This is a genomic window from Streptomyces griseoruber (assembly GCF_001514205.1).
Lineage (GTDB): Bacteria > Actinomycetota > Actinomycetes > Streptomycetales > Streptomycetaceae > Streptomyces > Streptomyces griseoruber.
This window is the reverse complement of the sequence record NZ_KQ948773.1, coordinates 1-55301: the sequence shown is the minus strand read 5'-3', so window position 1 is coordinate 55301 and position 55301 is coordinate 1. Positions and strand designations below refer to the sequence as shown.

Annotated in this window: 61 protein-coding genes (1 of these 61 running past the window's edge); 29 read left to right on the top strand and 32 right to left on the bottom strand. The window is 70.1% G+C overall.

Annotation, left to right across the window (positions count from 1 at the left end; genetic code table 11):
• Positions 1-586, top strand: partial view of a HAMP domain-containing sensor histidine kinase gene (locus tag AQJ64_RS26095; RefSeq protein ID WP_240512615.1) — the 3' portion only. It extends 905 nt beyond the left edge of the window; 586 of the gene's 1491 nt are visible here — the last part of the coding sequence; the start codon falls outside the window, past its left edge; the stop codon is at positions 584-586.
• On the opposite strand, the gene AQJ64_RS26090 is transcribed toward AQJ64_RS26095, so the two are convergent.
• The 4 genes from AQJ64_RS26090 to AQJ64_RS26080 form a co-directional block, all read right to left on the bottom strand.
• Positions 561-845 carry a hypothetical protein gene (locus AQJ64_RS26090; protein ID WP_055634049.1) on the bottom strand — a complete coding sequence of 95 codons (285 nt, stop codon included), beginning with the start codon at positions 843-845 and terminating at the stop codon, positions 561-563. The two genes, AQJ64_RS26095 and AQJ64_RS26090, sit on opposite strands and share 26 nt — an antisense overlap.
• A gap of 209 nt (positions 846-1054) precedes the next feature.
• Positions 1055-1273, bottom strand: a complete 219-nt coding sequence (locus AQJ64_RS46435; protein WP_079061943.1) for a DUF397 domain-containing protein — start codon at positions 1271-1273, stop codon at positions 1055-1057.
• Complete coding sequence (locus AQJ64_RS26085) at positions 1270-1470, bottom strand: DUF397 domain-containing protein (RefSeq protein WP_055634048.1); 201 nt, start codon at positions 1468-1470, stop codon at positions 1270-1272. The genes AQJ64_RS46435 and AQJ64_RS26085 overlap by 4 nt, the downstream gene beginning before the upstream one ends.
• A complete protein-coding gene (locus tag AQJ64_RS26080) occupies positions 1467-2300 on the bottom strand; it encodes a helix-turn-helix domain-containing protein (protein WP_055634047.1) in 834 nt (277 codons plus the stop codon). Before AQJ64_RS26080 ends, AQJ64_RS26085 begins: the two co-directional genes overlap by 4 nt.
• Before the next feature lie 308 nt (positions 2301-2608).
• Between AQJ64_RS26080 and AQJ64_RS26075 the strand changes: the two genes are divergently transcribed.
• Positions 2609-2809 carry a hypothetical protein gene (locus AQJ64_RS26075; RefSeq protein WP_055634046.1) on the top strand — a complete coding sequence of 67 codons (201 nt, stop codon included), beginning with the start codon at positions 2609-2611 and terminating at the stop codon, positions 2807-2809.
• Positions 2806-3105, top strand: a complete 300-nt coding sequence (locus AQJ64_RS26070; protein WP_055634045.1) for a hypothetical protein — start codon at positions 2806-2808, stop codon at positions 3103-3105. The genes AQJ64_RS26075 and AQJ64_RS26070 overlap by 4 nt, the downstream gene beginning before the upstream one ends.
• Before the next feature lie 44 nt (positions 3106-3149).
• Here AQJ64_RS26070 and AQJ64_RS26065 read toward each other — a convergent pair whose 3' ends face one another.
• The gene (locus AQJ64_RS26065) at positions 3150-3548 is read right to left on the bottom strand and encodes a PIN domain-containing protein (RefSeq protein WP_055634044.1); all 399 of its coding nucleotides are present in this window, start codon (positions 3546-3548) and stop codon (positions 3150-3152) included.
• The gene (locus tag AQJ64_RS26060) at positions 3545-3835 is read right to left on the bottom strand and encodes a hypothetical protein (protein WP_055634043.1); all 291 of its coding nucleotides are present in this window, start codon (positions 3833-3835) and stop codon (positions 3545-3547) included. The genes AQJ64_RS26065 and AQJ64_RS26060 overlap by 4 nt, the downstream gene beginning before the upstream one ends.
• Positions 3836-4001: 166 nt before the next feature.
• Between AQJ64_RS26060 and AQJ64_RS26055 the strand changes: the two genes are divergently transcribed.
• Both AQJ64_RS26055 and AQJ64_RS26050 read left to right on the top strand, forming a co-directional pair.
• Positions 4002-6101, top strand: a complete 2100-nt coding sequence (locus tag AQJ64_RS26055; protein ID WP_055634042.1) for a pectinesterase family protein — start codon at positions 4002-4004, stop codon at positions 6099-6101.
• A gap of 61 nt (positions 6102-6162) precedes the next feature.
• On the top strand, positions 6163-6918 hold the full coding sequence (locus AQJ64_RS26050) for a response regulator transcription factor (protein ID WP_059203035.1): 756 nt from the start codon (positions 6163-6165) through the stop codon (positions 6916-6918).
• A 13-nt stretch (positions 6919-6931) separates the two neighbouring features.
• Here AQJ64_RS26050 and AQJ64_RS26045 read toward each other — a convergent pair whose 3' ends face one another.
• From AQJ64_RS26045 to AQJ64_RS26040, 4 genes are all read right to left on the bottom strand, one after another.
• A complete protein-coding gene (locus AQJ64_RS26045) occupies positions 6932-8716 on the bottom strand; it encodes an ABC transporter ATP-binding protein (protein ID WP_059203034.1) in 1785 nt (594 codons plus the stop codon).
• 67 nt (positions 8717-8783) lie between these two features.
• Positions 8784-8933 carry a hypothetical protein gene (locus AQJ64_RS49770; RefSeq protein ID WP_167739007.1) on the bottom strand — a complete coding sequence of 50 codons (150 nt, stop codon included), beginning with the start codon at positions 8931-8933 and terminating at the stop codon, positions 8784-8786.
• Positions 8934-9012: 79 nt separating this feature from the next.
• On the bottom strand, positions 9013-9147 hold the full coding sequence (locus AQJ64_RS51795; RefSeq protein WP_276206720.1) for a hypothetical protein: 135 nt from the start codon (positions 9145-9147) through the stop codon (positions 9013-9015).
• A 239-nt stretch (positions 9148-9386) separates the two neighbouring features.
• A complete protein-coding gene (locus AQJ64_RS26040) occupies positions 9387-11189 on the bottom strand; it encodes a bifunctional metallophosphatase/5'-nucleotidase (protein WP_055637809.1) in 1803 nt (600 codons plus the stop codon).
• A 157-nt stretch (positions 11190-11346) separates the two neighbouring features.
• Here AQJ64_RS26040 and mshD point away from each other — a divergent pair, with 157 nt between their 5' ends.
• Positions 11347-12273 carry a mycothiol synthase gene (gene mshD / locus AQJ64_RS26035; RefSeq protein ID WP_055637810.1) on the top strand — a complete coding sequence of 309 codons (927 nt, stop codon included), beginning with the start codon at positions 11347-11349 and terminating at the stop codon, positions 12271-12273.
• 153 nt (positions 12274-12426) lie between these two features.
• Here the strand turns inward: mshD and AQJ64_RS26030 are convergent, their stop codons facing one another.
• From AQJ64_RS26030 to AQJ64_RS26005, 6 genes are all read right to left on the bottom strand, one after another.
• Positions 12427-13152 (bottom strand): ABC transporter, encoded by a 726-nt coding sequence (locus tag AQJ64_RS26030; protein ID WP_079061942.1) that lies wholly within the window; start codon positions 13150-13152, stop codon positions 12427-12429.
• Positions 13153-13166: 14 nt separating this feature from the next.
• Positions 13167-14768, bottom strand: coding sequence for a hypothetical protein (locus AQJ64_RS26025; RefSeq protein WP_055637999.1), 1602 nt, complete (start codon positions 14766-14768; stop codon positions 13167-13169).
• Positions 14765-15646 carry an ABC transporter ATP-binding protein gene (locus tag AQJ64_RS26020; protein WP_240512918.1) on the bottom strand — a complete coding sequence of 294 codons (882 nt, stop codon included), beginning with the start codon at positions 15644-15646 and terminating at the stop codon, positions 14765-14767. The genes AQJ64_RS26025 and AQJ64_RS26020 overlap by 4 nt, the downstream gene beginning before the upstream one ends.
• Positions 15647-15719: 73 nt before the next feature.
• Entirely contained in the window at positions 15720-16562 is an 843-nt protein-coding gene (locus tag AQJ64_RS26015; protein WP_055637998.1) for an anti-sigma factor family protein, read from the bottom strand.
• Between the two features lie 17 nt (positions 16563-16579).
• A complete protein-coding gene (locus tag AQJ64_RS26010) occupies positions 16580-16816 on the bottom strand; it encodes a hypothetical protein (protein WP_055637997.1) in 237 nt (78 codons plus the stop codon).
• A complete protein-coding gene (locus AQJ64_RS26005; protein WP_059203033.1) occupies positions 16813-17355 on the bottom strand; it encodes an RNA polymerase sigma factor in 543 nt (180 codons plus the stop codon). Before AQJ64_RS26005 ends, AQJ64_RS26010 begins: the two co-directional genes overlap by 4 nt.
• A 245-nt stretch (positions 17356-17600) precedes the next feature.
• Between AQJ64_RS26005 and AQJ64_RS26000 the strand changes: the two genes are divergently transcribed.
• From AQJ64_RS26000 to pstB, 10 genes are all read left to right on the top strand, one after another.
• A complete protein-coding gene (locus AQJ64_RS26000; RefSeq protein ID WP_059203032.1) occupies positions 17601-18068 on the top strand; it encodes a GntR family transcriptional regulator in 468 nt (155 codons plus the stop codon).
• Entirely contained in the window at positions 18065-18994 is a 930-nt protein-coding gene (locus tag AQJ64_RS25995) for an ABC transporter ATP-binding protein (protein ID WP_059203031.1), read from the top strand. The genes AQJ64_RS26000 and AQJ64_RS25995 overlap by 4 nt, the downstream gene beginning before the upstream one ends.
• 82 nt (positions 18995-19076) lie before the next feature.
• On the top strand, positions 19077-20078 hold the full coding sequence (locus AQJ64_RS25990; RefSeq protein ID WP_059203030.1) for an ABC transporter permease: 1002 nt from the start codon (positions 19077-19079) through the stop codon (positions 20076-20078).
• Positions 20079-20242: 164 nt separating this feature from the next.
• Positions 20243-22603 (top strand): RNA degradosome polyphosphate kinase, encoded by a 2361-nt coding sequence (locus AQJ64_RS25985; protein WP_397804000.1) that lies wholly within the window; start codon positions 20243-20245, stop codon positions 22601-22603.
• Complete coding sequence (locus AQJ64_RS25980) at positions 22584-23825, top strand: CHAD domain-containing protein (protein WP_059203029.1); 1242 nt, start codon at positions 22584-22586, stop codon at positions 23823-23825. Before AQJ64_RS25985 ends, AQJ64_RS25980 begins: the two co-directional genes overlap by 20 nt.
• A 247-nt stretch (positions 23826-24072) precedes the next feature.
• A complete protein-coding gene (locus tag AQJ64_RS25975) occupies positions 24073-24486 on the top strand; it encodes an NUDIX hydrolase (RefSeq protein ID WP_055638196.1) in 414 nt (137 codons plus the stop codon).
• 224 nt (positions 24487-24710) lie between these two features.
• Positions 24711-25844 (top strand): phosphate ABC transporter substrate-binding protein PstS, encoded by a 1134-nt coding sequence (gene pstS, locus AQJ64_RS25970; RefSeq protein WP_055638192.1) that lies wholly within the window; start codon positions 24711-24713, stop codon positions 25842-25844.
• A gap of 137 nt (positions 25845-25981) precedes the next feature.
• Positions 25982-27013 (top strand): phosphate ABC transporter permease subunit PstC, encoded by a 1032-nt coding sequence (gene pstC / locus AQJ64_RS25965; RefSeq protein ID WP_055638193.1) that lies wholly within the window; start codon positions 25982-25984, stop codon positions 27011-27013.
• Positions 27010-28074, top strand: coding sequence for a phosphate ABC transporter permease PstA (gene pstA / locus AQJ64_RS25960; protein ID WP_055638194.1), 1065 nt, complete (start codon positions 27010-27012; stop codon positions 28072-28074). The genes pstC and pstA overlap by 4 nt, the downstream gene beginning before the upstream one ends.
• 46 nt (positions 28075-28120) lie before the next feature.
• Complete coding sequence (gene pstB / locus AQJ64_RS25955; RefSeq protein WP_055638195.1) at positions 28121-28897, top strand: phosphate ABC transporter ATP-binding protein PstB; 777 nt, start codon at positions 28121-28123, stop codon at positions 28895-28897.
• Between the two features lie 252 nt (positions 28898-29149).
• Here the strand turns inward: pstB and AQJ64_RS25950 are convergent, their stop codons facing one another.
• Together AQJ64_RS25950 and AQJ64_RS25945 are read right to left on the bottom strand one after the other, a co-directional pair.
• Complete coding sequence (locus tag AQJ64_RS25950) at positions 29150-30148, bottom strand: inorganic phosphate transporter (protein ID WP_055638980.1); 999 nt, start codon at positions 30146-30148, stop codon at positions 29150-29152.
• A gap of 7 nt (positions 30149-30155) precedes the next feature.
• Complete coding sequence (locus AQJ64_RS25945) at positions 30156-30776, bottom strand: DUF47 domain-containing protein (RefSeq protein WP_055638981.1); 621 nt, start codon at positions 30774-30776, stop codon at positions 30156-30158.
• A gap of 204 nt (positions 30777-30980) precedes the next feature.
• Here AQJ64_RS25945 and AQJ64_RS25940 point away from each other — a divergent pair, with 204 nt between their 5' ends.
• Entirely contained in the window at positions 30981-31325 is a 345-nt protein-coding gene (locus tag AQJ64_RS25940; RefSeq protein WP_055638982.1) for a metal-sensitive transcriptional regulator, read from the top strand.
• Here the strand turns inward: AQJ64_RS25940 and AQJ64_RS25935 are convergent.
• Positions 31311-31502 carry a hypothetical protein gene (locus tag AQJ64_RS25935; protein ID WP_055638983.1) on the bottom strand — a complete coding sequence of 64 codons (192 nt, stop codon included), beginning with the start codon at positions 31500-31502 and terminating at the stop codon, positions 31311-31313. The genes AQJ64_RS25940 and AQJ64_RS25935 overlap by 15 nt on opposite strands.
• Positions 31503-31623: 121 nt before the next feature.
• A complete protein-coding gene (locus AQJ64_RS25930) occupies positions 31624-32487 on the bottom strand; it encodes an SCO4651 family lipoprotein (protein ID WP_059203028.1) in 864 nt (287 codons plus the stop codon).
• 177 nt (positions 32488-32664) lie between these two features.
• Here AQJ64_RS25930 and AQJ64_RS49765 point away from each other — a divergent pair, with 177 nt between their 5' ends.
• Together AQJ64_RS49765 and AQJ64_RS25925 are read left to right on the top strand one after the other, a co-directional pair.
• Complete coding sequence (locus AQJ64_RS49765; protein ID WP_169809752.1) at positions 32665-32835, top strand: hypothetical protein; 171 nt, start codon at positions 32665-32667, stop codon at positions 32833-32835.
• A gap of 97 nt (positions 32836-32932) precedes the next feature.
• The gene (locus AQJ64_RS25925) at positions 32933-34513 is read left to right on the top strand and encodes an FAD-binding oxidoreductase (protein WP_059203027.1); all 1581 of its coding nucleotides are present in this window, start codon (positions 32933-32935) and stop codon (positions 34511-34513) included.
• A gap of 2 nt (positions 34514-34515) precedes the next feature.
• Here the strand turns inward: AQJ64_RS25925 and AQJ64_RS25920 are convergent, their stop codons facing one another.
• From AQJ64_RS25920 to AQJ64_RS25895, 6 genes are all read right to left on the bottom strand, one after another.
• On the bottom strand, positions 34516-35226 hold the full coding sequence (locus tag AQJ64_RS25920) for a phosphatase PAP2 family protein (protein ID WP_055634096.1): 711 nt from the start codon (positions 35224-35226) through the stop codon (positions 34516-34518).
• A gap of 168 nt (positions 35227-35394) precedes the next feature.
• Entirely contained in the window at positions 35395-36339 is a 945-nt protein-coding gene (locus tag AQJ64_RS25915) for a C40 family peptidase (RefSeq protein ID WP_079061967.1), read from the bottom strand.
• A gap of 123 nt (positions 36340-36462) precedes the next feature.
• A complete protein-coding gene (locus AQJ64_RS25910) occupies positions 36463-38163 on the bottom strand; it encodes a serine/threonine-protein kinase (protein WP_055634097.1) in 1701 nt (566 codons plus the stop codon).
• A 98-nt stretch (positions 38164-38261) separates the two neighbouring features.
• Positions 38262-39056: a trypsin-like peptidase domain-containing protein gene (locus tag AQJ64_RS25905; protein WP_107103392.1), complete on the bottom strand. Its 795-nt coding sequence runs from the start codon at positions 39054-39056 to the stop codon at positions 38262-38264.
• A gap of 57 nt (positions 39057-39113) precedes the next feature.
• Positions 39114-39710, bottom strand: coding sequence for a Uma2 family endonuclease (locus AQJ64_RS25900; protein ID WP_055634093.1), 597 nt, complete (start codon positions 39708-39710; stop codon positions 39114-39116).
• A gap of 164 nt (positions 39711-39874) precedes the next feature.
• Positions 39875-40297: an ATP-binding protein gene (locus tag AQJ64_RS25895; RefSeq protein WP_055634092.1), complete on the bottom strand. Its 423-nt coding sequence runs from the start codon at positions 40295-40297 to the stop codon at positions 39875-39877.
• A gap of 199 nt (positions 40298-40496) precedes the next feature.
• Here AQJ64_RS25895 and AQJ64_RS25890 point away from each other — a divergent pair, with 199 nt between their 5' ends.
• From AQJ64_RS25890 to AQJ64_RS25880, 3 genes are read left to right on the top strand one after another with little or no spacing between them, the layout of a single operon-like run.
• Entirely contained in the window at positions 40497-41342 is an 846-nt protein-coding gene (locus tag AQJ64_RS25890) for a helix-turn-helix domain-containing protein (protein WP_055634091.1), read from the top strand.
• Positions 41343-41353: 11 nt separating this feature from the next.
• On the top strand, positions 41354-41539 hold the full coding sequence (locus AQJ64_RS25885) for a DUF397 domain-containing protein (protein ID WP_055634090.1): 186 nt from the start codon (positions 41354-41356) through the stop codon (positions 41537-41539).
• Positions 41532-41795: a hypothetical protein gene (locus tag AQJ64_RS25880; protein WP_055634089.1), complete on the top strand. Its 264-nt coding sequence runs from the start codon at positions 41532-41534 to the stop codon at positions 41793-41795. Before AQJ64_RS25885 ends, AQJ64_RS25880 begins: the two co-directional genes overlap by 8 nt.
• Here AQJ64_RS25880 and AQJ64_RS25875 read toward each other — a convergent pair.
• From AQJ64_RS25875 to AQJ64_RS25855, 5 genes are all read right to left on the bottom strand, one after another.
• The gene (locus tag AQJ64_RS25875; RefSeq protein ID WP_055634088.1) at positions 41792-42415 is read right to left on the bottom strand and encodes a hypothetical protein; all 624 of its coding nucleotides are present in this window, start codon (positions 42413-42415) and stop codon (positions 41792-41794) included. The genes AQJ64_RS25880 and AQJ64_RS25875 overlap by 4 nt on opposite strands.
• Entirely contained in the window at positions 42412-43644 is a 1233-nt protein-coding gene (locus AQJ64_RS25870; protein WP_157880936.1) for a hypothetical protein, read from the bottom strand. Before AQJ64_RS25870 ends, AQJ64_RS25875 begins: the two co-directional genes overlap by 4 nt.
• 17 nt (positions 43645-43661) lie before the next feature.
• Positions 43662-44393: an ATP-binding cassette domain-containing protein gene (locus AQJ64_RS25865; RefSeq protein WP_055634086.1), complete on the bottom strand. Its 732-nt coding sequence runs from the start codon at positions 44391-44393 to the stop codon at positions 43662-43664.
• Between the two features lie 121 nt (positions 44394-44514).
• Positions 44515-44967: a hypothetical protein gene (locus tag AQJ64_RS25860; protein WP_055634085.1), complete on the bottom strand. Its 453-nt coding sequence runs from the start codon at positions 44965-44967 to the stop codon at positions 44515-44517.
• A gap of 253 nt (positions 44968-45220) precedes the next feature.
• A complete protein-coding gene (locus AQJ64_RS25855) occupies positions 45221-45442 on the bottom strand; it encodes a hypothetical protein (protein ID WP_055634084.1) in 222 nt (73 codons plus the stop codon).
• 370 nt (positions 45443-45812) lie between these two features.
• Between AQJ64_RS25855 and AQJ64_RS25850 the strand changes: the two genes are divergently transcribed.
• The 7 genes from AQJ64_RS25850 to AQJ64_RS25820 all read left to right on the top strand — a co-directional run bounded on the left by AQJ64_RS25850 (position 45813) and on the right by AQJ64_RS25820 (position 54718).
• Positions 45813-47153 carry a S53 family peptidase gene (locus tag AQJ64_RS25850; RefSeq protein ID WP_059203026.1) on the top strand — a complete coding sequence of 447 codons (1341 nt, stop codon included), beginning with the start codon at positions 45813-45815 and terminating at the stop codon, positions 47151-47153.
• A 395-nt stretch (positions 47154-47548) separates the two neighbouring features.
• On the top strand, positions 47549-47857 hold the full coding sequence (locus AQJ64_RS25845; protein ID WP_014673544.1) for a hypothetical protein: 309 nt from the start codon (positions 47549-47551) through the stop codon (positions 47855-47857).
• Between the two features lie 219 nt (positions 47858-48076).
• Positions 48077-48895, top strand: a complete 819-nt coding sequence (locus AQJ64_RS25840) for a DUF8175 domain-containg protein (RefSeq protein WP_059203025.1) — start codon at positions 48077-48079, stop codon at positions 48893-48895.
• Positions 48885-50237: a hypothetical protein gene (locus AQJ64_RS25835; protein WP_055637965.1), complete on the top strand. Its 1353-nt coding sequence runs from the start codon at positions 48885-48887 to the stop codon at positions 50235-50237. The genes AQJ64_RS25840 and AQJ64_RS25835 overlap by 11 nt, the downstream gene beginning before the upstream one ends.
• Positions 50234-51802 (top strand): SCO6880 family protein, encoded by a 1569-nt coding sequence (locus tag AQJ64_RS25830; RefSeq protein WP_055637964.1) that lies wholly within the window; start codon positions 50234-50236, stop codon positions 51800-51802. The genes AQJ64_RS25835 and AQJ64_RS25830 overlap by 4 nt, the downstream gene beginning before the upstream one ends.
• Before the next feature lie 9 nt (positions 51803-51811).
• Complete coding sequence (locus tag AQJ64_RS25825) at positions 51812-53239, top strand: ATP-binding protein (protein WP_055637963.1); 1428 nt, start codon at positions 51812-51814, stop codon at positions 53237-53239.
• 15 nt (positions 53240-53254) lie between these two features.
• The gene (locus AQJ64_RS25820; RefSeq protein WP_059203024.1) at positions 53255-54718 is read left to right on the top strand and encodes a type IV secretory system conjugative DNA transfer family protein; all 1464 of its coding nucleotides are present in this window, start codon (positions 53255-53257) and stop codon (positions 54716-54718) included.
• Positions 54719-54725: 7 nt separating this feature from the next.
• On the opposite strand, the gene AQJ64_RS25815 is transcribed toward AQJ64_RS25820, so the two are convergent.
• Positions 54726-55286 carry a GNAT family N-acetyltransferase gene (locus AQJ64_RS25815; protein ID WP_107120623.1) on the bottom strand — a complete coding sequence of 187 codons (561 nt, stop codon included), beginning with the start codon at positions 55284-55286 and terminating at the stop codon, positions 54726-54728.
• Between the last annotated feature and the right edge of the window lie 15 nt (positions 55287-55301).

Genomic DNA, 55301 nt, shown 5'->3' with positions numbered 1-55301 from the left:
GACCGGCCGCCCCATCCCGGCCGCCGACCGCAAGGCCCTCCTCGCCTCGGTGAAGGCGCAGATGACGGAGCTGGCCTCGCTCATCGGCGACCTCCAGGAGCTCTCCCGCTCGGAGGGCCAGCGCGGCGAACGCGTCCAGGTGGTCGACCTGGAGGACACGGTCCAGGCTGCCCTGCGCCGGGCCCGGCTGCGCGGACCAGAGCTGACGATCAACGCCCACCTGGAGCCCTGGTTCACCCGGGCGGAGCCCGCCGCCCTGGAGCGCGCGGTCGTCAACATCCTGGACAACGCGGTGAAGTTCAGCCCCGAGGGCGGCACGATCGACGTCCAGCTGACGAACGGCGTCCTGACCGTCCGCGACCACGGCCCCGGTATCCCCGAGGACGAACTCCCGCACGTCTTCGACCGCTTCTGGCGCTCCCCCAGCGCCCGCGCCCTCCCCGGCTCCGGCCTCGGCCTGTCCATCGTGGCCCGTACGGTGGAACAGGCGGGCGGCCAGGTGAACCTGGCCCGCGCCCACGGCGGCGGCACGGTGGCGACGGTCCGCCTGCCGGGGGCGCCTACAGCTCCGCCGGAGGCACCGTAGGAGGTTCGTACTCCTGCCAGAAACCCTGTTCCACGGTGATCTGCGGATCTTCTGCGCGCGGCACGAAGGTATGGGTAAGCCAACCGTTTCCCTGGTCGAAGTAGCACACGCGAGGCCTCTTTGGCCGGCTGAACCGTGCCGGCTCGACCCACATGCCGTCCGGCAGGTACGTATCGGTTTCGATGCCTCGGAAGTACGGGTCCTTCGCTGTGACCAGTTCGCCACGGGTTGTGTCCCGCTTCGTGGTGTAGGCGATCACGGTCCGTTGTCTCCGCTTCGGAGCCGTCCGCTACGTGCCGCTGAGGTCCGTCGTGCGATCGCCGCTGGTACTGGCGCGGCGAGCCCCAACAGAGCCTCCAGCGAGGGCGATTCGGGCCGCGACCTGCGGATTCCACCAGCTTGATCGGCTACACCACTCGGCGGGACGCCACCTCGCCACGGGCTTCGAGGACGATCTCACGAACGCGGTCAGGCAGTGCGTCGAAGGCAGTGAGGGCATCGAGCCGCCAGTTCATCTGCCAAGGGCGTGGCCGGGAAGACCAGCGGACGGGCCGCCGAAGCCTTGCTGTCGCGGACGGGGACTATGCCCGGGTAGCCGTCGGCGACCTCGACGCAGTCGTTGGCTCCCCCTTCGCTGTAACTCGACTTGCGCCAGACGGCGGTGCCGAGATCGGGGGCATGGTTCATGATCCCTTGATCCCCTGCAGGAACTCCGCCCAGGAAGCAGCAGCGAAGACGATCGGAGCGGCCGTCGGGGTCTTGCTGTCGCGAACGGGGACTATGCCGGGGTAGCCGTCGGCGACCTCGACGCAGTTCGTGCCGCCCCCGTCGCTGTAGGACGACTTGCGCCACACCGCGGAGGTCAGGTCGGGGGTTCGGTTCATGATCTGTGCTCCTCCAGAAGGCGTTTGATGAACGCCGTCGACTCCGCCGGAGTCAGAGCCGCTTCCCTGACCAGATCGTAGGACAGGCGAAAAGCCAAAACCCTGTCCGGATCGTCGAACAACTCACCGATGCCGTTGCCTTCCACGTAGGCAACGGGTTCTCCTACTCGCTGCCACAACAGCCAGAGATGGCTGTCCATGAGGTCGTGCACTCCGGCGGCGAACGGCAGCACCTGAATTGCTACCGACGGCAGTTCCGCTGCCTTCACCAGGTGGGACAACTGGTCTGCCCATACCTTGGCGTGGGGAACCGGGCGCCGCAGTGCCCCCTCATCCAGGATCACGCGGACAATCGGCGCCGGTTCGCGGTACAGCAACTCCTGGCGGCCCATGCGCAACGCGACCTGCTCTTCGACTTCCTCGCCGTTGCCAGCTGTTGTCCGAGCTCCAGACAACCCTGACAACACCGCACGTGCATAGTCCTCGGTCTGCAACAGGCCCGGCACCCGCAGTTGGAACATCCACATGACCCGCGCCGTCGCTTCCAGTTCCATGAACTTCTTGTACTTGTCCTTGACGACCTCCTTACGCGCGTCACGCCACAGGCGAACCAGCAGGTCACCGGAGCCGTGATAGCTGTCCAGGTCCTCCATGACCGTCATTTTGGACAGCCGGACACCGGACTCCAGCCGGCTCAGATAGCTCTTGTCGTACCCGGTGTCGTCGGCAAGCTGCCCCAGTGACTTCCCCGCCTTCTCCCTGAGCAACTTCAGCGTTCGGCCCAGTGCCGCCCGCCCCGACTCCCGTTCCCCCTCATTCGATTCGCCCACGTCACCCCTCCCCGTTGCCTGGCGCTCCAGACAACACCGAACCTCTTCCGCAGCGCACGCCGCACCTGTGACGATCAGGTCACGAACGGTAATCACCGCTCGTCACCACCCCTGCCACGACAAACCCCCGCGACCGATGCTGCTCGGTCCGGGGGCGTGGCCGACGCTTGCCTGAGGGAGCGCCGACATGCGCGAACGTACCGCCGGATTCATCGAATCGCTACTGCTCCTGCTCGTACGGGCCCTGCTGCCCGCCCGGGGGGCGCCACCGAGCGGTCCCGGACCAACCAGCCGCCGGCAACCAGCCGTTGCCCCCACCCCCGTACCGCCCGCACAACGCGGCCTGCCCCTTCGTGTACGACACCCCCCTCGTGCGCCCCTACCTCCTCACCCCCGACGAGCGCCACGAACGGAGGCTGCAACGGCAGCGCCGCCGCGCCCTCTGGCTCGCAGCGCACGGTATCGGCGTCGGCCCGCGCCGCATCCACGGAGGGGAGGTCGCCGCGTGAACACCGCAGAAGAGCGCAGGCTCCGCCTCCTGCCCTGGACCACCCCCGAGGGCAAACCCTGCTACCTCAGCACCGACAGCGACGCCAGCAGGCTCTCCCTGCTCGCCGACGACATGGAGGCGGCCCAACTGGATTCGGGAGAACAGGTACTCGGCGGAGCGAGGGCCGTACTCGCCGACCCCGTGGCCGGGGAGCGGGCACTGCGCTTCGCGCTCCGCAGGACGACGGAGTGCCTGGCGGACGCCCTCCGCGTCGCGGTGAGCCGGGGTGAGCGCCTCACCAACCACGACGAGTGACAGCGCGGCGGGACGGCCACGGCATGTGGTCGTCCCGCCGTGTCTCAGTGGAAGCCGAGCATGCCCGGGGAGTCGATGTCGACGGTGAGGATGCCCGGCGGGTAGTCGTTCTCGCGGCCGGTCAGGATGATCGACATACCGCCTGTCTCCTGGTGCGGGGTAGCGATGTACAGGGTGTGGCAGATGTCGGTGCCGCCCCAGCCGTCCCGGTGCATCGCTCCGACCGTGGCTGCCGCTGTTTGCGTCAGGGGGTCCACCGTTACGCCAGGGAGAGCAAGAACATCGCTCGCGATGCCCTTCTCCTGCGACTCCGCGTACATGAGGCACAGCGCGGGAATGTGCAACCAGTCACCGGGCGTATGCGCCACATTCTCCGCGAGGTGGTGGAGCGCGCGATGTCCCCCGGCAAGCGACACCACCGCGGTGGTGTCGAGAAGGATCATGCTGCGGCCTGATTCCGCAGGGCGTGCATCTTCTCGGCGGCCATCGCGTACACGTTGGCCAGAACGTTGGGCCCCTGATCGAACTCCTCGTCCGTGAGCGTGCAGCTCATCCGCTCGCGCAGCACCTTGCGAGTCGCGGCCACCCGCTCCGCGATCTGCTCCGCCGTGAGCTGCTGAGCCGCAAGTTCCTCGACAAGCTGCCCCAAAGTCATCCCCCGGTCCTTGGCGACCTGGGCAAGGTGGTCCCGGGCCTGCCGGGACACCTGGATGGTCGTGTGATCTGCCATGGCTCCACCATAGCCACACTGCAGTCGACCTTGTCCGGCCTTGGTTCCCACTTCACCCGATCGTGTTCCAGCACCCCTCGTCGAAATTTCCGTGAGTCCGGCAACCTCTGGGTTCCGTGCGGCGACATACCCGCGGTCCCACTCCCCGCACGGAACGGAACATCGTATGAGCGCGCGCAGAAGCACGGGCACGGCCACGGGCAAGCCCCGGCACCGCAAGCGCCGGACCGCACTCGCCGCAGGCATCCCCCTCGCCCTGACCGCCGCCGGCACCCTCGCGTACGGCACGGACCTGGGCCTCTTCGGGGCGGACGCGCAGCACAAGGCGTCGGCGGCCACCGCCGCGCCCGCCTGGGCCACCGCCTCCGCCGACGGTTTCGCCTCCGTCGACGCGCTGGGCCAGAACGGGACGTACGGCGGCCGGGACGGCAAGACCGTCACCGTGAAGACCCTCGCCGATCTGGAGAAGTACGCGACGGCCGGTGAGCCGTACGTCATCGTCGTCGCGGCGACCATCACCATGGATCCGGTCGGCAAGGAGATCAAGGTCCAGTCGAACAAGACGATCATCGGGTCCGGGACGTCCGGGCAGATCGTCGGCGGTGGCTTCTTCCTCGGCCAGGGCGTGCACAACGTGATCATCCGGAATCTGACGATCCGGGACGCGTACCAGGGCGTCTGGAACGACAAGGAGCACGACTACGACGGCATCCAGATGGACGGCGCCCATCATGTGTGGATCGACCACAACGACATCCGGCACATGGCCGACGGTCTGATCGACAGCCGCAAGGACACCACCTATCTGACGGTCTCCTGGAACAGGCTCAGCCAGGAGAACAAGGCCTTCGGCATCGGCTGGACCGACAACGTCACCGCGGACATCACCATCCACCACAACTGGATCCGCGAGACCGAGCAGCGCAACCCCTCCACGGACAACGTCGCCCACGCGCACCTCTACAACAACTTCCTGGAGGACGTGGCGGGCACCGAGATCAAGTCGTCGTACGGCAACTACGCGCGCGGCCGGACCAGCATGGTCCTGGAGAACTCGTACTTCCAGGGGCTGACCAACCCCGTCGTCCGCGACACCACCGCCACCCTGGTCCAGCGCGGCAACGTGTTCTCCGGGACGACCGGAAAGAACGAGAGCGGCGGCTCGGGCGCGGCCTGGGACCCGAAGAAGTACTACGCGTACAGCCTGGACAAGACGGCCGACGTCCCGTCCCTCCTCAAGTCCGGTGCGGGTCCCCGCAGCACCCTCGGGACGGCCACCGGCACGAGCACGGACACCACCAAGGCGGCCACGACGACGATCACCGTCGCCGCCGACGGCACCGGGCAGTACCGGACGGTCCAGGCCGCCGTGGACGCCGTACCCGCGAACAACACCGCCCGGGTCGTCATCTCCGTGAAGCCGGGGACGTACCGCGAGGTCGTGAAGGTCCCCGCGAACAAGCCGCACGTCACCCTCCAGGGCAGCGGCGGCAGCCGCAAGGACACGACGATCGTCTACGGCAACGCGGCGGGCATGACCAAGCCCGACGGGTCGGGGACGTACGGCACCCCGGGCAGCGCGACCGTGTCCGTCCTCTCGGACGACTCCCAGGTCCGCAATCTCACCGTCACCAACGACTTCGACGAGTCCAGGCACCAGGACATCGCGGGCCAGGCGGTGGCGCTGCTGACGCAGGCCGACCGGATCGTGCTCGACGGGGTCATCGTCAACGGCGACCAGGACACCCTGGAGATGGAGACCGCGGCCAAGGACAAGCTCGGCCGCGTCTACATCAGCAACTCCTACATCACCGGCAACGTCGACTTCATCTTCGGCCGGGCCACGGCCGTCGTCGACAAGTCCGTCATCACGCTGAAGAAGCGCTGGAACGGCACGAGCGCCGGCTATGTCACCGCCCCCAGCACCGCCGCGGGCCGCAAGGGCATCCTGATCAACCGCTCGACGGTCAACGGGGACGTCAGCTCCGCCTCCTTCTTCCTCGGCCGCAACTGGCACCCGGGCGGCGACACGACCGTCGACCCGCAGACCACGGTCCGCGACAGCTCGCTCGGCGCGGCGATCAAGTCGACCCCCTGGTCCGACATGGGCGGCTTCTCCTGGAAGGACGACCGCTTCGCCGAGTACAGGAACACCGGCGCCGGCTCGGGGGCCGCGAGCAGCGACCGCCCGCAGCTGACCGACACCCAGGCCGCCGGCCAGGAGGTCGCGGACTGGCTCGGCGACTGGACGCCGTCGGCCTCCTGATCCCAGCCCAGCCACACCCCTCTGCCAGCTCAGCCACAGCCCTCCGCCCCACCGTGAAGGAATGGTGAATCACACGGTGAGGGGAACGGAAACGGGCACCACGACGAACGCGGCGGGCAGGATCCTGCTCGCCGACGACGACGCGGACATCAGGGAAGGCATCGGCAGACTGCTCAGGTTCGAGGGCTACGAGACCGTCCTGGCCGGTGACGGACGGCTCGCCCTCGACCTGATCGCGGCCCCCGGCGGCGCACCCGACCTGGTCCTGATGGACGTCACCATGCCGGGCCTCGACGGCCTGGCCGCCACCCGCCGCATCCGCGCCTCCGGCTCCACGGTCCCGATCCTCATGATCACCGGCCGGGGCGCGGTCGGCGACCGAATCGTCGCCCTGGACAACGGCGCCGACGACTACCTGATGAAACCCTTCGCCGTCGAGGAACTCCTCGCCCGGGTCCGCGCCCTGCTGCGCCGCGCCACCCGCCGCACACCGCCGCCCCCGCCGCCCGCGGCCCCCGACAGCCTCCGCTTCCTCGACGTCGTCATGACCCACTCCACCCGCACGGTCACCCGGGCCGGCCACCCCGTCGACCTCACCCGCACGGAGTACACACTCCTCGAGTACCTCCTGCGCCACCCCGCGAAGGTCCTCAGCCGCGCCCAGATCCTCCACGACGTCTGGGGCTTCGACTTCGAACCCACCTCCAACACCCTCGACGTCTACGTCATGTACCTCCGCCGGAAACTGGAGACCGGCGGCCGCCCCCGCCTGATCCAGACGGTGCGGGGGCTGGGGTACATGCTCCGGGAGGGCTGAGCCGCCCGGGTTCCTACCGTCGCAGGACCAGGGTGTCCTCCGCCCAGTGCCGCCTTGCGGCGGGGGCGGTGGACCAGGGTTCGGTGAGGCGGGTGTAGGCCGGGCAGGTCCTCATCAGGGTGTCGTGGGTGCCCGTGGCCAGGAGCCGGCCCTCGTCGATCAGGAGGATGCGGTCGGCCTCGGCGGCGAGGCTCAGGTCATGGGTGATCATGATCGTCGTACGGCCGGACATCAGACGGCGCAGGGGCTGGACGATCTGGCGGGCGGCCACCGAGTCGAGGCCGGCGGTGGGCTCGTCGAGGACGAGGACCGGGGCCGCGCGGAGCATGGCGCGGGCGATGGCGATCCGCTGGAGCTGGCCGCCGGAGAGGGCGGCGGTGCCGGGGGCGATGGGGGTGGCGTACCCCTCGGGGAGGGCGCTGATGAAGGCGTGGGCCGCCGCCGCCCGGGCCGCGTCCTCGATCTCCCGGTCCGTCGCGCCCGGCCGGCCGCAGGCGATGTTCTCGTGGATCGTGCCGTTGAGGACGAGGGTCTGCTGGGGCAGCAGGGCCACGTTCTCGCGCAGGAACTCCAGGGGGACGTCGGTGAGGGGGACGCCGTCCAGGGTGATCACGCCCGCGTCGGGGTCGTAGAAGCGGGTGAGGAGCTTGGCGAGGGTGGACTTGCCGGCTCCGCTCGCGCCCGTGACCAGGATCAGTTCGCCGGGGGAGGCGGTGAGGGTCAGGTCCGTGAGGGAGGGGCGGGGGGTGTCGGGGTAGGTGAAGCCGACGCCGTGGAAGGCGATGTGACCGTGGACCGGCCAGCTGGGGACGGGGGCGGCCGGGTCCGCCACGGCCGGGCGGGCGTCCAGGATCTCGGTGATGCGGTCCGCGCCCGCGGTGGCCGCGGTGACCGTCAGACCGAGCTGGCCGAGGCTGCGGACCGGCGGGTAGAGGTAGCCGATGAAGGCGGCGAAGGCGAGGAGGGTGCCGAGGGTCATCCGGCCGGCGGAGATCTCCCAGACGCCCAGGCCGACCACCGCGAGGACGCAGAGGGTCTCGACGACCTCGACGAACTGCTCGTACATCTCGCTCAGCCGCGCTCCGCGCACGCTCGCCCGCATCCAGGCGCGTGCCTCGCGGTCCAGGCGCCGCTCCTCGTCGGCGCGGCGGTTGTACGCCTGGGTCAGCACGACGTTGCCGAGGGACTCCTCCACCACCGAGGTGATCGCGCCGTCCGCGACCCGTTCGTCGCGCGAGGCCTGCTTGATACGGCCGGAGAAGCGGCGGGCCGCCAGGAGGAAGAGGGGGGCGAGGAGGAAGGTGGCCAGGGCCAGGTCCCAGCGCAGGTACAGGGCGGCGGCCGAGTAGAAGACGGCGGAGAAGGCGGCGGAGACCGTGCCCACCACGCCCGACACCACCAGTTGTTCGATCGCCTCCACGTCTCCCGTCAGGCGCTCCACCAGGTCGCCCTGGCGGTGCTGCTGGAAGAAGTGCGGTGGCAGGCCCTGGACATGGGCGAACGTCCGCGCGCGCAGGCGCAGCACGAAACGCTCGGCGGTCCAGGTGGCGAGCGAGTTGCCCAGGTAGCCGACGAGCGCGCCCAGCACGGCGACGCCCAGCCAGGCGCCGGCGGGTCCCCAGAACGCGGAGAGCGAGCCCTCCTTCAGGGCGTTGTCGGTGAGCTGCGCGAACAGCAGGATGGCGGCGGTCTCGGCGAGCGCGGAGACCACCACGCAGGCCACGATCACCAGCATCCAGCCGCGGTCGCCGCGGGTCAGCGGCCAGAAGCGGCGGAAGGCCTCACGGGCTTCCCTCATCGTCGGTTCCTTCCGTACATGGCCGAGGCGGGGCCACCCGGAGGTGACCCCGCCTCGTGGCGTCCCGTCAGCCCTGGTGCGAGACCGGGCGGCGCTTCGGCGCGGGCTGGGCGGCGGCCTTCTTCCTGGCGGCGCCCTTGCAGTCCTTCTTCGCGTCCTTCGTGGCCTTCGTGGCCTGCGTGGACTTCACGACCGGGGCAATCTTGTGGAAGCTCATGGGAATTACCTCTCGCTTTAACAGGTGGCGATTACGTGGTTTTTATGTGTCGCAGGTTTGCAACAGTTTCTGTTGCAACTCAGTTCTTATGGGAGACGGGGCGGCGCTGCTGAGCCGGCTTCGGCGCCTCCTTCTTCTTGGCGGCGGGCTTCGGAGCGGGGACCGGGGTGGTCTTGCGGGCCTTCTTGACCGGGGTGATCTTGTGGAAGCTCATGGCGTTCTCCATTCATGGTGTTCGCGATCTTCGCTTTCGCGTCGTTCGCTTTCGACATGGAAAACACTACGGGACGTCCGGCGGGGGAAAAGCCAATTCCGCTGAGACCTCAATGAATTACGGCTGAGACAAATTTTCAGGCGGATACGGGAACCCATCCGGGACTCACACAGGTTGGAGAACACGACGAGGCCGCCGCGTCGGTGACGCGACGGCCTCGCTGAGGGACGAGCCGTGGGCTACTGCACGATCGTGATCCGGTTCGCCACCGGCGGCGCGATCGGGCTGGTCGCCGAGGAGTTGGCGGTCAGGTACTGCTCGAGGGCCGTGAGGTCGTCCGTGCCGACGAGGTCACCCGTGCCCTGGCCGAGGGTGGTGAAGCCGTCGCCGCCGCCCGCGAGGAAGCTGTTGGTGGCGATGCGGTAGGTGGCCGACGGGTCGACGGCCGCGCCGTTCAGCCTGATGGAGTCGGTGACGACCCGGTCGGCGCCGGTCTTCGTCAGGTCCAGCGTGTACGTCAGGTTCGCGGACGGCTGGAGGATCTTCGGCGCGCTCGTGTTCGTCCCGCTGACCTGCTCCTTGAGGACCTGGATCAGCTGGGCGCCGGTGAAGTCCTGGAGGTTCACGGTGTTGGAGAACGGCTGGACCGTGAAGCCCTCTGCATACGTCACCACGCCGTCGCCCTCGCTGCCCTTGGCCGCGTAGGTGAGGCCGGCCCGGACACCGCCCGGGTTCATCAGCGCGAGGTCGGTCCCGGCGTCGAGCGTCCTGCCGTACGCCAGCTGCGCGTCCGCGATCAGGTCACCCATCGGCGACTCGGTGCCCGTGTTGGGCACGTCGGCCGCGATGTAGCCGATGGCGCGGTTGCCGATCGGCGCGGCGAGCGTGTTCCACTTGCTGATCAGCTCGGTCATGTCCGGCGCCTTGGCGACGGTCCGGGTGACCACGTGGTTCGCCGACTTCACGGACGTGCGCGCGATGTCGCCGGTGAAGCGGTCGTACGTCAGCGTGGTGTCCGTGTAGAGGCGGCCGAAGGACGCGGCCGAGGTGACCATGCGCGGGTTGCCCGCCGGGTCCGGGATGGTGCACACGTACGCGGCGTGGGTGTGACCCGTCACCAGCGCGTCGACCGACGGCGAGATGTTCTTCGCGATGTCCACGATCGGGCCGGAGATGCCGCCACCGGCGCCCGGGGAGTCGCAGTTGTAGTTGTACGCGCCCGACGCCGGCAGTCCGCCCTCGTGGATCAGGGCCACGATCGACTTCACGCCCTGGCGCTGGAGCACCTTGGCGTACTTGTTGATCGTCTCGACCTCGTCCTTGAACTTCAGGCCCTTGACGCCCTCGGCGGAGACGACGCCCGGGGTGTCCTCCAGGGTCACCCCGATGAAGCCGATCTTGACGTCCTTCTTCTTCCAGACCCAGTACGGCGCGAGGATCGGCTTGCCGGTCTTCTCGCTGAGCACGTTGGCCGCCAGGTACGGGAAGTCGGCGCCCTTGAACCTCTTGTCCGTGTAGCAGCCGGCCGTCGGGTGGCAGCCGCCGTTCTGCAGACGGGCCAGTTCCTTCGCGCCCTCGTCGAACTCGTGGTTGCCGACGGAGGTGACGTCCAGGTCCAGCTTGTTGAGCGCCTCGATGGTGGGCTCGTCGTGGAACAGGCCCGAGATCAGCGGGGAGGCGCCGACCATGTCACCGCCGGCCGCGGTGATGGAGTACGCGTTGCCCTGGCGGGCCTCGCGCAGATGCGTGGCGAGGTACTCGACACCGCCCGCGTCGATGGTCTTCGTCGTGCCGTCCGCCTGAAGCTCCGTCACCCGGCCGGACGAGCCCGACGGCGGTTCCAGGTTGCCGTGCAGATCGTTGAACGACAGCAACTGCACGTCCTGGTAGCGGCTCGGCAGCGGCTTGCCGTGGTGCGCGTCGTGGGCGTCCGCCGGAAGAGCCGCGGCCAGCGCACCCGTGGTGGCGAGCGTGGCGGCGGCCGCGAGCAGACGGTACGTACGACGTCTGCGGCCCGGGTCCGGCTGGGAAGTGGCTGGCATGCGCCCCCCTGTGAATCGGCTGAGGTAGGTGGCCCCGTCCGGCGCAGCCTAAGGTCAACGCGCGTAGCGCGACAGGGGGTTCCGGGTTACATCCTGGTTTCCCTTTGCCCTCCCCTTTGCCCCCACTTTGCGGCGCCCTCCCCTTACCCTCGTACGCATGACCAGCGACGACATCGCACGGCCCCACGGCTCCCGATCCATCGAGACCCTCACCGAGCTCTCCCCCGAACAGACCGATGCCGTCCTCGACCTGCTCGCGGAGGCCCTGCGCACGGACGGGCAGCAGGCGGTGTCCGAGCAGGGCCGGCTGCAACTGCGCGGGGGTCCCCGCGAAGGTGTCTCCCATCTGGTCCTGACCGTCGGCGGTGAACTCGTCGGCTACGCCCAGCTGGAGGACACCGACCCGATCGAGGCGCCGGCCGCCGAACTGGTCGTCCACCCCTCCCACCGCGGCCATGGGCACGGCCGCGCCCTCGGCGCCGCGCTGCTCGCCGCCTCCGGCAAACGGCTGCGGGTGTGGGCCCACGGCGGCCACTCCGCGGCCCGCCATCTCGCCCAGGTCCTCGGGCTGACCCTGTTCCGCGAACTGCGCCAGCTGCGGCGGCCGTTGACCGGCCTCTCGCTGCCCGACCCGGTGCTGCCCGAGGGAGTCACCGTCCGCACCTTCGAGCCCGGCCGGGACGACGCGACCTGGCTCGCCGTCAACTCCGCGGCCTTCGCCCACCACCCCGAGCAGGGATCCCTGGTGCAGCGCGACCTCGACGACCGCAAGGCCCAGCCCTGGTTCGACCCGGCCGGCTTCTTCCTCGCCTTCCGGGGCGAGGAACTCATCGGCTTCCACTGGACCAAGGTCCACGCCGAGGAACAGCTCGGCGAGGTGTACGTCCTCGGCGTCGCCCCCGGCGCCCAGGGCGGCGGCCTCGGCAAGTCCCTGACCACGATCGGTCTGCGGCACCTCGCGGGGCAGGGACTGCCCACGGCGATGCTCTACGTCGACGCCGACAACAAGGCGGCGGTGGCGGTGTACGAGGGCCTGGGGTTCGTCACGCACGAGACGGACCTGATGTATCGGACGGAGACGTGAGCCTCTGCTCGTGCGGTGGCCGTTCGTCGGGGTGAGCGTCTCCGGGGGCCGCCACCCCCGGCCCCGGCCCCCGGCCCCCGGCCCCCGGCCCCAGGCCCTGGCCGCTTCGGCCCTGAACGGGCCCCGTCCTCGAACGCCGGACGGGCTGACAGATCAGCGGCCGCTCGTCGTCGCCGTCCGCCGCAGCAGACCCTGTCCGAGGGGCTCCGGAGTCCACAGCGCGCACACCGCCAGCGTCACCCCCAGGACCGCCGCCCATCGCAGCTGCGTCGGCTCCCACCAGGGGTCGGCCGGTGTGGCCAGCAGGCCCCAGCGGTTGGGGGTCAGGACGGCCACCGCGGCCCCCGTGAGCAGGCATATCGCCGTGCTCCTGCCCACCTCCGGGGAGTCCGTGAAACGGACGGCGACCGTGGCGAGGGCCAGGGCGGCCGCGGTCGTCGCCGCCGCCTGAAGGGTGACCGGGAGGAGCGGGGGGCGGGTCGGCGACGGTACGAGGAGGAGGGCCGTCGTCCACCACAGGGCGGTCAGCGGGAGCGCCATCGCCAGGCGCAGGACCGTCCGCAGCGGGCGGGCGACCGGGGTGGTCGCGCTGGTGTTGCGGGCCGGGTCGTCCAGGAGGAAGGCCAGGCCCAGGGCGCCGGAGAGTGCCGTGAGCCGCAGGACGAACAGGCCCGGCCCGGCGCCCGGGGCATGGTCGGGGAGGCGGGTGCTCGCCGCGAGCAGCAGGCCCACCGCGCCGGCGATCGTCAGGGCCCGCCGGGGCAGGGTGCGCCAGACCGGCACCAGCAGCGGGCGCAGCAGGGTCGCGGTGTCTCTCCTCGCGTCCGCCGTCACCTGGGCGGCCTCCATCTCCTTGGCCTCCACTCCGTCGTCCCTCACTCCCCCGGTCTCCTCTACTCCTCGCACTTCTCCGCCTCCTTCGGAACCGGGACGCCCAGCAGCTTCGCGGCCTGGGCCGTCGTCGTCGACGCGGAGGTCAGCTCCGTCCAGTGGGTCTTGACCCGTTCGGTGATCTCGGCTCGCGGGCGGTCCAGGAGCTCCCGGACAACCGTCGTCTGATCCGCCCCCAGGGAGAACCCGCTGGTGGGCGCGAGGATCACGGCGGAGCCCTTGTCGCTGTCGTCCAGCCGGACGTCACGGAAGGTGGCCAGCGGGGTGGGGTCGGCGCCCAGGGCCAGCCACATGATCGTCACCGCGCGGGCGTCGCCGCAGAGTTCCCCGGTCGTCGCCTCCTCCGTACCCGTCACGAGGACGGTGGCGACGCCGACCGCGAACTCGGGGACGCGGTTGCCGCCCCAGTGTGTGCCGACCGTGACCTCGCCGGGCGTGGTCAGGGCGGTGAGGGAGCTGTCCTGCTCCACTCCGCCGGTGACGTCGATGCGCTGGCGGATCGTCAGCGGCCTGGTCGCGGCCGTGCCGCCCGCCAGGGACCGCGCCCGCCGGACCACACCGGACCAGTCGTCCCGTACGCCGTTCCACTCGGGGAAGGAGCAGTACGTCGAGCCGTCGTACTTGGTGCAGGACTGCACCTTCAGCGGGGTCTCGGACGCCACCTTGCGGGCCTCCTCCAGAGCCGCCGTGTCCCGGGGCACCTGGCCGATCACACCGGCCATGGTGGTCGCCAGGGCGAGGGCCGTGGCCGCCTTGACGGCGCGGGTGCGGCCGCCGGACAGAAGCAGGGCCGCGCAGGCCACCACGGCGCACAGACCGAGGAGGTAGAGGGCGTGCCAGGCGGCGGGGCGGCCGAGCAGGTCGGAGGGGACCGGGTCGCCGCTGGGTACGGAGTCCAGGGAGACCGGGCTGAGCCACTGCCAGGCCCAGCCCTTGCCCTGGCCGGCGAGCTCGGAGGCGACGACCACGGCCAGGTAGAAGACGATGACGAACAGTATGGGCGTGAAGGACGAGGGCAGCAGACGGGCCAGCAGCACACCCACGACCCCGGCCAGCAGGACCGTCAGGGGCCCCACCACCAGTTCGCCGAGCGAGCCGTGGCCGATCGCGCCCGGCTTGAGCGCCTCCCGGGTGTACCGCGCGAGGACGAGGAGCGCGGTGAGCGCCGCGAAGGGCACCACGGACAGGATGTGGGCGAGGGTGCGCCGCCAGGAGTCCATGGCCAGGACGTCGAACTGATGGACCGTGCCGTACTTCCGGGAACGCAGTGCGGCCGCGTTGGCGCAGACGAGCACGGCGAGGGCGAACAGCGGGGGCACCGTCTGGGTGTCCCGGTCCACCATGTTGAGGATCGGGTAGTCGTCCATGCCCTCCTGACGCACCATCTGCAGAACGACGAGGCCGAGGCAGAGGGCGAAGAAGAAGAGGATCTGGATCTGCGTCAGCAGATCGTGCGTCTCGAAGCGGGCCAGGGCGAGGACCGCGCGGAAGCGGCGGCGCTCGCCGGGCTGCCCGGAGCCGGTGGCGGGCGCCTCGTCGAGCGGTGTGGCCGGAGGGCCGGCCGGGGTGACCGGGGCGTCGGGCGTGGCCGGGGTGGGGCTCATGCCGTCACCTCCGCGCTCTCGCCGTCCAGGGCCAGCAGATAGCCGTCCTCCAGGGTGGGTTCGAGCAGATCGGCGCCTGCGGGCGGGGCGCCGATGTTGCGGAAGGTGCCCATGCCGGTGCGCCAGCCCGCCAGTGCGCCCGGGGCGCGTTCCGCGCTGCTCCAGACCCGGCCCGCCGCGCGGGCGGTGAGCTCGGCGGGGGTGCCCTCGAAGCGGACCCGGCCACCGGCGAGGACGACGACACGGTGGCAGAGCATCGCCACGTCCTCGGTCTGGTGCGTGGACAGCAGGACCGTGCGGCCCTCGCCGGCCTGGGCGATCAGGTCCCGGAAGCGCATGCGCTGCTCGGGGTCCAGGCCGACGGTCGGCTCGTCCAGGACGAGGAAACCGGGGTCGCCGACCAGCGCGGCGGCCAGGGCGACACGCTGGCGCATCCCGCCGGAGAGCCGCTTGAGACGCTTGCCGCGCACATCGGAGAGGTCGACGGCGTCCAGGACGCGGCGCACCTCGCGGTGGCGGGCCCCCCGGTCGGTCAGCTCCTTGAGGATCGCCACGTAGTCGACGAACTCGAAGGCCGTGAAGTCCGGGTGGAAGCCGGGGGTCTGGGGCAGATAGCCGAGCTCGCGGCGCAGGGCCAGGCGGCCGGCGGCGGTGCGGGGGTCGTGGCCGAGGGCGGTGAACCGGCCGTCGTCGGCCGGTACGGCCGTGGCCAGCACCCGCAGCAGGGTGGTCTTCCCGGCGCCGTTGGGACCGAGCAGCCCGGTGACACCGCGCGTCAGCCGGAGGGAGACGCCGTCGAGGGCACGGGTGCCGCCGAAACGCAGGGCCAGCCCGTCGGCCCGCAGCGTGCTGGGCTCGGTGAGAGGGTCGATGGTCACGCGGGGCTCCTGAAAGTCCTGAAAGTCCTGAAAGGGCGAGAAGACGGGGAGGCGGGTGCGGGGCGGGTCGGGGTCATGCCGGGCCCCCGTCCGCGAAGCCCCGCAGCGGGCGGGCGTCGAAGCGGTCCCGGGCCTGGTAGAGCAGCAGGGCGGCGACGACCGTCACCCCGGCGGCGGCGGACTGCCCGACCGCGGTGAAGGGGGCGAGGGTGCCGGCGGTGTGCGGCTGGGTCTGCAACACGACCAGCAGGGTCAGCCAGGCGCCGCCGACCAGGGCGGGCGCGAGGACCGGGCCGAGCCGGGCGGAGAGGGCGAGGCCCGTGGTGGTGAGGGCGAGGGCGGGCAGCAGCCAGGCCAGGGCCATCAGTCCGTACCCCGGCAGGGCGAGGGTCGCCAGGCCGTTGAGCGCGAGGCCCGCGGTGAGGACCGCGACCGTGCGGATCATCAGCAGACGGAAGCCGTGCAGCGGGGCGACGACCGCCATCTCGTACGTCGGGTCGAGGCCAGGGCCGTAGGACAGCGCGACACCGGCCAGCGGAAGCAGCGGGGCGAGCGCGAGGAACAGCCCGGGCAGGTCCGCCACGCGCACCGCCAGCACCGTCATGACCAGGAGGAACAGCACCGACAGCAGCCAGGAGCGGCGCAGCACCGGCGTCGCCGTCAGAAGCCGCGCGGTGTGGTCGGCCACGCCGATCCGCACCAGCAGCCGCTCGGTCAGGCTCGGCCGGGGCGCGTCCAGTTCGGCGTCCAGCCGCTGCCAGGCGGTGTCCAGCGCCACGGGGTCGACGCCGGCCGCGAGCCGGGCCCGGCACTCCGCGCACCGGGTGAGGTGTGTGTCGGTGGACCACAGCAGGGGCGGTGCCAACTCGCCGAGGGCGTAGGCCCGCAGATCGTCCTCCGCCACATGCCATGTCATGCCTGTGCCTCCCTCGGTCATGCCTGTGCCTCCCTCGGCTGGTGCCGGTCGGCACCGTCGTCTGAGCGGTCGTACGAGCCGTCGTGCACGCCGTCCACCGGGCCCGGGCGCTCGGCCCGGTGCCCTCTCGCGCGCTCTCCCGCGCGGGCCGCGGCCTCCGCCTGCGCGTACCAGCGCAGGGCGGCTCCGCCCGTGCGGCCGGTGCGCCGCCGGGGTGCGCGGCTTGCGCGCGCCCCGTCCACGATCCGCCTCATGCCAGCGCCTCCCGCAGTTGCTTGCGGGCGCGCAGGGCCCGCGTCTTGACCGTGCCGGGCGGGATGCCGAGCAGAACCGCGGCCTCCCTGGTGGTGAGCCCGTCGATGACGGTCGCCTGGAGGACGGCCCGCAGCTCCGGCGAGAGGCGGGTGAGGGCCCCGGCGAGGTCCCCGTGCTCCACCCCCGCGAGCACGCGTTCCTCCGCCGAGACCTCGTCCCGGTGGCGCAGACGCGACAGGGCCTGGCGCAAGCGGCCGCGCGCGCCGTCGCCGCGCAGGGCGTCGACCAGCCGGCGCGCGGCGATGCGCCACAGCCAGCCCGCCACGTCGCCCTCCTCGCGATAGCGGGCGCTGCCCCGCCACACCGCGAGGAACGTCTCCTGCACGACGTCGTCGACTATCCCGGCGTCGGCGCAGCGGCCGCGCATCCGCGCGGTCAGCCACGGCGCGAACCGCCGGTACAGCTCCTCGAAGGCGTGACGGTCCGCGTCTGCCGCGATGGCCCGCAGCAGCTCCCCGTCGCTTCTCGTTTCGCTCACAACCCCTCATCGGTCCGGCCCCGCCGATCGGTTCACGATCCGGCCCACGAATTTTCCGTGAGCCGTACCGCCCCGGGGCCCACCCCCCTCGACCTGGCCTTTCGCCCCGATCCCCGGCCGGAATCAGGGCAGTTGGGCCTCGGCGGGGGCGTCCCGATCCGGCCGGCGGCCTTCTCGATCTTGACTTCCCTCCCTCCGATCCACCACCCTTTCACTACTCAATTAGTGAAAGGGGGTTGATCCGAGTGGTCGAGTACCGCATCGACCGGCACAGCGGCGTGGCCACCTACGTCCAGATCGTCCAGCAGACCAAACAGGCCCTGCGGCTGGGCGTGTTGCGGCCCGGGGACAAGCTGCCCACCGCCCGCGAGGTCGTCGAGGCGACCGCCATCAACCCGAACACCGTGCTGAAGGCGTACCGCGAACTGGAGCGCGAGGGGCTGGTGGAGGCGCGGCGCGGGCTCGGCACGTTCGTGCGGCGCGGCCTGAGCACCGCCCCGGCCGACTCGCCCCTGCGCACCGAGCTGGACGCCTGGGCCGTACGGGCCCGGGACACCGGCCTGGACCGCGAGGACGTGGCCGCGCTCTTCACCGCCGTACTCGAAGAACACTTCGCCCCACCGGGTGGACCACCCGGCACATCCCCCGCGGCCCCCGCCCCCCGGCCCCCCGCTCACGCAGAGCCCGCCCACCCCCAGGGAGACCCCTCATGACCGATCTCGCCATGGCGGCCACCGCGCTCGGCAAGCGATTCGGCCGGCGCAGGGGCTGGGCGCTGCGGGACTGCGCGTTCCGGCTCCCGGCCGGGCGGGTCTGCGCCGTCGTCGGACCGAACGGGGCCGGGAAGTCCACGCTCCTCTCCCTCGCCGCCGGGCTGCTGGCCCCCACCGAGGGCACCATCACCGTCCTCGGCACGGACCCCGCGTCCGCACGCGCGCGTGTCGGCTACGTCGCCCAGGACAAGCCGCTGCACCCGCAGCTCACGATCGCCGAGACGCTGCGCATGGGCGCCCACCTCAACCCGGGCCGCTGGGAGGCCACGGCCGCCGAGCGGATCGTCGCCGCGGGAGAGCTCGACCCCAGGCGCAGGATCCGCGCGCTCTCCGGCGGCCAGCGCACCCGGGTCGCCCTCGCGCTCGCCCTCGCCAAGCGGCCCGAGCTGCTGCTCCTGGACGAGCCGATGGCCGACCTGGACCCGCTCGCCCGGCACGAGCTGATGGGCGCCCTCATGTCCCAGGCGGCACAGCACGGGACGACGATCGTGATGTCGTCGCACGTGGTCGCCGAGCTGGAGGACTCCTGCGACCATCTGCTGCTGGTCGGCCGCGGCCGGATCCGGCTGGCCGGGGAGATCGACGACCTGCTGGCCGCGCACACGCGCGTGAGCACGACGACGCAGGCGGCGGAGAGGGCGGGCGCGGCGGAGGCGGTGGCCGAGCTCCCCGACCTCCGCGCGCACACGGTCGTCGAGTCCCGGGTCACCGGCCGCCAGCTCACCGCGCTGATCCGCCCCGCCGGCCGCCTCGCCGACGACTGGCGCACCTCGGCGCCCTCCCTGGAGGAACTCATCCTCGCCTATCTGCGCAACCCCGAGGCCGCCTCCCTCACCCCCGCCGCCCCCGAGGAGGCCCTGGCGTGACCCCGGCCCCGGGCACCACCTCCCCGCTCAGGCGCCCCACCCCTTCCGCCCTCTGCCCGTCCCCCGTCCAGGAGGCCGCCGTATGACCGCCGTCGCCCACCCGCGCACCGGCGCCCCGCAGTCCGCCGCCGAGGCCCTGCCCTCCGGTGCCTCCTGGGGCACCGTCCGTACGGTCCTGCGGCTGCACCGCACCGCGCTCGTCTTCTGGACGCTCGCCGTCGCGTGCCTGAGCGGCTGTCTGGTGCGGCTCGCCACGGTCACCGCCGACGACGAGCGCGCCACGCTGGAGGCCTGCGACCGCGCGGGCCAGGACTTCTGCGACACGACGGTGTCCGACTTCGCGAGCGGCATGGGCCTGATCGGCCTGTTCCTCGTCTACTCCTTCCTCGCGGTGGCCGCCTTCGCCGGCGGCTCGCTGATCGGCCGCGAGATGGAGAACGGCACCGCGCACCTCGCGTGGACCCAGGGCATCAGTCCCGTCCGCTGGCTCACCGCCAAGCTCGCCGTCCCCGCGCTGGTCCTGACCGCGAGCACCACCGCCCTGGTCCTCGTCTACCGCTGGGCCTGGGACGGCAACCGGGACCTCCTCTCCTTCGAGTGGGTGGGCGAGGCGTTCCCCTCCCGGGGCCCGGCGGCCGTCGCGTACGTCCTCTGCGCCCTCGCGGTCGGCGCGCTCGCCGGGGTGCTGCTGCGCCGCCCGCTGCCCGCCCTCGGCGCCGCCACGGCCACGACCTGGGCACTCTCCTTCGTCCTGACGCTGTACCGCGATCACCTGTGGCCCACGGTGACCAGCACCTCGCCGACGAGCGGGGACCCCTATCTCCCCGGCACCGCGTGGCAGGTGGCGAGCGGCGCGCTGGTCCACGGCCGGCCCGTCCCGGACCTGGACTACTCGCGGTGCGAGGGCGGTGACGCCGAGATCCGCCGCTGCCTCGACGACCTCGGCGTCACCGGCTACTACGCCACCTACCATCCCGAGTCCCACTACTGGCCGATCCAGCTCGTGGAGACCGGCATCCTCCTCACCGTCACCGCCCTCGCCACCGCAGCCGTCTACTGGCTGGTGCGCCGCCGCACGGCCTGAACCGGCGGCGGCCGGGGTGAGCCAGGGGTGCGTACGTCCCTCCGCGGGGGAGACGGCCGTACGCACCCCGCCCCCCGGCGCCGACCCCCGCGAGCCGCTCCCCGATATCCCGCACGCCATGTCTCCGTAACCACCGGTTCAGACGGCCTTGCGAGGCTCGGCGAATGAAGCCCGCCGTGCCCGAGGCCTCGCCGCCCCCCGAGGGGAACGACCCCGACGGACAGCCCGTCATCCTCCCGCCTGCACGTTCTGACGCGCCCGTATCACTGCTGGCGCGGAAGAATGGGTACATGAGCCAGTCACATGCCCCTCAGGCCGATGTCCAGCACGCGCAGCCCTCCGTGGGCTCCATAGCCGCGCACCGCCCGCACACCGTCGCGGCGGCGGTCTCCGATCTGGAACCCGACATCGACGCCGACCTCGACGCGTACGAGGAGTCGCAGGCCGACGGGGCCCGGCTCCCGCAGGGCCGCTTCCTCGACCGGGAGCGCAGCTGGCTCGCGTTCAACGAGCGGGTGCTCGAACTCGCCGAGGACCCGAACACCCCCCTGCTCGAACGAGCGAACTTCCTCGCCATCTTCGCCAGCAACCTGGACGAGTTCTTCATGGTCCGGGTGGCCGGACTGAAGCGCCGCATCGCGACCGGCGTGGCGACCCGTTCCGCCTCCGGGCTCCAGCCCCGCGAGGTGCTGGAGATGATCTGGGCCCGCTCGCGCGAGCTCATGGCCCGGCACGCCGCGACCTACCACGAGGACATCGCCCCCGCGCTCGCGGAGGAGGGCATCCACCTCGTCCGCTGGAACGAGCTGACCGAGAAGGAGCAGGCCCGGCTCTTCACGCTCTTCCGGCACCAGATCTTCCCGGTCCTCACCCCGCTGGCCGTCGATCCCGCGCACCCCTTCCCGTACATCTCGGGTCTCTCGCTGAACCTCGCGGTCGTCGTCCGCAACCCGGTGAGCGGCCACGACCACTTCGCGCGCGTCAAGGTGCCGCCGCTGCTCTCCCGTTTCCTGGAGGCCTCCCCGGGCCGGTACGTCCCCATCGAGGACGTCATCGGCGCGCACCTGGAGGAGCTGTTCCCGGGCATGGAGGTGCTGGAGCACCACGCCTTCCGGCTCACCCGGAACGAGGACCTGGAGGTCGAGGAGGACGACGCCGAGAACCTGCTCCAGGCCCTGGAGAAGGAGCTCATGCGGCGCCGGTTCGGCCCGCCGGTGCGCCTGGAGGTCGAGGAGTCCATCGACCGCAAGGTGCTCGACCTGCTGGTGCGCGAGCTGAAGATCTCCGAGGCGGAGGTCTACCCGCTGCCCGGCCCGCTCGACCTCACGGGTCTCTTCCGCATCCACGGCCTCGACCGGCCCGAGCTGAAGTACAAGAAGTTCATCGCCGGCACGCACCGCGACCTCGCCGAGGTGGAGTCCGCCTCCCCTCCCGACATCTTCGGCGCGCTGCGCAGCCGCGACGTGCTGCTGCACCACCCGTACGACAGCTTCTCCACCTCCGTCCAGGCCTTCCTGGAGCAGGCGGCCGCCGACCCGGACGTCCTCGCGATCAAGCAGACCCTGTACCGGACCTCCGGCGACTCGCCGATCGTGGACGCGCTGATCGACGCGGCCGAGTCCGGCAAGCAGGTCCTGGTACTGGTCGAGATCAAGGCCCGCTTCGACGAGCACGCCAACATCAAGTGGGCGCGCAAGCTGGAGGAGGCCGGCTGCCATGTCGTCTACGGCCTCGTCGGCCTGAAGACGCACTGCAAGCTGTCCCTGGTGGTCCGTCAGGAGGGCGAGACGCTACGGCGTTACAGCCACGTCGGCACCGGCAACTACCACCCGAAGACGGCCCGGCTCTACGAGGACCTCGGGCTGCTCACCGCGGACCCGCAGGTCGGAGCCGACCTCTCCGACCTGTTCAACCGGCTCTCCGGCTACTCGCGCCGCGAGACCTACCGCCGTCTCCTCGTCGCCCCCAAGTCGCTGCGGGACGGACTGATCTCCCGGGTGGAGAAGGAGATCCAGCACCACCGCGCGGGGCGTCCGGCGTACGTCCGCGTCAAGGTCAACTCGATCGTCGACGAGGCCCTGATCGACTCCCTCTACCGGGCCTCCCAGGCGGGCGTGCCCGTCGAGGTGTGGGTGCGCGGCATCTGCGCGGTGCGCCCGGGCGTGCCCGGCCTGTCGGAGAACGTCAAGGTCCGCTCCATACTCGGCCGCTTCCTGGAGCACTCCCGGGTCTTCGCCTTCGGCAACGGCGGCGAGCCCGAGGTGTGGATCGGCAGCGCCGACATGATGCACCGCAACCTCGACCGCCGTATCGAGGCCATGGTCAGGGTCGTGGACCCGGCCCACCGGGCCGCCCTGAACCGGCTGCTGGAGACCGGCATGTCCGACGCCACCTCCTCCTGGCACCTCGGCCCGGACGGCGAGTGGACCCGGCACGCGACCGACCCGGACGGCCAACCCCTGCGCAACGTCCAGGAGATGCTCATAGACGCCCGGAGGCGCCGGCGTGGCACAGCAACACCATGACCTGACGGACCCCGCGGCCGGGCCCGGTGTCGTCCCCGGGCCCGTGACCGGGGACGCCCTGGCGGGCTATCTGCGGGCCCAGGCCACGGACTTCCTCCGCGCGCTGCGGCTGCACCGAGAGACGGGAGGCGGTACGGCGGCGGGCGGCACGCCGGCCGCCGCCGGCCCCGCCGCGTCCCCCGGTGCGCCGGGCGGCGCGGCGGACGCCGTCGACGCGGCGCGCGCCCTGCGCCGTACGGCCCGCCGCATCTCCGGCAGCCTGCACACCTTCCGCCCGCTCCTCGACCCCGAGTGGTCGGAGCAGATCCGCCCGGAACTGGCCTGGCTCTCGGGCACGCTCGCCCTTGAACACGCCTACGAGGCCCGCCTGGAACGCCTCCTCCTCGCCCTCCACCGCCTGTCGGGCTCGACGCCGGTCCCAGCCCCGACACCGGGCACGGGGGATCCCGCCAAGGCGGGCGCTCCTGCCGCGGGCGCCGCTGCGACCGGCGTAGCCGCGGGCGGTCGTACCGTCGGGACGGCACCCGTCCCGCACAGAGCGGCGCCCGGCACGGCCGGCACCCGCACCGCGGCGACCCCCGACCGCGGCAACCTCACGGTCGGCGCCGCCAAGGCAGGCGCCCTCCTGGACCGCCAGCTCACCCTCGCCCGCACGCGCGCCCACAGCACCGCCCTCCAGGCCCTCGGCTCCTCCCGCTTCCACGCGGTCGCCGACCAGGTCGCGGTCCTCGCCAGCGAGGTCCGGCTCACCCCGGCCGCCCCCACCACCGACCTGCACCCCCTCGCCGCGGCGGCCGAGGAACGCCTCGCGGACGCCGTCGCCACCCTTCCCCTCCTCACCGCGGGCAGCCCGTACAACGCGGAGGCCCTGATCCACGGCCTCTCCCCCGACCCGGCCCCGCACCCCCAGGACGCCCCGTGGCACCAGGTCCGCCTGCTGCTGCGGCTGCACCGCTACGCCTGCGAGGTCATGCACGGCCCCGGCGCCCCCCTGGACGTGCGGCTGCTGACCGCGGGCCAGGCCCTCGACCGGCACCGGGACGCCTCGGAGGCGGCGGCCGCCGCGGCCCAGGCGGCCCGCACGCCCCGGATCGCGCCGGCCACCGCGTACGCGCTCGGCGTGCTGCACGCGGATCAGCGGCACGAGGTGGAGGCGGCGCGGTACGCGTTCCAGCACTGCTGGCAGAAACAGACCGCCGGCCAGACCGCCGGCCGGCCGTAGGCCTCGCCCGCGCGGCGGGGCACACCCCGCGGACACCGTGCCGTAAGCCGCAGGACAACACCGCGTCAACACAGAGACAGGCAACCGGGAAGACATCAGGACAGGACGTCGGGAAGAGATCAGGACCGGACGTCGGACGTCAGAAGTCGGAAGTCGGAAGTCGGAAGAGCCAGGCGGTGAGGACGAAGTGAGTTCCCCGAACCGGACCCCGAACCGGACCCCGGACCGGACCCCGGACCAGCCCCCCTTGCAGACCACCCCCGTGCAGGCCGCGGGCTGCGTCCTGTGGCGGCGCTCGGCGAGTGGCGGTCAACTGGAGGTGTGCCTCGTCCACCGACCGAAGTACGACGACTGGTCACACCCGAAGGGCAAGCTCAAGCGGGGGGAGGACCCGCTGACCGGCGCCCTGCGCGAGGTCGCGGAGGAGACCGGGTACCGGGCGGCGCCCGGAGCGGTGCTGCCGACCGTGAGCTACTACGCGAACGGCCGGCCCAAGCAGGTCCGCTACTGGGCGGCGGAGGCCGTTTCCGGCGGTTTCAGCCCGAACGACGAGGTAGACCGCCTCCTGTGGCTGCCCCCGTCGGCGGCCCGCACCCGCCTCACCCAGCCCCGGGACCGGGACCTGGTGGACGCCCTCCTGAACACCCTGCGCCTCGCCTGACCCGGGACCCCACCGTGTCCTCAGCGTAAGCGTTCCGTGACCTAACCGGGCCTTCCCCATGGGTTCACCCGCCGTTCACTCGTGCCCGTAGGCGCCTTCACCTGATCTGCCTAATTTCGGCCTTACCCGGTGCGGTGCGCGACCAGACGGACGCGTCCATGCCACCCATGACTTTCGCACGCCGCCGAATTCAGGACGGCGGCTACTGGAAGGATCTCCCTCAAGTGAAGCTTCAGCGCATGAACCGGCGGGCCCTCACCCTCGGTGCTCTCGCCGTCTCCGGCGCCCTGGCCCTCACGGCGTGCGGCTCCGACGACACGGGCTCGAGCGGCAAGAGCAGCAGCAGCTCGTCCGCGACCGCCGCCGCCGGCTCGATCAAGTGTGACGACGCCAAGGGCCAGCTCCTGGCCGACGGCTCCTCCGCGCAGAAGAACGCGATCGACGCCTGGGTGAAGAACTTCACGCAGGCCTGCTCCGGTGTCCAGGTGAACTACAAGGGCTCCGGCTCGGGCGCGGGCGTCACCGCCTTCACCCAGGGCCAGGTCGCCTTCGCCGGTTCGGACTCCGCGCTGAAGCCCGAAGAGGTCACCGCCTCGAAGTCGGTCTGCTCCAGCGGCCAGGGCATCGACCTGCCGATGGTCGCCGGCCCGATCGCCGTCGCGTTCAACGTCTCCGGCGTGGACGACCTGGTGCTCGACGCCTCGACGATCGCCAAGATCTTCGACGGCAAGATCACCAACTGGAACGACGCCGCGATCAAGAAGCTGAACCCCGACGCGAAGCTTCCCGACCTGAAGATCCAGCCGTACCACCGCTCCGACGAGTCCGGTACGACGGACAACTTCACCAAGTACCTGATCGCCGCCGCCCCGAGCGACTGGAAGTACTCCGGCGGCAAGGCCTGGCAGGCCAAGGGCGGTCAGTCCGCCGCCGGTTCCTCCGGTGTCGCCCAGGGCGTGAAGCAGACCAACGGCGCGATCGGCTACATGGAGCTGTCGTACGCCAAGGACGGCCTCGGTGTCGTCTCCATCAACACCGGCGCCGCCGCCCCGGTCAAGGCGTCCTCCGACGGTGCCACCAAGGCCGTCGCCGCCGCCAAGGTCGTCGGCACCGGCAGCGACCTGTCGCTCCAGCTCGACTACACCACCAAGGCCGAGGGCGCGTACCCGATCACCCTGGTGACGTACGAGATCGTCTGCGACAAGGGCAACAAGGCCGCCACCCTGCCCGCCACGAAGGCGTTCCTGACCTACATCGCCTCCACCGAGGGCCAGGGCATCCTCTCGGGCATCGACTACGCGCCGATCCCCGACGCGATCATCTCCAAGGTCCGTACCACGATCGACGGCCTGAGCTGATCTGAAGGTGCGGTCCGGCACCGGGGAGACCCGGACCGGACCGCACCCGTCCGGTGCACCGCCGCCAGGGGCCGCCCGAGGGTCGGCCCCGTCCGAGCCGCCCACTCCCGCAGCGGCTCCGCAGACCGGAGACCCCGATGGACATATCAACGCAGAAGACAGGCGCCGACGGCGCACCCCCGCCCCACGACGGCGTTCCCCCCACGACCTCCGCCAACGGCCCCCAGAAGCGCGCGGCCCGCGGCACCACCCGACCCGGTGACCGGATCTTCCTCGCTCTCTCCCGTGGGTCGGGCATCCTGCTGCTGGTGATCATGGCGGCGATCGCGGTCTTCCTGGCCTACCGCGCCTACCTCGCCATCAGCAAGGACGAAGCAAACTTCCTCACCACCTTCGAGTGGAACACCGGCCTCGTTCCGCCGAAGTTCGGCATCGCGGTCCTCGCCTTCGGCACGGTCGTGTCGTCGATCATCGCCATGGCGATCGCGGTCCCGATCGCCGTGGCGATCGCCCTGTTCATCACGCACTACGCCCCGCGCCGCCTGAGCGGCCCCATCGCGTACGTGGTGGACCTGCTCGCCGCGGTCCCCTCCATCGTGTACGGCCTCTGGGGCGCCCTCGTCCTCGTGCCGCACATGGACGGACTGTTCGGCTGGCTCAACGACTACTTCGGCTGGACCGGGATCTTCTCCTGGGACGAGGGCGCGCCGCGCTCCATGCTGACGGTCGGCATCCTCCTGGCGATCATGATCCTGCCGATCATCACCAACGTGAGCCGCGAGGTCTTCCGCCAGGTCCCGCAGATGCACGAGGAGGCGGCCCTGGCGCTCGGCGCCACCCGCTGGGAGGTCATCCGCATGGCGGTGATCCCCTTCGGCCGCTCCGGTGTCATCTCGGCCTCCATGCTCGGCCTCGGCCGCGCGCTCGGCGAGACGATGGCCGTGGCCACGGTGCTCTCTCCCGACTTCGACATCCACGCCAGCCTGCTGAACCCCGGCGGCGGCACCTTCGCCCAGAACATCGCCAGCAAGTTCAACGAGGCGACGGAGTACGGCCGTGACGCGCTGATCGCCTCCGGTCTCGTCCTCTTCGTCATCACCCTGCTGGTCAACGGCGCGGCACGCATGATCATCGCCCGCCGCAAGGAGTACTCGGGGGCCAACGCATGAGCCACGCAACCGCAGTCGCCGACAAGCGCCCCAGCACGCTGCGCGGCGCGAGCCTGCCGAGCTGGTCCCCGTACGCGATCGCCGCCGGTTCGGTCGTCGTCGCCGTCGGGATCGGCCTGGCCGCCGGCCTGGACAGCAAGGTCCAGTGGGGCCTGATCGCCGGCCTCCTGTTCGTCGCCGGCACCTACGGCATCGCCGCCAAGGTCGAGGGCCGCCGCCAGGCGAAGGACCGCATCGCGACCTCCCTGGTCTGGGTGGCGTTCATCCTGGCCGTGGTCCCCCTGGTCTCCCTCCTCTGGACCACCATCGCACGCGGCGTGAAGGTCCTGGACATCTACTTCCTGACCCACTCCATGGGAGTCGTCGCCGACTCCGAGCCGGGCGGCGGTATCTACCACGCCATCATCGGCACCCTGGAGCAGGTCGGCCTCGCCACCCTGATCGGCGCCCCGATCGGCATCCTCACGGCGATCTACCTGGTCGAGTACGGCCGCGGCGGCCTGGCCAAGGCGGTCACGTTCTTCGTGGACGTCATGACGGGCATCCCGTCCATCGTCGCCGGCCTGTTCATCCTCAGCCTCATGCTGATGTTCGACATGCAGCCCTTCGGCTTCGCGGGCTCCCTCGCGCTGGCGATCCTGATGATGCCGGTGGTCGTGCGCTCGACCGAGGAGATGCTGAAGCTCGTCCCGAACGAACTGCGTGAGGCGAGCCTGGCGCTCGGCGTCCCGAAGTGGCGCACAATTCTGAAGGTGGTCGTCCCGACCTCGATCGGCGGCATCATCACCGGCGTCATGCTGGCGATCGCCCGTATCGCGGGTGAGACGGCCCCCGTCCTGCTCCTCGTCTTCGGCAACCCGTTCATCAACAACAACCCCTTCGAGGGCGCGCAGGCGTCTCTGCCGCTGTACATCTACCAGCAGTACTCGCAGAGCGCCGGTTCCACGGCGGCGTACGACCGTGCCTGGGCGGCCTCGCTCACGCTGATCGCCTTCGTGATGATCCTCAACCTCGTGGCCCGGGCCATCGCCCGCTGGAAGGCCCCGAAGACCGGTCGCTGACGCGGCCCCTCAGCTCAGCGACCGAGACGGAAGTGAAGTAGTAACCATGTCCAAGCGAATCGATGTAAGCGGGCTCACCGCCTACTACGGCACCCACAAGGCGATCGAGGACATCTCGATGACGGTCGAGCCGCGCACGGTGACGGCCTTCATCGGCCCGTCCGGCTGCGGCAAGTCGACGTTCCTGCGCACGCTGAACCGTATGCACGAGGTGACGTCGGGCGGCCGGGTCGAGGGCAAGGTCCTGCTGGACGACGAGGACCTGTACGGCGCGGGCGTCGACCCCGTGGCCGTCCGCCGCGAGATCGGCATGGTCTTCCAGCGCCCGAACCCGTTCCCCACGATGTCCATCTTCGACAACGTGGCCGCGGGCCTGCGCCTCAACGGCAACTACAAGAAGTCGCAGCTCTCGGACATCGTCGAGAAGTCCCTCAAGGGCGCGAACCTCTGGAACGAGGTGAAGGACCGCCTCAACAAGCCGGGTTCCGGCCTCTCCGGCGGCCAGCAGCAGCGCCTCTGCATCGCCCGGGCGATCGCGGTGGAGCCGAAGGTCCTCCTCATGGACGAGCCCTGCTCGGCCCTGGACCCGATTTCGACGTTGGCGATCGAGGACCTGATCGGCGAACTGAAGGAACGCTTCACGATCGTCATCGTGACGCACAACATGCAGCAGGCGGCGCGCGTCTCCGACCGCACGGCCTTCTTCAACCTCGCCGCCGTCGGCCAGCCCGGCAAGCTGATCGAGATCGACGACACGGAGCGCATCTTCTCCAACCCGTCCGTCCAGGCCACCGAGGACTACATCTCGGGCCGCTTCGGCTGACCGACACCGGCCGCCTCACCCCGACCGAGGCCGCCGTTCGAACCCCTCGCGGTGCTGCATGGCGGTGCCACCGCGAGGCCACAAAGGGCCCGCCCCCCGACTGCCTCGGGGGGCGGGCCCACATACGTTCCCCTCCCAGAACCCCGCCCGCCAACGACAGCGGCCGGGGGTACAGGCGGGAACGCAACAGCGGTGGGGCGGGGGCGAGGGGTGCAGGGGCGGAGCCCCGCGGTGGCGCCCGGAAACCGGCGCCTACAGAAACGCCAGGTTCACCACCCAAAACGCCCCCGCAGCAACAAGAGCCGCAGCCGGCATCGTGATGAACCACCCCAGCACAATGTTCTTCGCGACACCCCACCGCACCGCATTGACCCGCTTGGTAGCCCCCACGCCCATGATCGCGGACGTAATCACATGCGTCGTGGAAATGGGCGCCTTGAACAAGAACGCCGTAGTGAACATGATCGACGCCCCCGTGGTCTCCGCGGCAAACCCCTGCGGCGGATCCAACTCGATGATCTTCCGCCCGAGCGTCCGCATGATGCGCCACCCACCGGCGTACGTCCCCAGCGACAGCATCACCGCACAAGCGACCTTCACCCACACCGGAATCGGATCATCGGCCCCCTGCACATCCCCGATGACCAGCGCCATCACCACGATGCCCATCGTCTTCTGCGCATCCTGCAGACCGTGCCCGAGCGCCATCCCCGCCGCGGAAACCGTCTGCGCTATCCGGAACCCCCGCTTGGCCTTGTGCGGATTGGCCCGCCGGAAGATCCACAGGATGAGGCACATCACGAGATACCCGCCGACCAGCCCCACGACGGGCGACAGGAACATCGGGATGACGACCTTGTCGAGCACGCCCGACCAGATGACCTCCGTCCCTCCGGCCAGCGCCGCCCCCACCATGCCACCGAACAGCGCGTGCGAGGAGGACGAGGGAAGCCCGAAGTACCAGGTCACCAGATTCCAGACGATCGCCCCCACCAGCGCGGCGAAGAGGATCCCCATTCCCTTCGAGCCCTCGGGCGTCTCGATCAGCCCGCTGCTGACGGTGTGAGCGACCCCACTCCCCAGAAAGGCCCCGGCGAGATTCATCACCGCGGCCATCGCCAGCGCGGCGCGCGGAGTGAGCGCCCGCGTCGACACCGACGTCGCGATCGCGTTCGCCGAGTCGTGGAAACCGTTCGTATACGTGAAACCGAGCGCGACACAAATGGTCACGACCAGAGCAAAGGTGTCCATGAGAAGCTCAGGACTCCTTGACGGCGATGGTCTCCACCGTGTTCGCCACATGCTCGAACGCGTCGGCGGCTTCCTCCAGCACGTCCACGATCTGCTTGAGCTTCAGCACCTCGATCGCGTCGTACTTGCCGTTGAACAGGTGGGCCAGCAGCTTCCGGTGGATCTGGTCCGCCTGGTTCTCCAACCGGTTGACCTCGATCCAGTACTCCGTCAGGTTCTCCATGGTCCGCAGATTCGGCATGGCCTCCGCCGTCAGCTCGGCCGCCCGCGCCAGCACCTCGATCTGCTGCTCGACCCCCTTGGGCAGATCCTCGACGTTGTAGAGGACGACCAGGTCGACGGCCTCCTCCATGAAGTCCATGATGTCGTCGAGGGAGGACGCGAGGGAGTAGATGTCCTCCCGGTCGAACGGCGTGATGAACGAGGAGTTCAGCTGGTGGAAGATGGCGTGCGTCGCGTCGTCACCGGCGTGTTCCGCGGCCCGCATACGCTCTGCGATCTCGGCCCGGCCGGCGGTGTCCGCCCCGAGCAGTTCCATCAGGAGTTTCGAGCCGGTGACGATGTTGTCCGCGGATGCGGCGAACATGTCGTAGAAGCTCGTCTCCCTGGGGGTCAGACGAAAGCGCACTTGGGGTCCTCAGGATGCATCGGTTTCGGTCGGGCTAGGGGCCAGGGTGATGCTAAGCGCACCATCCGGACATGGCTATCGAGCCGTCCCCCAGTGTCACCCATCGGACAACGTGATCAGCACAGGGGCTTCCAGGGTCCTGTACCCGGCAAAGTTCGTTACGATATACCCGGCAGGGGTATATGTCCGTAACGGGAGGACGCGATGACGACGACACAGGCCGCCGAGCCCACCGACCCGGCACCCGCCGAGACCGTGCCGCACGTCACGCACGGCTACCACAAGCAGAAGGACGAGCACCTCAAGCGCCTGCGCCGGATCGAGGGCCAGATCCGCGGTCTCCAGCGCATGGTCGACGAGGACACCTACTGCATCGACATACTCACCCAGGTGTCCGCCTCCACCAAGGCCCTGCAGTCCTTCGCCCTGCAACTGCTGGAGGAACACCTGCGCCACTGTGTCGCCGACGCGGCCCTCAAGGGCGGCGACGAGATCGACGCGAAGGTGGAGGAAGCGACCAAGGCGATCGGCCGCCTACTGCGGACCTGACGCGGCCCCGCTCCCGTCCGGCTCCTCCCGCACGCGCAGCACCTGGTCGATGCTCTCCAGGCTGAGCCGTTCCTCCCCGGCCGCCGAAGCCGCGATGATCAGCTCCCCGCACAGCTCGATCTCGGCGAGGGCCACGTGGTCCTGAACTGCCGTACCGCCGACCGGAGCCACGCGCATCACCTCGTCTCTGCCGTCACCGGCTTCCTAGAGTAGGGAGCGGTGCACACGGCGCGCATGGCACGGACGGGCTAGTCCTTGTGCCCGCCCCCGGCCCGCGCCCCTTGCGTCGGCCCGTGGCTCAGTCCTCCGCGATCCGCCCCGCGAAGATGTCCCGAGCCGCCGGCAGCCGTACGTCGGCGGGGGCCCCGAAGTCGTACAGCAGTGTCGTCGACGCCACCGCCACGGCCTCCGCCTGCCGCCCGTTGACGAAGCTGAACCGGTGCCTGACCTTCCGGATCCGCCCCGCCTCGTCCAGATACACGTCGAACGGCACCCGGGCCGTGGCGAACCCTTTCGCCGCCGCCGCCAGCGCACCCCTGCTCCCCGCCGACGCCCCCTCGGCCGCCACCGCCAGATCCGCGGTCCCCCGGTAGTGCCGCACCGTCGTCCCGGCGACCTCGGTGCGCCCCACGTACACCGCGGTACGCGCCCCCCGCAGCACCTCCGCCGCGGCGAACGGATCCGTGGCCCCGCCCGTCACCAGGTTCCCGTCGGACAGCGTCGACGTCTCCACCCGGACCCATTTGTCGTCCGGTACCCCGGCCCCGCGGTGCTTCATGAACAGCGCGCCCGGCGCGAGCAGTTCGGTGATCGGCCGGTGCTCGCTCGTCCCCGCCGGATCCTGCGGCAGCATCACCTTCAACCGCCCCTGCTGCCGGCGGTAGTCGTAGACCCCCTCGCCCCGGATGGTCACCCGGGTCCCACCGGTGGCCATCTCCATGGACGTACGCGCCTTCGAACTGCCCGCCTCCCGCAGCGCGTCGGCGGCCCCGCGCAGCAGCCGTACCGCGTCACCGCCCCGTGCGTCCGCCTCCCCCGCCGCCCCGCCGGCGGCCCCCGCCCCCGAACACCCGGTCGCCCCCACGCACCCCCCGGCCACCAGCCCGGCGGCCACGACCACCGCACCACCCCACCCGCGCCGCCTGTACCACCGCTCCGCCATCGTCTGCCTACCCCCAGCCGGTACGTCCGTCACGGGTCCCCTGTCGCCCCGCCTAACGACGGTCATGTGCCGCCCGTCACGCGCCCCACCCCCCGCGCGACCGCCGAACGGGTCGTTCCGGCCGGGCCCCGCACCTGGCATACGTGCCTTTTACGTTTCCTGGGTAACGTTGTCTGCGTGACGCAGCAGGACGGCTCGGCCCCTCCCCGCACCGACGGGGAACACTCCACCACGACCGTCGAGCAGGGCCGGTTCTGCCTGGCCCGGTGCACCTGTGGCTGGCGCGGTCCGGCCCGCAGAGCGAGAAGCCTGGCCAGATCGGACGCCGAGGGACACGCCCGCGGCTGACGTCACCGTTCCGTCACCGCCGCCGCCCGCGGGAACCCGTGGACCCGGGGTCCCGTCTCGCACGATGAAGCCGACAGGCCGACGGAAGGCGCAGAACATGGAACGGCGTACGTTCATCGCAGCGGGAACGGCCGCGGTCGCGGCGGTCACGACGGCGGCGTGCAGCACCTCGAAGGGCAGCGGAGCGAGCGCCTCCGCCGGTGAGAGCGCCTCCGCCGGTGAGAGCGCCACCGGCCTCACCTCCCTCACCACGACCGCCGGCGGTGCCACCCCCGCGAACTGGGCGGCGCTCGCCCGCGACCTGGACGGCACCCTGGTCCGCCCCGGCGACGCCTCCTGGACGACGGCCCGCCAGCTCTACAACACCCGCTTCGACAACCTGAAGCCGGCGGCGGTGGCGTACGTCGCCCATGCCGACGACATCCGCACCGTCCTCTCCTACGCCCGCGCGCACCGCACCAAGGTCGCGATCCGCAACGGCGGCCACTCCTACGGCGGCTGGTCCTCCGGCGACGGCCGGCTGATCGTCGACGTCTCGAAGCTGAGGACGGTCCGCGCGAGCGGAAGCTCGGCCGTCGTCGGAGCGGGCGCCAAGCTGATCGACGTCTACCGCGCCCTCGCCGCGAAGGGCGTCACGATCCCGGCCGGATCCTGCCCGACGGTCGGCGTCTCCGGTCTGGTCCTCGGCGGCGGCCACGGCGTGGTCTCCCGCGCCTACGGCCTGACCTGCGACAGCCTCACCCAGGCCACGATCATCACGGCCGACGGCAAGCAGCTCGTCACCAGCGCCACCCAGAACAAGGACCTGTTCTGGGCGCTGCGCGGCGCGGGCAACGGAAACTTCGGCATCGTCACCGAGCTGCACTTCACAACCCACGCCGCCCCGCAGGCCGTGACCGGCTATCTCACCTGGCCCTGGGCGAAGGCGGCCGCGGTGGTGAAGGCCTGGCAGGAGTGGGGCCCCTCCCAGCCGGACGAGATCTGGTCCTCCCTGCACCTGGAGAACTCGGCGGGCGGCACCCCCCGGGTCGCCGTCGCCGCCTTCTGCATCGGCACCTACGGCCAGCTCCAGAACGCGGTCGACCGCCTGGCCGACACGGTGGGCGCCCCCGCGTCCTCGGTGTCCCTGCGCCGCAAGGGCTACGAGGAGGCCATGGAGGCCTACGCGGGCTGCTCCTCCTTCAGCGCCGACGCCCAGTGCCATCTGCCCGGCTCCACCCCGGGCCGCTCCCCGCAGGGCAAGCTGGGCCGGGAGACGTACACGGCCCGCAGCGACTTCTTCGACCGCTCCCTGTCCTCGGCGGGCATCCAGACCCTGCTGAAGCAGATCAAGACGGTCCAGGGCGGCGCCGGCAGCATCGCCCTCACCGCCCTCGGCGGCGCGATCAACCGCGTCTCCCCCACGGCCACGGCCTTCGTGCACCGCCGCTCGCGCATGCTGGCCCAGTACATCGTGTCCTGGCGGGCGGGTACGACGGGCTCGACGGCCCAGTCCTGGCTGAACACGGCCCACAAGGCGATGCAGCCGTACGCCTCGGGCGCCGCCTACCAGAACTACGCCGACCCCACCCTCACGAACTGGCGCAAGGCCTACTACGGCGACGCGCTCCCACGCCTGACCCAGCTGAAGAAGCAGTACGACCCGACGGGCTTCTTCACCTACCCGCAGGCGCTCTGACCTCAGGCGGCGAGATCCCGCTCCTCGGCGACGGCCCCGGAGCGGGCCCCCGGGACGAAGGCGTCCCGGGCCCGCTCCCGCGCGCTCTTGCTCCGCACGATCCATCCCCCCCGGGGCGACCGCTCGACGGCCTTCATCAGCGGGGTGAGCGCCAGCGAGGCGAGCGGCGACAGCAGCAGCGCGACGGCGGTACCGAGCGCGAACCCGCCCACCACGTCGGTCGGGTAGTGCACGCCCATGTAGACCCGGCAGAACCCTTCGAGCAGCGCGATCGCGAGCCCGACGAGCCCGAACGTCCGGTGGGCGACGAACAGGGCGACGGCCATGGCCATGGTCAGCGTCGCGTGATCACTCACGAACGAGTAGTCGGTCTTGCCGGAAACGAGTACCTCGAGCCCCTGGTGATCGAGGAACGGCCGGGGCCTCTCCACGAATCCCCGTATCGGCACGTTCACCAGCACCGCGACGGCGGCGGCCAGCGGCGCCCACACCAGCGCGGCGACCGAGGCCGAGGCCTCCTCGGCCCCCCGCACCTTGCGCCGCCCACTGGCCCAGCACCACAGAATCAGCAGGACCATGGCGAGGAGCAGCCCGTACTCCCCCACGAACTCGACGATCCGGTCGAACCAGTGGGGAGCGTCCTTGGCAAGACCGTTGATGTCGTAGAGCAGGTCGACGTCGGGGTTCGACCCGGAATCGGCGAGTCCAGCCATGGTGCTGCGGCCCCTTCGTCATGTTCTGCCCAGCGCATCTCTCATGCGCACGCCTCAACAGGAACGCACGGCCCCGGTTGATACGTTCCACTCTCCACTGAATGATCACTCAGACGTTATCGAAGAGAGATACAAAGCCGCAGCTCAGGGGGATTTTCCCGGACTGTCTCAGACGTTCGTCGGGAGCGCTTTCGCGCCATCTTCGGTCACCCGGGTGGCACCAAAGTACTCAGCCGTGTCGATGGGATCAAACCGGATCACGGCCCCCGTGTAGGGCGCGTCGATCATGTATCCGCCGCCCACGTAGATACCCACGTGATGGATGGCCCGGGAGTTCCCGGGATCGGTCGAGAAGAACACCAGGTCCCCCGGCAGCAGTTCACTGCGCTTGGGGTGCGGCCCGGCGTTGTACTGGTCGTTGGCGACCCGGGGCAGGGTGATCCCGACACTCTCGTAGGCAGCCTTGGTCAGTCCGGAGCAGTCGAACCGTCCCCCCTGGTCAGCCGTCCCGTTACCGCCCCACAGATAGGGCGTGCCGAGCTTCTTCTGAGCGAAGTAGATGGCCCCGGCGGCCTGCTTCGAGGGGTCGACGCGGGTGACGGGGGCGGCGAAGCTCTTCTCCAGGGTGCGGATCGTCTTGACGTAGTTCTGTGTCTCCCTGATCGCCGGAACCCCGCCCGCCCTGATGACGCGGTCGGGGCCCGCGTTGTAGGCAGCGAGCAGGTTGTTGGTGATGTCACCCGGCACGGTCCTGACGTACTTGGCGAGGTCGCAGTCATAGGAGGCGGCCGACGGAATCGCGTCATTCGGGTCCCAGATGTCGCGGTCGCCGTCGCCGTCGCCGTCGATGCCGTGTGTGGCCCAGGTGCTGGGAATGAACTGTGCGATGCCGCGTGCGTCAGCGGGACTGACGACGTCCGGGTCGAACCCGCTCTCCTGGTACAACTGGGCGGCCAACAAGGCGGGGTTGATGGCGGAGCAGAGGTTGCCCCACTTCTGCACCAGCGCGGTGTAGGCGGTCGGGACAGCGCCCTTGGCCAGACCGACACTGCCCGCGCCGACGCCGTTGACCAGATTCCCGGCCACCACGTACACCCCGACGACGAGCAGCATCACGAAACTCAGCCCGAGCCCGACCGCGGCTCCGCCGACCACCCAAACTTTTCGCACGCCTTAACCCTCCCCCAGCACGGCCCTGTTTACCGGGCTTTCCCGAACCCGTCCGTGCCATGTGCGCTACTGCGCGACGAAACCGGCGCAGACAATGTTCGCGTACTTCTTCACTCCCTGGACATGGAGGAAGAGCGTCGTCCAGTCGCCGGGGTCGTTCGCGACGGGGATCGCCCCGCCTGCCTCCTTGCCCTGCACAATCTGCCGGAAGTCGTTGGGGTACGTCAGATACGTCCACTCGCTGCTCGCCGCCATGGGCTTGCTGGTGTATCCCAGGTCCAGATTGGCCTGCAGAGCGCCCTCGATGGGTGTGCCCGTGTCCTGGTCGATCGCGTGCGGGGGTTTCACAGCTACGGAGACGTAGTAGGGCTGCGAAGCAGAGGTCGTGAGCCGGAAACCGATACGGCCCTTGCCAGACGTGTAGGGGGCGTTGCCGTCCGCGGCCGACACCGACCACTGGAACCGGGGATTCGACTCCTCCGCTGGCAGGTTGCAGGCCCCGGGACCACCTGCTGACGTGGCGTCGGCAACCCAGAAGTCGCGGGAGGGGTTCGTCTGCTCGACGTAGGCGGGCGGTTTCAGCTCGGGCTCGTCGTTACCTGTCGGTGCCACAGAGGTGGCGTCCGCGGCCGTCGTGTCGTCATTGCCCTTGCCGGAGTCGTCGCTCCCGCCCGGCAGCAAGGTGAGTGCGGCGACTGCGCCGACGAGCACGGCCGCACCGGCAGCCGCGCCAATCAGCCAAGGCTTCCTGTCCACCCTGGGAGCCGTTCCCGGCCGTCCGATCTGGGTAGGGGTGTAACCAGGGCCGTAAGGGACTTGCGGCGCCGCCGTCGGCAGGTCGTGGAGCCCGGCCGGTGCATGGGCCGGAGGGGAAGGCGGCGGCTTCTCGGTCTGAACCGTCGGCGTGGTCGGCACCGCCTCGCCCAGCGCGGCGAGGCCGCCGTAGAAGGGGTCCTCGACGAGTGCGGTGCGTACCCCGCAACGGGCGATCACCTCGTCAAGTCCGGGCCGCGCCGCCGGGTCCTTGGCCACGCATGCCTCGATGAGGGCGGCCAAACCCGGGTCCACGTCGGCGAGGTCGATCGGTTCGTGCACGACGCGGTAACTGACACCGGCCGGTTCACCGTGTCCGAAGGGCGGTCGGCCGGTCGCCGCGTAGGCGAGGGTCGCACCGAGCGCGAAGACGTCTCCAGCAGGCCCGACGTCATTGCGCAACAGCACCTCCGGAGCGGTGAAACCGGGCGTGCCGGGCGCGAACCCAGCCTCGGTGAGCACCGTGTGCGCCGCACTACGCGCGATGCCGAAGTCGATGAGCTGTGGCCCCTGGGCGGCGAGGATGACGTTCTGCGGCTTGAGGTCGCGATGGGTGACACCGTGTGCGTGGACCGCCGCGAGGCCTTCGGCCAGCGCCGCGAGCAGCCCTCGGCACGTACTGAATGGCAGTGGTCCCTTCTTGTGCACGGCTATGCTCAGCGTGGGTCCGGGGACGTACTCGGTCGCGAGCCAGTACGGGGCCGCGTCCAGTGAGGCGTCAATCAGGTTCGCCGTGTACGCGCTGCGTACCGCTCGCGCGGTCTCCACCTCCCGCCGAAACCGTGCCAACGCTTCGGGGTGGTCCACGATCTCGTCACGAATCACCTTGAGCGCCACAAGTCGGCCGCCGGCTGACCGCCCGAGGTAGACCTGCCCCATGCCGCCCGCGCCGAGCCTGGCAAGAAGTGTATGCGTGCCCAACTGCCCAGGGTCCTGTGCCCTCAGTACGTCCACCGGACCGACCATGCCACATGGATCGGTTGCGGCCGACCCAGGCGGAATTTCTGCACGCCTACCATCGCCGAACTTCCCAGAACCGCAGGCGGTGCCCGCTACTGGCCGGCCGTCCAGATCGCACACCGCATCACCCGAGGGTTCGAGGTCTCAGGGGCAGAGGACGCATCCTCATAGAGCTCCACCGCCTCATCCCCCAGCACCACGCTGTAGGAGATGTCGGCCGTACTGCCGCCCTGTTCGTGGCCGCCGAGGATGCCGACGATGCGGTTTTCGCCGTTGATCCAGGGGCTGCCGCTCGTACCGCCCGTGAAGTCGGGGCAGGTGATGCGCTGCTGGGTGGCACTGTGTGCGGTGGGGTGGTTGGTGCAACGGATGGGGACCTCATGGGAGTTGGGGTATCCGGTGACGGTGACAGCAGTGGCGCCGGTGGTGTTGGTGCGGGTGGCGAGCCGGTCGGCGCCGACGACGTCCTCGATCTCCCTTCCGTCCAACGCCGCCACGGTCGCGAACGCGACGTCACTGTCCTCGTCCTGCGCCTTCGCCCACCCTGCGGGCAGCAAGACCCGGGCGACCTTCCAGACGCCGTAGGGCGCCTTGCCGTCCCGGTAGCCCGGTACGAAGACGAGCGCGCCGCTCCCGCTCAGGCAGTGGGCGGCCGTGACGAGGAGGTTGTGGTGCACGGCGTGCACCACGGAGGCCGTACAGAAGTGGGCGCCGGCCAGATGGCCGGCGTCGGCCGCCTGGAACAGCGCCCCGACCCGCGCGGCGTCCCTCGTCGCCGCGGCCACTGTGGTCACCCCGAGCGGCCCGGACCCGCCGTCGGCGGCCGCCTCGGAGGCGGAGGTGAGGGCCAGCAGCACGATCGCGCCGAGCAGAGCGTTTCGCTTCACCCGCCTACTGTGTCCCACCAAAGTGAGAGGAACCTCAGACGCAACGGGAGACGTGGGCTACCGCGTGCCGTACACCGGGAAGCCGTCGGTGGCGACCTCGATGTCGAATGGCTCGGGCAGCTTCACGGGCTCCCCGAACTTGCCGGGCAGTACGTCTCGGTAGGAGCCGTTGTCCGGGTGGGTGTGCAGGGCCCAGGTGCCCTTGCGAGGGTCCATCACGAGAAGGACGGGGACACGGGCGACGGCGTACCAGTCGGCCTTGTCCCTAATATCCCGGGACTTCTCGGACTGGGAGATGACCTCGACGGCGAGCGCGGCATCCTCAGCGGCGGCCAGCCAGCCGTCGTCCTCCTCCCATTCCACGGGAAGGACGATCAGGTCGGGTGTCACGTAGTCCTCCGGGTCTTCCGGCAGGGCGATCGAGGACACCTCGTACACGTCCAGCCCGTCAGGCAGAGTCACCCTCTCAAGCTGCCGCCGAAGCCGTTTCACCACGCCCGCGTGCTTCCCACGCGGAGTCGGGGACATCACGAGCTTTCCTCCCACGATCTGCACGCGCAGACCCGTCGCACTCTCGAGCTTCTCGGCGATCTCGCGCAGGTTCCCCGGACGGGGTCGCAGGTGGGGGGGCCAGGCGCCCGGCGACACGGACATGACTCGCTGCCTCCGTCCCTCGATCCCTTCGGCGTCCTCAGCCGCACGAGCGGGTTCGGTAGGAGGTCCGGCATCCCGTTCGGCGTCGCATCCACCGTACTGTGCGGCCTCTGCTCCCGCCTCCGTGGTCCGCTGCGCGCATGTGCTCACGTTTCCCGGGCGCATCACTGGCACTCGGCCCACAGCACCTTCCCGCCACTCCCGCCCAGCTCGGTGACCCCCCATGTGTCGGCGTAGGCCCGCAGGAGATGCAGCCCGCGCCCGTTTTCCCCTCCGAGGTCCGGCGGTACGACGGTGGAGAGCCCCTCCGCGAGGACGAACCCGGACGGCACGTGAGGGTCCGTGTCCCAGACTCCGACACGAACCCCTCCCGATTCCGCAGAACGCAGCCGGAGGGCGTAGGGACCGCTGGTGTGAAGGTGGGCGTTGGCGAGAAGTTCGGCAGCGAGGAGTTCGGCCGTGGGCGTGAGTTCGGCGAGGAGCCGGGCGGAGAGGATGGTGCGGAGAGTGGCCCGGGCGATGCCTGGTGACCGTGGATCGTGGGGGAGTTGGAGGCTGTAGGTCCAGGGCGGGGTTACCGTGGGCATGGGATATCCGATCACTGTGGGGAGTTGGAAGCATGCGGATGGTTGCGACCCAGTGACGGTGCCGCCCCGTCGGGCGGTGTACTTCTGGGGCGAGGGGCCCAGTTGCAAGGTAGCGGGTATCCGGTTTATACATTCACCGAATCTCGATGATTGCATTAACTAGCACCCGTGTGGGTGACACCAAGGAGGCAGCAAGCCCGTGCGGAACCCAACGGGACGCCAGCTACGGTTCGGCGCCGAGCTGCGCAAACTCCGCGAGCAAGCGGGCCTGACCGCGACCGAGGCCGGTCAACTGATGGGCATCAAGCAAGCCCAGGTCAGCAACATGGAGGCCGGACGGGTAGGCGTGAGCCCCGAGCGCGTCCGCGCACTCGCACAGCACTACGGCTGCGCCGACACCCCGCTCATCGAAGCCCTCAGCGGCATGACCTCCGACCGCTCACGCGGCTGGTGGGAGCAGTACCGCGACCTGCTCCCCGGCGCTCTCCTCGATCTGGCCGAGCTCGAACACCACGCCCTGGCCATCCGTGACTCGACGACCGCCCGCGTACCTGGCCTCCTCCAGACCCGCGCCTACGCGCTGGAGATCTTCCGCCAGGCAGTCACCGAGCTCTCGCCACCCGACATCGAGCACCGGCTCTCGTTCCGCGTCAAGCGGCAGACGATCCTCTACCGCACGGACAACCCGACCCCGTACGAGGCCATCGTCCACGAGGCAGCCCTGCGCATGAAGGTCGGCGGCCCCACTGTGGCTCGCGAGCAGTTGCATTACCTGCTGGACATGAGCGAGCACGACCACATCACCCTGCGGGCCATCACCTTCGACGCCGGCGCGTATCCCGGATCGGGTCAGTCGATCTACTACGCGCACGGTCCGGTGGCCCAGCTGGACACCGTCCACCTCGATCAGTCGCACGGCATCGCGTTCCTCGATGCCGAGGCGCAGCTGCACAAGTACCGGACGCTGTTCACCCGCATCGAGGCCGTCGCCCTCTCACCTGAGAAAACCCGAGACCTCATCCAGCACGTGATGCGCGAGCTCTGAAGGGAGCCCCCATGAACCCGACCTGGCAGAAATCGTCGTACTGCTCCGAAGGCAACTCCTGCGTCCACATAGCCACCACCCCCCGCACCATCCATCTCACCGAATCCGCCGACCCCCGCGAAGCGATACTCACCACCACCCCCGCCGCCTTCCTCTCCCTCCTCACCGCCCTCAAGAAGGACGCCCCCCATGTCTGACATCCCCCCCGACCTCACCTGGATCCGCGCCGCCCCGCCGGAGGCGACCGGCCCCGGACCATGGATCGAGATCGCCTTCGGCGAGGTAGACGGGGACGACGACGGCGAGGCCCCCGTCTACCTCCGCGAGACCAGCGCCCCGGAGAACGTCGTCACGACGAACCGCCGCAAGTGGGACGCCTTCGTCCTCGGCGTCCAGGCAGGCGAGTTCGACCACTTCGTGGAGGGCGTGGCCGACATGGAAACCGACGGCTAACGGATCCGCAGCCGCCGGTCACGCACGGGCGCCGCAATCGCGTAGGTCGTCGCGGAACCCACGAACAGCGCGCCGACAACCCACCACTGCCCTTCGGTGACCTGGTCCTCCAGGAGGCCTGCCCACCAGTAGACCTCGGGTCCCGACTGCGAGTGGCCGTACAGCATGGCGACGAGCGTCAGAGCCATGGACGGCAGCCAGGCGACGGCCGGTCCAAGAAACAGGGTGGTGAGAACCGCGAGACCCGCGTGCAGCAGCACATTACGCAGGCTCGCCCCTGCCTCGACCGGGGATCCAGCAAGCTGCGCCACGGTGACCGACACCGCGCCCACGGCGGTGAGACCAAGGCACCAAAAGAACCGGGCCGCCAGAACCCGGGGCGGTTCGGGGAGCGGAACGCGCGCCATCCGGTGACAACCGATCCCGACCGCCACCCCGCTCAGAGTCGGCACCAGCAGCAGCAACGGCACCGGCGTCTCGAAGAAAAAGACACCCAGGCCCGACAGCGCCGACCGCGCTCCCAGCAGCGAGAGGAGCGCGGTCGCTCCGAGGAGCAGGGCAGCCTGTCGCGTGGCGTGCACCGCGCACCAGGCCCGGACCGTGCTCCAGGCCGTCGTCACGGGGTCTCCAGCGCGCAGGACTTGAAGTCGGCGACGACCGAGCCCGCCGCCTCCGGAGTGAGCACCTGCGAGCCGGGAATGTACTCACCGTCGTCGAACCGCACGTCTGCCGCGTCGAGCAGGGTCTTGGTCAGCGAGTGATGACGGATCCAGTATCTGTCGCCGGGCGGCCGGCTGTCGTCGTAGAGGGCGTCGCAGTGGTACGGAGTCGTCAACGAGTCCGCGATGGACCGGATGTCGACGACACCGCTGTCATAACCGTCGGGGTCGACCTCAAGGCCCTGCACACCGGGGTTCTGCGGCCGATACGTCCGGCTCATGACATCGACACGGTCAGGAACGAGAGCGGCGTAGCCCGCCGACCGCGCGGCCCGCACCAGGGTCTCGACGTACTCGACGGTTCGATCGTTGACCCGGTGGTGTTCCGGGTAGACGCAGATCTTCGGTGCCTTGCCGACGCACTGTGTCGGACGCACGGGATGCGAGGAGAGCCGATCAGTCAGGGGGACCTGGGGGCTCAGCACAACGGCCGCCAGCACGGCGCCCAGCGCTGCGGTCCCGGCCCTGGACGGGACGCGGATCCCGGAACTGATGGAGGGAACAACCAACAGTGCCACCACGGCGGTCACCGTGAACAGCACCAGCTGCGTGAGCAGATAGGCGGGCCGGTACTCATATCCCAGCCTGGACACGGTCGCTCCGCCGAGATCGAGCAGGCCGAACGAGTCCTCCGGGTAGGAGAAGAAGTAGGAGAAGGCGAACGAACCCGCCGCTGCGGCAATGCCCGCGACCAGCGGACCGGCGAACCGCCCCACGGCGGATCCCATGGCCACGTACCAGCACAGGGCCGCGCACTGCACGAGTAGCGCGACGGCTGTCCAGGTCGCCGAGAAGTCGCCGTAGAAGCCTCCAAAGACGAGGGCAACGCACACGGTGATCACATGGACGGCCACCGCCGGCAGCGCGGCCCAGGCAGCGGCTCGCAGATACGGGCGGTAGGGGCGCGGTACCGCCGACACGAGGTGGAAGTTCCCGTCCCGGGACAGACGGGCTGCGTCCACGGCGGCCGCACCGCACAGGATCGGCCCCGTGATGAACAGCGTGATGGCGAACCAGTCGGTCGTCCACAGCGTCTCACCGCGCCATGGCATGCCGCGCAGGACGAAGTTCGTCACTTCAAGGGGAATCACCGCCAGGAGCGCCCAAGGCCCCAGCAGCGTCTTCAGCACGTAGCGAACGGAAAGCACTACTCCGCCTCCCCCATGACAGTGGCCAGCGCCTTCTCGAGATCGGTGTCACCCGGAGCGTCAGAATCCGCCGACTTCTCCAGCTCGGCCACACCGCCGTCGAAAACGACAGAACCGGAGTTGAGGACGATCACCCGGTCGGCGAGACCACGGATGTCCTCGACCAGATGCGTCGAGACGATCACGATACGGCCGCCGCTGATTGTCGAGACGGTGTCGCGCAGGGCTATGCGCTGGCGCGGGTCGAGGCCCACCGTCGGCTCGTCGAGGAACAGAACCGAGGGATCATGAACAAGCGCGCCCGCGATGCCGAGCCGTCGGGCCATTCCTCCCGAAAGGCTGCCTATTCGCGATTTCCTTCTCTCCGCCAGCCCGGTGCGCTCAAGAGCCACCGTGATGTGTGCGTTCCGGTTGGCTGCGGGAACTCGGTGCACCCAGGCCACGTACTGCAGGAATTCCTCGCAGGTCGCTTTCTTGGGAAGTTCGGGGTCCTGCGGGAGATAACCAAGGGTGGTTTTCTGGTCCGGACCATCCGCCGTCTTCAGGAAGACCTTCCCCGAGTTCGGCTTCTCGATCCCTGCCGCAAGCCGGAAGAAGGTCGACTTTCCGGCTCCGTTCGGACCCACGAGGCAGGTCACCCCGGGAGTCAGCACAAGGGAGAGCGGGCCCAGCTCGAACCCGCTCCTGTGACGCCTGACCAGTTCTTCGCAGTGCAGTGCAAACTCACTCATGACGGAATGCCTCCCGGCACCGGCGCCCGGACGGGCCCGCCCCGGCCGTCCGTCGCCATGTACTCGGCGGTACCGAGCACCTCGGACGGGCCGGAGCGGGGCGGGCCACAGGCGAAATCGACTAGTACTTTCCGCCAGCGGTGTACGTCCGGCCCGAGCAGGTGTCGGGGCGGGCGGGTATGTCGAGGCAGGTGGCCATTCCCGCACGCGCGTAGTCGGCGGCCCCCGTCACACCCGTCTGAGCCGTGTTGTAGGTCCAGGCACTGCTGTCGTGGTGCTTCCCCTCGTCACTCTTGTAGTAGTAGTACTCCTTGCTGCACGACATGTACTTGCTGACCTGCGTGCAGTACCCGGCGTTCAGATGAGTGTCGAGGTCGAAGTACACCTTGTGGTTGTCGGCCTGGTAGGACAACTTGCTGTACCCGTAGGCCTTGGACTTGGTGCCGTCCGAGGTCTGGGTGACCTTCCACTTCCCGTAGGCCTTGCCGGTACTGCCGTACGACTTCTCCGTAAGCGGCTCGGACTTGCTATTCCACTCACGTACTTCGTCGATGGCATATGCCGCGCTCGGCACGACTCCCGCAGAAATGAACACTCCGGCTGCCACCGCAACGGCACGCCGGACGAAAGTGCTGTGCACTGTGTTTCCTCCCCTGTGAACTGCGAGCAGGGGAAAACAAGGCTCACCTGGTCAGAAAGAGCCGTGTAACCCCCGTGGTCGTGCCAGAACGTAGCAGCGTTATCGCCACACTCGCACCACCTCTTGAGCAACATCTGAGCATGGGGCCCGAATCGTCGCACTGCGCCCCGACGTCATCGGTGGAACCTCACACCACGAAGGCCTCGCGCGTTTCCGGATCAACACCGATCCGAAGGGGATCCTCCGACGAACCGCTGGGCGGCCAGAAGCCGAAGACAAGGCATTCGCGGCGCCCAGTCGAGTGGACCAGGACCTGCCTGGACGGTCCCTGCATCTTCCACTCAGCGGCGTCCGACGCGCTGGCCAACAGAAAGTCGACAGCGATGTCACGTGCTTCGTTCTCATCCATGCACGGATGATCCCAAGGGGGTACGGCACTGTCCACGGCGCTTCGCACGCAGCCCTGGCGACACCGCCCTGTTCCGTCACCTGGCGGGCAGGCGCCCCGTCGGACGGCAAGGCTGCCTTCACCCCGTGACCTTCCTGCGCCCCGAGTCAAGTCCCGCCCATCCCCCCACCATGGTCCCACCATCGCCCAGCAATCCTCCAACCCCCTTCAGTAAGGCGGAAGTCAGAACTCCGCAACCCTCCTTGTTGTCGCGTACTCAACAAGCGCACAGTCGTCGCGGGCCGCCGCCCGCCGCCGGGGACCACGTACCGACGGCAACGCATCACCCCCACCCGCACCGCCCCTGTCACCCACCATCAGGAGCTGTCCGTTGCGTACGACGACTTCCCCCAACCCCTCTGCCGCCCCCGGCAGATGGCGCCGTGCCGGTGCCTCCCTCCTCGGCACCGCGGCCCTCGTGCTCGCCGGCCTCGGCACCGCGGCCCACGCGAACGCGGCCCCCACCGGCTCCACCGCCACACCCTCGAAGGTCACCTGGTCGGCAACCCCCTGCGCCACCCCCAAGCACCACGGCGAACTCGCCTGCGACTCCTTCCGCGTCACCGGCGGCACCACCGCCTTCCAGAAGGCGCAGGCCCGGCGGACCGGCGACACCGCGCAGGTCACCCCCAAGGCCGCCGCCGCCAGCCCCACCGGCTACGGCCCCTCCGACCTCCAGGACGCCTACGGCCTGACCGACGCCGCCGCCGACAACGGCTCCGGCGAGACCATCGCGATCGTCGACGCCTACGACGACCCGAACGCCGAGGCCGACCTCGCGAAGTACCGCTCCTACTACGGCCTCTCCGCCTGCACCACCGCCAACGGCTGCTTCAAGAAGGTCAGCCAGACCGGCTCCACCACCTCGCTCCCCTCCGCCGACAGCGGCTGGGCCGAGGAGGAGTCCCTCGACCTCGACATGGCCAGCGCCGCCTGCCCGAACTGCAACATCCTGCTCGTCGAGGCCAAGTCCGCCACCATGGCCAACCTCGGCACCGCGGTGAACCGGGCCGTCACCCTCGGCGCGAAGTACGTCTCCAACAGCTACGGCGGCTCCGAGTCCTCCTCGGACACCTCGTACGACTCCTCGTACTTCAACCACGCGGGCGTCGCCATCACCGTCAGCGCCGGCGACGAGGGCTACGGCGCCGAATACCCGGCCGCTTCCAAGTACGTGACGTCGGTGGGCGGCACCGCCCTGTCGTCCTCGTCCTCCACCACCCGCGGCTGGACCGAGAAGGTCTGGAACACCAGCTCCACCGAGGGCACCGGCTCCGGCTGCTCCTCCTACGACGCCAAGCCCAGCTGGCAGACCGACACCGGCTGCTCCAAGCGCACCATCTCCGACGTCTCCGCCGTCGCCGACCCCGCCACCGGGGTCTCCGTCTACGACTCCTACGGCGTCACCGCCGGCTGGTACACCTTCGGCGGCACCAGCGCCTCCGCGCCCATCATCGCCGCGGTCTACGCCCTCGCCGGCACCCCCGGCAGCAGCGACTACCCGGCCTCGTACCCCTACGCCTACCTCGGCACCTCGTCCCTGAACGACGTCACCAGCGGCAGCAACGGCACCTGCTCCTCCAGCGCGAGCTACCTGTGCACCGCCAAGTCGGGCTACGACGGCCCCACCGGCGTGGGCACCCCGGAGGGCATCGACGCCTTCACCGGCTGACATCCCCTCACCACCCCGAAGGACAGCCGCAGTGGACCGTGGGGGCCACCGTGGCAAGGGCGAACGGGCCGCGGCATCCAGCCGCGGCCCGTTCGCCATGCGTTCCAGCCGGACATGAGACCATCGAAACGTGCACTCACCCGACCAGCCGTCAGAAACGGCACGGAGCCGTGAAGTGGGTCAACGACGGAACCACACCCAGGTTCCGTTCCGGCCTCATTGCCCGGCGTGACCTGCCGTGATACACAGAGTGACCGTACCAACCATTCATACGAATCCCACCCGTCAATGACGCCAAGTCGACATACGACGACGGCATCGTCGGCGACAATGAGGCCTGACCTCTGCACTCCGCAGGGGACACGCGGAACTACCCACCAGGGGCGGTGACTTACATGCTGTTCGCGGCCGACAAGGGCGACATCAACACCATCATCGGCGGAATCGCTCCGGACTGGGGGCCCTTCGGCAGCCTGGGCAACGAGGCGAAGGTGATGATCGAGGTCGTGATGGCGGTGGCCATCCTCCTCTGCCTCGGCATCGCCGTCTGGGGTGCGGCCAAACAGCGCATCGGCGCCACGGCCCTGAGGGACACCTTCAGTGCGGAACAGGGCAAGGGCCTCATCATCGCCGGACTCACGGGCGTCTTCATCATCGGCTCCCTCGGCACACTGTTCACGATCGTGTACGGCATGGCCGTATAGCCGCCCGTACGGGCCCCGCCACGGCCCCATCCGGCCCCGTCCCGGCCCTGTCCGGACCCGCCCGGTGGTGCCCCTCCTCCCCCACCCACCCGTCGTGCCCACCGGCTGAGGTTGCGTTTCCCTGATGTCGAGTCACCACACCGCGCCCGCGCGGGAACCAGCACGGCTACCGTCGTACTTCTATGCTTTTCAGTACGGCAGCGAGGGGGCGAACGCGGCATGACTCCCGGCGACGAACACGACTACGGCGAGCCCGCGGGCACCCGCGTCCGCCTGCCCGAGGCCGACCCCTACGGCGGCGCCCGCCGCCCCGCCCGCTCCTCCTCCCGCAGCCTGGTCACGGTGGTCGGCGTCGTCGTCCTCCTCATCGCGGCCATCGCCTTCGCGAACCGCGGAGACGACAACTCCACGACCTCGGAAGCCACCCCCGACGCCAACAAGCCGAAGACGACATCGACAGCGGCCAGCGGGACGAAGCCGGTGGACACGAAGACGGCCGGGATCCCCTCGGGCTTCGCGCACACCGAGCAGGGCGCCCAGTCCGCCGGCGCCAACTACGCGGTGGCCCTGGGCTCGACCGGCATGTTCCAGAAGGACACCAGACACACCCTCGTCGACGCCGTCTACACCAAGGACGCCGCGGCCAAGCTGCAGAGCGCCATGGACCAGGCCTACTCGGCGGACTTCCTCGCCAAGATGGGCCTCGACGCGGACGGAAACGCCCCCAAGGGCAACACCTTCGTCTCCCGCGTGGTCCCCGTCGGCACGACGGTCAAAAACCACTCGGACACCACCACCCAGGTCGCCGTCTGGTACCTGGGCCTGATCGGCATGTCCGGCACGGACTCGACCGACCCCGTCACCTCGTCGTGGAAGACCTGGACCTTCGACCTGACCTGGGCCGACGGCGACTGGAAGATCAGCACCGACAGCCAGAAGGACGGCCCCGCCCCGGTCCCCGGCGACGACCAGGCCGCCGCCTCCGACGAGATCAGCAAGGCCATCGAGGAGTACGGAGGGTTCACTTATGCCCGGTAACCCGCGCCGCCTGCTCAGGCTCGCCGGAGTCGTGACGGCCGTTCAGACGAGCGCCGTCCTGCTGGCCGGCCGCGCCTTCGCGGCCCCGACACCCGACCCGTCACCCACCCCGTCGGGCTCGGCGTCCCCCTCGCCCAGCAGTTCCCTCGACTGCAGCCTCATCTCCGGCGAGGCCAAGAAGTACTGCGAACGCGGCAACAACTCCACCGGCAGCACCACCACCAACCCCGGCGTCTCCGACACCCTCGACCCCCTCTCCTCCCTCGCCAAGGGCTGTGCCGACGCCGCCTCCTGGACCGTCGACAAGCTCAGCGAAGCCGTGAAGGAGACCGCGAACGTCGACTTCACCAACACCAAGTTCCTCCAGCAGTACGCCGTCGTCTTCGCCGCCTCCACCGTCCTCACCCTCGTCCTGTGGCTCCTGGCCGTCGCCAAGCGAGCCGTCCGAGGCGTCCCCCTCACCACCGCCATCGGCGAAGCCGTCGGCTTCCTCTGGCTCACCGTCCTCGCCTCCGCCTTCACCCCCCTGATCCTCTACACGGTCGTCTCGGCCACGGACGGCATCACCGAGGTCCTCGCGAAGACCACCGGCGACCAGACCGACACCTTCTTCGGCACCTTCTCCGCCGCCCTCGCCAAGGGCGAGAACATCGGCGGCGGCCCGATCATGCTGATCGTCGTCTCCCTCGTCTCCATCCTCGCCGCCGGCGTCCTCTGGCTGGAGCTCGTCATCCGGGCCGCCCTCCTCTACGTCGGCGCCCTCCTCGGCACCGTCGTCTACGCCGGCCTCGTCGACAAGAACCTGTGGAGCCACGTCCGCCGCTGGGCCGGCATCATGATCGCCGTCATCCTGGTCAAACCGGTCATCGTGATAGTCCTCGGCCTCGCCGGCGCCCTCTCCTCCGACGACGGCCCCGACGCCTTCTCCGCCGTCGTCTCCGGCCTCGCCATCATCCTGCTCGCCATCTTCGCCAGCGCGATGATCTACCGCTTCGTCCCCGGCTTCGGCGACGAGATCGCGAACTCCCGCAGCAACCGCATCATGCAGGGCGCCGAAGGCAAGGCCGCCGCCGTCATCAGCTCCCCCGCGACCCTCGTCGCCCAGGGCATCAAGACCCACAGCACCCGCGCCGACAACAACGGCGGAGGCGGCCAGTCCGCCTCCGGCCCCCGCCCCTCCAACCCCGCCTCCGGCGGCGTCGCCGCGCACAGCTCACGCCCCTCGAACGGAGGCGGCGGATCTGTCCCCTCCGCCGCACCCGCACCCCGCACCAGCAGCGCGGTGAACACCCCGCACGCCGGCAACACCCGCAACAACCGCACGGGAGGTGAAGGGCGTTGACGACGGATTCCCACCTGGCCCACGTGTCCCACGTGGTCTCGCCCCGCCGCACATATCTGATCGGCCGCGCCCGGCCGAACGCCATCGTCGGCCGCAACCGCGAAACCGGCGAGATCGCGCTCATCGTCGTCGGCGCGTTCCTCGGCATGATGTGCGGACTCCTCGTCCCCCTCCTCCCCCTGCGCATCGTGCTGCTCACCGGCTTCCCGATGATCGCGCTCGCCGCGGTCTACGTGCCGTACAAGCACCGCACGTTCTACAAGTGGTTCGAGATCAACCGCAGCTACAAGCGCACCCTCCGCCAGGGCACGACCTACCGCTCCGGCGCCATGGAGGCCGGCACCCGCATCGACGGCCAGGAGGTCGAGGTCGGCCCGCCCCCGGGCATCGGCCGCATCAGCTGGCTCGCCGCCCCCTTCGGCCCCGACGAGATCGCCGTACTCCTGCACGCGGACCGCCGTACCGTCACCGCCGCCATCGAGATCGAGGGCCCCGGCGTCGGCCTGCGCGACAGCGAGGACCAGGAAGCCCTCGTCGACCGCTTCGGCACCCTCCTCAAGCACGTGGCCAACGGCGACGGCTTCGTCACCCGCCTGCAGATGCTCGCCCGCACCCTCCCCGCCGACCCCGACGCCCACGCCAAGGACGTCACCCAGCGCGGCGACGAGAAGGCACCGGGCTGGCTGGCCCAGTCCTACGACCAGCTCCAGTCCATGGTCTCCACCAGCAGCGAGCAGCACCGCGCCTACCTCGTCGCCTGTATGCATTACACCCGCGAGCTGGCCGCCGAGGCGCACGCCATGGCCCGCGCCGCCCGCCCCCAGTCCGGCCGCAAACTCGACCGCGACGCCGGCCTCGCCGTCGTCATGGCCCGCGAGCTGACCGACATCTGCTCCCGCCTCCAGGAGGCGGACATCCGCGTCCGCCAGCCCCTGGGCCAGGGCCGGCTGTCCTCCCTGGTCCACTCCATGTACGACCCGGACCACCCCATCGACCACATCCAGGCGATGACCCGGCGCAACGCCTGGCCGGCCGAGCTGGACGCCATGGAGCCCACGTTCCTCCAGGCCAAGACCCGCGAGTCGACCACCCGCGCCCCCTGGTGCCACGCCACCGCCTGGGTGAAGGAATGGCCGATGACCCCCGTGGGCGTCAACTTCCTGGCGCCGCTCCTGGTCCACACCCCGGACGTCATCCGCACGGTCGCCGTCACGATGGACCTCGAACCCACCGAGGTCGCCATCGAACGCATGCTCACCGAGAAGACGAACGACGAGGCCGAGGCCAGCCGCGCCGCCAAGATGAACCGCACCGTCGACCCCCGTGACGTCGCCGCCCACTCCCGCCTCGACCAGCGGGGCGAGGACCTGGCCTCCGGCGCCGCCGGCGTCAACCTGGTCGGCTACATCACCGTCTCCTCCCGGAACCCCGAGGCCCTGGCCCGCGACAAGCGCACGATAAGGGCGTCCGCGGGCAAGTCGTACCTGAAGCTGGAGTGGTGCGACCGAGAGCACCACCGCGCGTTCGTGAACACACTCCCGTTCGCCACCGGCATCCGAAGGTAGGGGCTTCACATGCGGGACCCGCTGTCCGTCCTCACCGACGCCTTCACGTCCTTCCTCTTCGGCAAGGTCGAGACCACCCGCCTGCCCGTCCGCACCTCCACCGGCCAGGCCCAGGCGGTCTACCTCCCCACGGCCGCCCCCGGTCTCGGCGACTCCGGCGTCATCATCGGCCGCGAGGTCTACTCCGGGAAGGGCTACATCTACGACCCCTTCCAGCTGTACGGCCAGCAGCTCCCCGCCCCGCACTGGCTGGTCCTCGGCGAGTCCGGCAACGGCAAGTCGGCGCTGGAGAAGACGTATGTCCTGCGCCAGCTCCGCTTCCGCGACCGCCAGGTCGTCGTCCTGGACGCCCAGGGCGAGGACGGCGTCGGCGAATGGAACCTCATCGCCCAGGCCCTCGGCATAACTCCCATCCGCCTGGACCCGATGGCCGCCCTGAACGACGGCATCCGGCTGAACCCCCTGGACCCCTCGATCACCACAACGGGCCAGCTGGCCCTGCTCCGCACGATCATCGAGGTGGCGATGGGCCACGGCCTGGACGAACGCTCCGGCTTCGCCCTCAAGGTCGCCCACGCCTACGTCAACGAGACGATCGTCGAACGCCAGCCGGTCCTGACCGACATCGTCGAACAACTCCGCCACCCCGAACCGGAATCCGCGGAGGCGATGAACGTCGCCATAGACGACGTCCGCGCCTGGGGCCTGGACGTGGCCCTGGTCCTGGACCGTCTGGTCGACGGCGACCTGCGCGGCATGTTCGACGGCCCGACGACGGTGGGCATCGACCTGGACGCCCCCCTGATCGTCTTCGACCTCTCCCACATCGACCGCAACTCCATCGCCATGCCGATCCTGATGGCGATCGTCGGCGTCTGGCTGGAACACACCTGGATCCGCCCCGACCGGAAGAAGCGCATCTTCCTGGTCGAGGAGGCCTGGCACATCATCAACAGCCCCTTCGTGGCCCAGCTCTTCCAGCGCCTGCTGAAGTTCGGCCGCCGCCTCGGCCTGTCCTTCGTCGCGGTGGTCCACCACCTGTCCGACGTGGTGGACGGCGCGGCGGCGAAAGAAGCGGCGGCGATCCTCAAGATGGCCTCGACCAGGACGATCTACGCCCAGAAAGCGGACGAGGCGAGGGCCACCGGCCGGGTCCTGGGCCTCCCCCGCTGGGCGGTGGAGATCATCCCCACCCTCACCCCCGGTATCGCGGTCTGGGACGTCAACGGCAATGTCCAGGTCGTCAAACACCTGGTCACGGAGACAGAACGCCCGCTGGTCTTCACCGACCGGGCGATGACGGAGTCCTCCACCGACCACCTGGCCGCCGAGGACGCCCTGCACGCCGCCGAACTCGAACAGGAACGGCGGGCGGCGGCCTTCATGGAACAGCACCTGGCCGACTTGGACGACTCGTCCGAGTCGACGGTGGCCTAGCGACAGGGGGTTGCCATGAGACCCGGTGACGAGCGCGCCCCCGGCCGCGAAGGCGGCCAGGCCGGCGGCATCCCCGACGGCCTCCTGGTGGGCCTGCTGGCCTTCCTCCTCGGCATGACCCTCCTGGTCTGGACGGCCACGGGCCTGGCCGCCCTCTTCACCCGCGGATCCTGGCCCACAGGCGTCACCTTCACCCGCACCCCTCTGGCCATGCGCCACCTCATCGCCCAACCCCACGACATCCCCGGCGCCTGGCCCGACGCCACCCCCACCGCCCTCTCCGGCTACGGTCTCTTCTGGGGCCTCTTCATCGGCCAACTGATGATCCTCTTCGTCCTCACGGTGTTCGCCATAGGGACGGTGGCACGTTGGCGAACGGTACGAGCCAGGCGAAGGGCGACGCCCGAGCCCGAGGAACAGCCGTACGAGGTACCGACACCCAGGACCGAACGGGCACCTGAGCCTCAACCCGACGGAGAACGGGAGCCGAACCCCCCGTCGCTCACCTCGCTGTCCAAGGGTGAACAGGCGGGCGGCTGGGAAACCACCCGCGCCGAAGGCACCGTCCGCTACGCCCCGCCGGACACCCGCAAGGCCGCTGCGACCCAAACCCTCCGTGACGCCGAGGGCGCGGCCCTCGTCCTCACCTCCAACCCCACGCTCTGGCAGGACACCAAGGACGCCAGAGCCAAACTGGGCCCGGTCCACCTCTACGACCCCACTCACCTCTGCGACACCCCCGCCCGCCTCCACTGGTCCCCCACCATCGGCTGCGAGGACAAGGCGACGGCGGCCCACCGGGCCACCGCCCTCCTCACCCCCGTACGCCCCACAGCCCGCCTCGACCAAGCAGTCACCGACACCGCCGAAACCCTCCTCCGCAGCTACCTCCACGCCGCCGCCATCGACGGCCGCACCATCCGCCATGTCCACCGCTGGTCCCAGGGCACCGGCATCCAGGACGCGGTCCGCACCCTCCGCACCAACCCGAAGGCCGCCCCCGGCTCCGCCGGCGAACTGGAGGCCGCCCTCACCGCCCACCCCGAGCGCCGCGACATCGCCCAGGAACTCACTTCCCGCGCGCTCTCCGCGCTCTCCACGATCAACATCCGCGAGGCATGCACTCCCAACCGAACTGATGCCCTCGCCTTGGATTCCTTCGTGGACGAAGGGGGAACGCTTTACGTGGTCGGCGAATCCCTCGAGGACCCCAGGACAAACCCAGGCGCCATGCCTCTCCTCACGGCCCTCGTCTCCAGCGTGGTCGAGCGCGGCCGGCGCATGGCCGAACGGTCATCCTCCGGTCGCCTCGACCCACCACTGACCCTGATCCTGGACGACATCGCCGCTGTAGCACCTCTCCCCCAACTCCCGGACCTCCTGGCAACCGGAACGGACCGCGGCCTGCCCACCCTGGCTCTCCTGCGCTCCCGCGAACAGGCCAGAGCCCGCTGGCCCCACCACGACCTACCGGTCTGAGGGAGTTCTACCCCCGCTCGCGCACGAACTCGATCTCGATCTCCCCCGAGAAGTCCCCGAAACCCTCCCCTACGGGCACCGTCAACCCGCTCGGCGCGAACCCCGCCTTCCGATAGGCCCGCTGCGCCCGCAGATTCTTCTGGTGCACCAGCAACCGCACCCGCTCCACTCCGACCCCCCAGGCCCACTCCACCCCGGCCTCGAACAACTCCCGCGTCACCCCACCCCCACGCCATTCGGGCCGTACATACACGCCCACCACATGGCCTTGCCGTCGCTCGACGGGCAGCCCGGCCCAGTCGACGCTCCCGGCCTCCTCCACCAGCACGGTGACGGTCCCGATCCACTCCCCACCGGCCGCCTCGGCGACGAACTGCCGCACCCCGCCGGCCGCTCCACCAGCCCTCAGGGCCCGCTCCTGCCAGAAGGAGTCCGGCCGCGCAGCGGCATCCTTATAGGTCTCGAGAAAGGCGATCGCCGCAGCGGGATCCTTGAGAGCCTCCAGACGCAACGCCTTGGCCGGACGCCACTCGTCGGTCCGTATGCCCCGCACCACAAAATCACTCATGCGGGTCACCGTACC

What these genes read in the sequence shown, in the direction of transcription:
- AQJ64_RS46435 (WP_079061943.1), bottom strand. Translation starts at nt 1,273, where the DNA reads ATGAACCATGCCCCCGATCTCGGCACCGCCGTCTGGCGCAAGTCGAGT.
- AQJ64_RS26085 (WP_055634048.1), bottom strand. Translation starts at nt 1,470, where the DNA reads ATGAACCGAACCCCCGACCTGACCTCCGCGGTGTGGCGCAAGTCGTCC.
- AQJ64_RS26065 (WP_055634044.1), bottom strand. Translation starts at nt 3,548, where the DNA reads ATGATCCTTCTCGACACCACCGCGGTGGTGTCGCTTGCCGGGGGACAT.
- AQJ64_RS26060 (WP_055634043.1), bottom strand. Translation starts at nt 3,835, where the DNA reads ATGGCAGATCACACGACCATCCAGGTGTCCCGGCAGGCCCGGGACCAC.
- AQJ64_RS26055 (WP_055634042.1), top strand. Translation starts at nt 4,002, where the DNA reads ATGAGCGCGCGCAGAAGCACGGGCACGGCCACGGGCAAGCCCCGGCAC.
- AQJ64_RS26050 (WP_059203035.1), top strand. Translation starts at nt 6,163, where the DNA reads ATGGTGAATCACACGGTGAGGGGAACGGAAACGGGCACCACGACGAAC.
- AQJ64_RS26045 (WP_059203034.1), bottom strand. Translation starts at nt 8,716, where the DNA reads ATGAGGGAAGCCCGTGAGGCCTTCCGCCGCTTCTGGCCGCTGACCCGC.
- AQJ64_RS49770 (WP_167739007.1), bottom strand. Translation starts at nt 8,933, where the DNA reads ATGAGCTTCCACAAGATTGCCCCGGTCGTGAAGTCCACGCAGGCCACG.
- AQJ64_RS51795 (WP_276206720.1), bottom strand. Translation starts at nt 9,147, where the DNA reads ATGAGCTTCCACAAGATCACCCCGGTCAAGAAGGCCCGCAAGACCACC.
- AQJ64_RS26040 (WP_055637809.1), bottom strand. Translation starts at nt 11,189, where the DNA reads ATGCCAGCCACTTCCCAGCCGGACCCGGGCCGCAGACGTCGTACGTAC.
- mshD (WP_055637810.1), top strand. Translation starts at nt 11,347, where the DNA reads ATGACCAGCGACGACATCGCACGGCCCCACGGCTCCCGATCCATCGAG.
- AQJ64_RS26025 (WP_055637999.1), bottom strand. Translation starts at nt 14,768, where the DNA reads ATGAGCCCCACCCCGGCCACGCCCGACGCCCCGGTCACCCCGGCCGGC.
- AQJ64_RS26015 (WP_055637998.1), bottom strand. Translation starts at nt 16,562, where the DNA reads ATGACATGGCATGTGGCGGAGGACGATCTGCGGGCCTACGCCCTCGGC.
- AQJ64_RS26010 (WP_055637997.1), bottom strand. Translation starts at nt 16,816, where the DNA reads ATGAGGCGGATCGTGGACGGGGCGCGCGCAAGCCGCGCACCCCGGCGG.
- AQJ64_RS25995 (WP_059203031.1), top strand. Translation starts at nt 18,065, where the DNA reads ATGACCGATCTCGCCATGGCGGCCACCGCGCTCGGCAAGCGATTCGGC.
- AQJ64_RS25990 (WP_059203030.1), top strand. Translation starts at nt 19,077, where the DNA reads ATGACCGCCGTCGCCCACCCGCGCACCGGCGCCCCGCAGTCCGCCGCC.
- AQJ64_RS25985 (WP_397804000.1), top strand. Translation starts at nt 20,243, where the DNA reads ATGAAGCCCGCCGTGCCCGAGGCCTCGCCGCCCCCCGAGGGGAACGAC.
- pstC (WP_055638193.1), top strand. Translation starts at nt 25,982, where the DNA reads ATGGACATATCAACGCAGAAGACAGGCGCCGACGGCGCACCCCCGCCC.
- pstA (WP_055638194.1), top strand. Translation starts at nt 27,010, where the DNA reads ATGAGCCACGCAACCGCAGTCGCCGACAAGCGCCCCAGCACGCTGCGC.
- pstB (WP_055638195.1), top strand. Translation starts at nt 28,121, where the DNA reads ATGTCCAAGCGAATCGATGTAAGCGGGCTCACCGCCTACTACGGCACC.
- AQJ64_RS25950 (WP_055638980.1), bottom strand. Translation starts at nt 30,148, where the DNA reads ATGGACACCTTTGCTCTGGTCGTGACCATTTGTGTCGCGCTCGGTTTC.
- AQJ64_RS25940 (WP_055638982.1), top strand. Translation starts at nt 30,981, where the DNA reads ATGACGACGACACAGGCCGCCGAGCCCACCGACCCGGCACCCGCCGAG.
- AQJ64_RS25935 (WP_055638983.1), bottom strand. Translation starts at nt 31,502, where the DNA reads ATGCGCGTGGCTCCGGTCGGCGGTACGGCAGTTCAGGACCACGTGGCC.
- AQJ64_RS25930 (WP_059203028.1), bottom strand. Translation starts at nt 32,487, where the DNA reads ATGGCGGAGCGGTGGTACAGGCGGCGCGGGTGGGGTGGTGCGGTGGTC.
- AQJ64_RS25925 (WP_059203027.1), top strand. Translation starts at nt 32,933, where the DNA reads ATGGAACGGCGTACGTTCATCGCAGCGGGAACGGCCGCGGTCGCGGCG.
- AQJ64_RS25920 (WP_055634096.1), bottom strand. Translation starts at nt 35,226, where the DNA reads ATGGCTGGACTCGCCGATTCCGGGTCGAACCCCGACGTCGACCTGCTC.
- AQJ64_RS25915 (WP_079061967.1), bottom strand. Translation starts at nt 36,339, where the DNA reads ATGCTGCTCGTCGTCGGGGTGTACGTGGTGGCCGGGAATCTGGTCAAC.
- AQJ64_RS25900 (WP_055634093.1), bottom strand. Translation starts at nt 39,710, where the DNA reads ATGTCCGTGTCGCCGGGCGCCTGGCCCCCCCACCTGCGACCCCGTCCG.
- AQJ64_RS25895 (WP_055634092.1), bottom strand. Translation starts at nt 40,297, where the DNA reads ATGCCCACGGTAACCCCGCCCTGGACCTACAGCCTCCAACTCCCCCAC.
- AQJ64_RS25885 (WP_055634090.1), top strand. Translation starts at nt 41,354, where the DNA reads ATGAACCCGACCTGGCAGAAATCGTCGTACTGCTCCGAAGGCAACTCC.
- AQJ64_RS25880 (WP_055634089.1), top strand. Translation starts at nt 41,532, where the DNA reads ATGTCTGACATCCCCCCCGACCTCACCTGGATCCGCGCCGCCCCGCCG.
- AQJ64_RS25865 (WP_055634086.1), bottom strand. Translation starts at nt 44,393, where the DNA reads ATGAGTGAGTTTGCACTGCACTGCGAAGAACTGGTCAGGCGTCACAGG.
- AQJ64_RS25855 (WP_055634084.1), bottom strand. Translation starts at nt 45,442, where the DNA reads ATGGATGAGAACGAAGCACGTGACATCGCTGTCGACTTTCTGTTGGCC.
- AQJ64_RS25845 (WP_014673544.1), top strand. Translation starts at nt 47,549, where the DNA reads ATGCTGTTCGCGGCCGACAAGGGCGACATCAACACCATCATCGGCGGA.
- AQJ64_RS25840 (WP_059203025.1), top strand. Translation starts at nt 48,077, where the DNA reads ATGACTCCCGGCGACGAACACGACTACGGCGAGCCCGCGGGCACCCGC.
- AQJ64_RS25835 (WP_055637965.1), top strand. Translation starts at nt 48,885, where the DNA reads ATGCCCGGTAACCCGCGCCGCCTGCTCAGGCTCGCCGGAGTCGTGACG.
- AQJ64_RS25825 (WP_055637963.1), top strand. Translation starts at nt 51,812, where the DNA reads ATGCGGGACCCGCTGTCCGTCCTCACCGACGCCTTCACGTCCTTCCTC.
- AQJ64_RS25820 (WP_059203024.1), top strand. Translation starts at nt 53,255, where the DNA reads ATGAGACCCGGTGACGAGCGCGCCCCCGGCCGCGAAGGCGGCCAGGCC.
- AQJ64_RS25815 (WP_107120623.1), bottom strand. Translation starts at nt 55,286, where the DNA reads ATGAGTGATTTTGTGGTGCGGGGCATACGGACCGACGAGTGGCGTCCG.